Source organism: Aurantibacter crassamenti (genome assembly GCF_016811105.1).
In the GTDB taxonomy this organism is placed as follows: domain Bacteria; phylum Bacteroidota; class Bacteroidia; order Flavobacteriales; family Flavobacteriaceae; genus Aurantibacter_A; species Aurantibacter_A crassamenti.
Genome location: NZ_JAFBGM010000001.1, coordinates 2,935,056 through 2,992,726, shown reverse-complemented (window position 1 = coordinate 2,992,726; position 57,671 = coordinate 2,935,056). Strand labels below are relative to the sequence as shown.

The 57,671-nt window shown below is 34.3% G+C and carries 53 protein-coding genes and 1 tRNA gene (2 of these 54 cut by a window edge); 28 read left to right on the top strand and 26 right to left on the bottom strand.

The annotated features are described in order from the left end of the window. The 3 genes from JQC67_RS12285 to JQC67_RS12275 form a co-directional block, all read left to right on the top strand. On the top strand, positions 1 to 29 hold the 3' portion of the coding sequence (locus JQC67_RS12285) for an alpha/beta fold hydrolase (RefSeq protein ID WP_203253098.1). Its footprint begins 1,111 nt before the window's first position; the window shows 29 of its 1,140 coding nt (coding positions 1,112-1,140); the start codon falls outside the window, past its left edge; its stop codon occupies positions 27 to 29. A 138-nt stretch (positions 30 to 167) separates the two neighbouring features. After that, positions 168 to 1,346: a serine hydrolase domain-containing protein gene (locus JQC67_RS12280; protein ID WP_203253097.1), complete on the top strand. Its 1,179-nt coding sequence runs from the start codon at positions 168 to 170 to the stop codon at positions 1,344 to 1,346. Between the two features lie 204 nt (positions 1,347 to 1,550). After that, positions 1,551 to 1,952 carry an ACT domain-containing protein gene (locus JQC67_RS12275; RefSeq protein ID WP_203253096.1) on the top strand — a complete coding sequence of 134 codons (402 nt, stop codon included), beginning with the start codon at positions 1,551 to 1,553 and terminating at the stop codon, positions 1,950 to 1,952. Between the two features lie 57 nt (positions 1,953 to 2,009). Here JQC67_RS12275 and JQC67_RS12270 read toward each other — a convergent pair whose 3' ends face one another. The 8 genes from JQC67_RS12270 to ychF form a co-directional block, all read right to left on the bottom strand. Beyond that, entirely contained in the window at positions 2,010 to 2,228 is a 219-nt protein-coding gene (locus JQC67_RS12270) for a hypothetical protein (RefSeq protein ID WP_203253095.1), read from the bottom strand. A gap of 3 nt (positions 2,229 to 2,231) precedes the next feature. Continuing rightward, entirely contained in the window at positions 2,232 to 3,083 is an 852-nt protein-coding gene (locus tag JQC67_RS12265) for a class I SAM-dependent methyltransferase (RefSeq protein ID WP_238934638.1), read from the bottom strand. 343 nt (positions 3,084 to 3,426) lie between these two features. Beyond that, a complete protein-coding gene (locus tag JQC67_RS12260) occupies positions 3,427 to 4,383 on the bottom strand; it encodes a sterol desaturase family protein (RefSeq protein WP_203253093.1) in 957 nt (318 codons plus the stop codon). Positions 4,384 to 4,431: 48 nt separating this feature from the next. Then, a complete protein-coding gene (gene mscL, locus JQC67_RS12255) occupies positions 4,432 to 4,866 on the bottom strand; it encodes a large conductance mechanosensitive channel protein MscL (RefSeq protein ID WP_238934630.1) in 435 nt (144 codons plus the stop codon). A 9-nt stretch (positions 4,867 to 4,875) separates the two neighbouring features. Further along, complete coding sequence (locus JQC67_RS12250; protein ID WP_203253092.1) at positions 4,876 to 7,617, bottom strand: DNA gyrase/topoisomerase IV subunit A; 2,742 nt, start codon at positions 7,615 to 7,617, stop codon at positions 4,876 to 4,878. A gap of 27 nt (positions 7,618 to 7,644) precedes the next feature. Next, positions 7,645 to 9,504 (bottom strand): DNA topoisomerase IV subunit B, encoded by a 1,860-nt coding sequence (locus JQC67_RS12245; protein ID WP_203253091.1) that lies wholly within the window; start codon positions 9,502 to 9,504, stop codon positions 7,645 to 7,647. Between the two features lie 121 nt (positions 9,505 to 9,625). After that, a complete protein-coding gene (locus JQC67_RS12240) occupies positions 9,626 to 10,540 on the bottom strand; it encodes a DMT family transporter (protein ID WP_203253090.1) in 915 nt (304 codons plus the stop codon). Between the two features lie 80 nt (positions 10,541 to 10,620). Beyond that, a complete protein-coding gene (gene ychF, locus JQC67_RS12235) occupies positions 10,621 to 11,715 on the bottom strand; it encodes a redox-regulated ATPase YchF (RefSeq protein WP_203253089.1) in 1,095 nt (364 codons plus the stop codon). Between the two features lie 185 nt (positions 11,716 to 11,900). Between ychF and JQC67_RS12230 the strand changes: the two genes are divergently transcribed. From JQC67_RS12230 to JQC67_RS12220, 3 genes are all read left to right on the top strand, one after another. After that, positions 11,901 to 12,479, top strand: a complete 579-nt coding sequence (locus JQC67_RS12230; protein ID WP_203253088.1) for an RNA polymerase sigma factor — start codon at positions 11,901 to 11,903, stop codon at positions 12,477 to 12,479. A 67-nt stretch (positions 12,480 to 12,546) separates the two neighbouring features. Then, complete coding sequence (locus JQC67_RS12225; protein ID WP_203253087.1) at positions 12,547 to 13,572, top strand: FecR family protein; 1,026 nt, start codon at positions 12,547 to 12,549, stop codon at positions 13,570 to 13,572. A 44-nt stretch (positions 13,573 to 13,616) separates the two neighbouring features. Further along, the gene (locus JQC67_RS12220; RefSeq protein WP_203253261.1) at positions 13,617 to 16,778 is read left to right on the top strand and encodes a TonB-dependent receptor; all 3,162 of its coding nucleotides are present in this window, start codon (positions 13,617 to 13,619) and stop codon (positions 16,776 to 16,778) included. A gap of 134 nt (positions 16,779 to 16,912) precedes the next feature. Here JQC67_RS12220 and JQC67_RS12215 read toward each other — a convergent pair whose 3' ends face one another. Further along, a complete protein-coding gene (locus JQC67_RS12215) occupies positions 16,913 to 17,266 on the bottom strand; it encodes a 4Fe-4S dicluster domain-containing protein (RefSeq protein WP_203253086.1) in 354 nt (117 codons plus the stop codon). Between the two features lie 131 nt (positions 17,267 to 17,397). Between JQC67_RS12215 and JQC67_RS12210 the strand changes: the two genes are divergently transcribed. The 9 genes from JQC67_RS12210 (at position 17,398) to JQC67_RS12170 (ending at position 25,620) form a co-directional block, all read left to right on the top strand. Then, positions 17,398 to 18,450, top strand: a complete 1,053-nt coding sequence (locus JQC67_RS12210; RefSeq protein WP_203253085.1) for an acyl-CoA reductase — start codon at positions 17,398 to 17,400, stop codon at positions 18,448 to 18,450. 97 nt (positions 18,451 to 18,547) lie between these two features. Next, positions 18,548 to 19,612 (top strand): 3-phosphoserine/phosphohydroxythreonine transaminase, encoded by a 1,065-nt coding sequence (gene serC / locus JQC67_RS12205; protein WP_203253084.1) that lies wholly within the window; start codon positions 18,548 to 18,550, stop codon positions 19,610 to 19,612. Between the two features lie 70 nt (positions 19,613 to 19,682). Next, positions 19,683 to 20,633 (top strand): D-2-hydroxyacid dehydrogenase, encoded by a 951-nt coding sequence (locus tag JQC67_RS12200; RefSeq protein ID WP_203253083.1) that lies wholly within the window; start codon positions 19,683 to 19,685, stop codon positions 20,631 to 20,633. Between the two features lie 74 nt (positions 20,634 to 20,707). After that, the gene (locus JQC67_RS12195) at positions 20,708 to 21,343 is read left to right on the top strand and encodes a DUF937 domain-containing protein (RefSeq protein ID WP_203253082.1); all 636 of its coding nucleotides are present in this window, start codon (positions 20,708 to 20,710) and stop codon (positions 21,341 to 21,343) included. A gap of 70 nt (positions 21,344 to 21,413) precedes the next feature. Next, the gene (locus JQC67_RS12190; protein ID WP_203253081.1) at positions 21,414 to 21,875 is read left to right on the top strand and encodes a DUF6146 family protein; all 462 of its coding nucleotides are present in this window, start codon (positions 21,414 to 21,416) and stop codon (positions 21,873 to 21,875) included. A 25-nt stretch (positions 21,876 to 21,900) separates the two neighbouring features. Beyond that, the gene (locus JQC67_RS12185; RefSeq protein WP_203253080.1) at positions 21,901 to 22,218 is read left to right on the top strand and encodes a DUF6787 family protein; all 318 of its coding nucleotides are present in this window, start codon (positions 21,901 to 21,903) and stop codon (positions 22,216 to 22,218) included. A 17-nt stretch (positions 22,219 to 22,235) separates the two neighbouring features. Next, positions 22,236 to 22,568: a hypothetical protein gene (locus tag JQC67_RS12180; RefSeq protein WP_203253079.1), complete on the top strand. Its 333-nt coding sequence runs from the start codon at positions 22,236 to 22,238 to the stop codon at positions 22,566 to 22,568. Between the two features lie 67 nt (positions 22,569 to 22,635). Next, complete coding sequence (locus JQC67_RS12175; protein ID WP_203253078.1) at positions 22,636 to 25,035, top strand: TonB-dependent receptor; 2,400 nt, start codon at positions 22,636 to 22,638, stop codon at positions 25,033 to 25,035. A 15-nt stretch (positions 25,036 to 25,050) separates the two neighbouring features. Then, the gene (locus tag JQC67_RS12170; protein ID WP_203253077.1) at positions 25,051 to 25,620 is read left to right on the top strand and encodes a type 1 periplasmic binding fold superfamily protein; all 570 of its coding nucleotides are present in this window, start codon (positions 25,051 to 25,053) and stop codon (positions 25,618 to 25,620) included. Positions 25,621 to 25,636: 16 nt separating this feature from the next. Here the strand turns inward: JQC67_RS12170 and JQC67_RS12165 are convergent, their stop codons facing one another. From JQC67_RS12165 to folE, 6 genes are all read right to left on the bottom strand, one after another. Then, on the bottom strand, positions 25,637 to 26,512 hold the full coding sequence (locus tag JQC67_RS12165) for a sterol desaturase family protein (protein WP_203253076.1): 876 nt from the start codon (positions 26,510 to 26,512) through the stop codon (positions 25,637 to 25,639). A 93-nt stretch (positions 26,513 to 26,605) separates the two neighbouring features. After that, the gene (locus tag JQC67_RS12160; RefSeq protein ID WP_203253075.1) at positions 26,606 to 27,316 is read right to left on the bottom strand and encodes an endonuclease/exonuclease/phosphatase family protein; all 711 of its coding nucleotides are present in this window, start codon (positions 27,314 to 27,316) and stop codon (positions 26,606 to 26,608) included. Between the two features lie 43 nt (positions 27,317 to 27,359). After that, the gene (locus tag JQC67_RS12155; protein WP_203253074.1) at positions 27,360 to 27,797 is read right to left on the bottom strand and encodes a monoheme cytochrome C; all 438 of its coding nucleotides are present in this window, start codon (positions 27,795 to 27,797) and stop codon (positions 27,360 to 27,362) included. After that, on the bottom strand, positions 27,798 to 29,024 hold the full coding sequence (locus JQC67_RS12150) for a sulfite oxidase (RefSeq protein ID WP_203253073.1): 1,227 nt from the start codon (positions 29,022 to 29,024) through the stop codon (positions 27,798 to 27,800). Between the two features lie 58 nt (positions 29,025 to 29,082). Further along, complete coding sequence (locus JQC67_RS12145; RefSeq protein WP_203253072.1) at positions 29,083 to 29,394, bottom strand: hypothetical protein; 312 nt, start codon at positions 29,392 to 29,394, stop codon at positions 29,083 to 29,085. A 104-nt stretch (positions 29,395 to 29,498) separates the two neighbouring features. Beyond that, the gene (gene folE / locus JQC67_RS12140) at positions 29,499 to 30,098 is read right to left on the bottom strand and encodes a GTP cyclohydrolase I FolE (protein WP_203253071.1); all 600 of its coding nucleotides are present in this window, start codon (positions 30,096 to 30,098) and stop codon (positions 29,499 to 29,501) included. 153 nt (positions 30,099 to 30,251) lie between these two features. Between folE and JQC67_RS12135 the strand changes: the two genes are divergently transcribed. The 6 genes from JQC67_RS12135 to JQC67_RS12110 all read left to right on the top strand — a co-directional run bounded on the left by JQC67_RS12135 (position 30,252) and on the right by JQC67_RS12110 (position 35,723). Then, on the top strand, positions 30,252 to 30,953 hold the full coding sequence (locus JQC67_RS12135) for an ABC transporter ATP-binding protein (protein ID WP_203253070.1): 702 nt from the start codon (positions 30,252 to 30,254) through the stop codon (positions 30,951 to 30,953). Further along, entirely contained in the window at positions 30,953 to 31,525 is a 573-nt protein-coding gene (locus JQC67_RS12130) for a CPBP family intramembrane glutamic endopeptidase (protein ID WP_203253069.1), read from the top strand. The genes JQC67_RS12135 and JQC67_RS12130 overlap by 1 nt, the downstream gene beginning before the upstream one ends. Continuing rightward, positions 31,522 to 32,286: a TIGR02757 family protein gene (locus JQC67_RS12125; protein WP_203253068.1), complete on the top strand. Its 765-nt coding sequence runs from the start codon at positions 31,522 to 31,524 to the stop codon at positions 32,284 to 32,286. Before JQC67_RS12130 ends, JQC67_RS12125 begins: the two co-directional genes overlap by 4 nt. 12 nt (positions 32,287 to 32,298) lie before the next feature. Then, positions 32,299 to 33,150 carry a sugar phosphate isomerase/epimerase family protein gene (locus tag JQC67_RS12120; RefSeq protein ID WP_203253067.1) on the top strand — a complete coding sequence of 284 codons (852 nt, stop codon included), beginning with the start codon at positions 32,299 to 32,301 and terminating at the stop codon, positions 33,148 to 33,150. A 101-nt stretch (positions 33,151 to 33,251) separates the two neighbouring features. Then, the gene (locus JQC67_RS12115; protein ID WP_203253066.1) at positions 33,252 to 33,947 is read left to right on the top strand and encodes an SGNH/GDSL hydrolase family protein; all 696 of its coding nucleotides are present in this window, start codon (positions 33,252 to 33,254) and stop codon (positions 33,945 to 33,947) included. Positions 33,948 to 34,010: 63 nt separating this feature from the next. Next, positions 34,011 to 35,723, top strand: coding sequence for a phytoene desaturase family protein (locus tag JQC67_RS12110; protein WP_203253065.1), 1,713 nt, complete (start codon positions 34,011 to 34,013; stop codon positions 35,721 to 35,723). 49 nt (positions 35,724 to 35,772) lie between these two features. Here JQC67_RS12110 and JQC67_RS12105 read toward each other — a convergent pair whose 3' ends face one another. Further along, entirely contained in the window at positions 35,773 to 36,597 is an 825-nt protein-coding gene (locus JQC67_RS12105; RefSeq protein ID WP_203253064.1) for a fumarylacetoacetate hydrolase family protein, read from the bottom strand. A 125-nt stretch (positions 36,598 to 36,722) separates the two neighbouring features. Here JQC67_RS12105 and JQC67_RS12100 point away from each other — a divergent pair, with 125 nt between their 5' ends. Then, positions 36,723 to 37,529: an SDR family oxidoreductase gene (locus JQC67_RS12100; RefSeq protein WP_203253063.1), complete on the top strand. Its 807-nt coding sequence runs from the start codon at positions 36,723 to 36,725 to the stop codon at positions 37,527 to 37,529. A 12-nt stretch (positions 37,530 to 37,541) separates the two neighbouring features. After that, complete coding sequence (gene uxuA, locus JQC67_RS12095) at positions 37,542 to 38,750, top strand: mannonate dehydratase (protein WP_203253062.1); 1,209 nt, start codon at positions 37,542 to 37,544, stop codon at positions 38,748 to 38,750. Position 38,751: 1 nt separating this feature from the next. Here uxuA and JQC67_RS12090 read toward each other — a convergent pair whose 3' ends face one another. Beyond that, positions 38,752 to 40,314: a sulfatase family protein gene (locus JQC67_RS12090; protein ID WP_203253061.1), complete on the bottom strand. Its 1,563-nt coding sequence runs from the start codon at positions 40,312 to 40,314 to the stop codon at positions 38,752 to 38,754. 171 nt (positions 40,315 to 40,485) lie between these two features. On the opposite strand from JQC67_RS12090, the gene JQC67_RS12085 reads away from it, so the two are divergent. After that, positions 40,486 to 41,193 (top strand): Bax inhibitor-1/YccA family protein, encoded by a 708-nt coding sequence (locus JQC67_RS12085; RefSeq protein ID WP_203253060.1) that lies wholly within the window; start codon positions 40,486 to 40,488, stop codon positions 41,191 to 41,193. Positions 41,194 to 41,280: 87 nt separating this feature from the next. On the opposite strand, the gene JQC67_RS12080 is transcribed toward JQC67_RS12085, so the two are convergent. The 4 genes from JQC67_RS12080 to JQC67_RS12065 are packed head-to-tail and all read right to left on the bottom strand — an operon-like array spanning position 41,281 to position 46,100. Continuing rightward, positions 41,281 to 42,531 carry an NAD(P)/FAD-dependent oxidoreductase gene (locus JQC67_RS12080; RefSeq protein WP_203253059.1) on the bottom strand — a complete coding sequence of 417 codons (1,251 nt, stop codon included), beginning with the start codon at positions 42,529 to 42,531 and terminating at the stop codon, positions 41,281 to 41,283. Position 42,532: 1 nt separating this feature from the next. Then, positions 42,533 to 43,540 (bottom strand): 4-hydroxyproline epimerase, encoded by a 1,008-nt coding sequence (locus JQC67_RS12075; RefSeq protein WP_203253058.1) that lies wholly within the window; start codon positions 43,538 to 43,540, stop codon positions 42,533 to 42,535. A 23-nt stretch (positions 43,541 to 43,563) separates the two neighbouring features. Continuing rightward, positions 43,564 to 45,147: an aldehyde dehydrogenase (NADP(+)) gene (locus tag JQC67_RS12070; protein ID WP_203253057.1), complete on the bottom strand. Its 1,584-nt coding sequence runs from the start codon at positions 45,145 to 45,147 to the stop codon at positions 43,564 to 43,566. Positions 45,148 to 45,167: 20 nt separating this feature from the next. Then, complete coding sequence (locus JQC67_RS12065; RefSeq protein WP_203253056.1) at positions 45,168 to 46,100, bottom strand: dihydrodipicolinate synthase family protein; 933 nt, start codon at positions 46,098 to 46,100, stop codon at positions 45,168 to 45,170. Positions 46,101 to 46,241: 141 nt separating this feature from the next. On the opposite strand from JQC67_RS12065, the gene JQC67_RS12060 reads away from it, so the two are divergent. Then, positions 46,242 to 47,099, top strand: coding sequence for an AraC family transcriptional regulator (locus tag JQC67_RS12060; RefSeq protein WP_203253055.1), 858 nt, complete (start codon positions 46,242 to 46,244; stop codon positions 47,097 to 47,099). 82 nt (positions 47,100 to 47,181) lie between these two features. Continuing rightward, the gene (locus JQC67_RS12055; protein ID WP_203253054.1) at positions 47,182 to 48,741 is read left to right on the top strand and encodes a M28 family metallopeptidase; all 1,560 of its coding nucleotides are present in this window, start codon (positions 47,182 to 47,184) and stop codon (positions 48,739 to 48,741) included. 137 nt (positions 48,742 to 48,878) lie between these two features. Here the strand turns inward: JQC67_RS12055 and JQC67_RS12050 are convergent. Next, a tRNA-His gene (locus JQC67_RS12050) sits at positions 48,879 to 48,954 on the bottom strand. 297 nt (positions 48,955 to 49,251) lie between these two features. Between JQC67_RS12050 and JQC67_RS12045 the strand changes: the two genes are divergently transcribed. Next, positions 49,252 to 51,306, top strand: coding sequence for a tetratricopeptide repeat-containing sensor histidine kinase (locus JQC67_RS12045; RefSeq protein ID WP_238934628.1), 2,055 nt, complete (start codon positions 49,252 to 49,254; stop codon positions 51,304 to 51,306). Here the strand turns inward: JQC67_RS12045 and bshB1 are convergent. Together bshB1 and JQC67_RS12035 are read right to left on the bottom strand one after the other, a co-directional pair. After that, positions 51,303 to 52,019: a bacillithiol biosynthesis deacetylase BshB1 gene (gene bshB1, locus JQC67_RS12040; protein WP_203253053.1), complete on the bottom strand. Its 717-nt coding sequence runs from the start codon at positions 52,017 to 52,019 to the stop codon at positions 51,303 to 51,305. The genes JQC67_RS12045 and bshB1 overlap by 4 nt on opposite strands. Before the next feature lie 66 nt (positions 52,020 to 52,085). Beyond that, entirely contained in the window at positions 52,086 to 53,243 is a 1,158-nt protein-coding gene (locus tag JQC67_RS12035) for a trans-sulfuration enzyme family protein (protein WP_203253052.1), read from the bottom strand. A gap of 197 nt (positions 53,244 to 53,440) precedes the next feature. Here JQC67_RS12035 and JQC67_RS12030 point away from each other — a divergent pair, with 197 nt between their 5' ends. Further along, positions 53,441 to 54,238, top strand: coding sequence for a membrane metalloprotease (locus JQC67_RS12030; protein WP_203253051.1), 798 nt, complete (start codon positions 53,441 to 53,443; stop codon positions 54,236 to 54,238). Here the strand turns inward: JQC67_RS12030 and ccsA are convergent, their stop codons facing one another. Both ccsA and JQC67_RS12020 read right to left on the bottom strand, forming a co-directional pair. Then, positions 54,239 to 57,415: a cytochrome c biogenesis protein CcsA gene (gene ccsA, locus JQC67_RS12025; RefSeq protein WP_203253050.1), complete on the bottom strand. Its 3,177-nt coding sequence runs from the start codon at positions 57,413 to 57,415 to the stop codon at positions 54,239 to 54,241. Positions 57,416 to 57,497: 82 nt separating this feature from the next. Continuing rightward, positions 57,498 to 57,671: the final stretch of a group III truncated hemoglobin gene (locus JQC67_RS12020; RefSeq protein WP_203253049.1), read on the bottom strand. The gene runs 219 nt beyond the window's last position; the window shows 174 of its 393 coding nt (coding positions 220-393); its start codon lies off the right edge, out of view; its stop codon occupies positions 57,498 to 57,500.

The window sequence follows — 57,671 nt, the reverse complement described above, 5'->3', positions numbered from 1 at the left end:
AAATGTTGCTGCAATTGAAACAAGAATAAGAAACTATAATTTATAAGGGTATATGAGAATTTTTGGTTTACGTAGATCTAAAATTTGCCGTAGACTATTATAACTTTTGAGCCTTCCCCCCTATTTGTCAAGCACAAAAACGTTACATCCAACTAAAACTAAAAAGTATGAGTTCATTTATTAATAAGATTAAAACACTTCCCTATTCAATTTTGTTAATCATATTGGTAATAGGTTGTAACACAAAAAATAAAAAATCTGCTGAAGACACACAAAACGCAACATCCCAAAATATTCTTTCCATAGTAATCGATTCGATTAATTCAGAGATACAAAATGGAGATTACGGATTAATTGACCGTTTTATGATCATTCAAAATGAAAAAGTATTAGCCGATTTTAAGTATGAGCAAGACTATGAAACCATTGTTCAACAATATGATACTACCAATCATCAATACAATTTCAACAATCTAGATTGGCATCCCTACTACAAAAAAACCGAATTACACACGCTACAGTCCGTCACCAAAAGCATTACGGCTATCCTATTTGGCATTGCATTAGATTTTAATCCAGATTATTCGGTTGCTGATAAGGCAATGCCATTGTTGAATAAAGATGAAAATAAAGTTCAAGATAAACGAAAAGAAAATATAACTATTGAAGATTTACTGACCATGCGGAGTGGTTTAAAGTGGAATGAAGAAACCGACCATAACGATACCACAAATGACTGTTTTAGGCTAGAATCTAGTGACAACTGGATAGATTATGTTTTAAGCAGGCCTATGGATACGTTACCAGGTTCAAAATTTGTATACAACGGAGGTGGCACAGTTCTGTTAGGAAAAATTGTTAGAACTATAACTGGGAAACGAATTGAAAAATGGGCTGAAGAAAAATTATTTGGGCCACTTGGCATTACTGATTACTATTGGAAAGAAACTCCAGATGGAGAAATTGATACCGAGGGCGGTTTATATTTAAGTGCAGAAGATTTGGCAAAAATAGGTTCGTTGTTTCTGAATAAAGGAAAATGGAATGGCAACCAAATTGTATCTGAAAGTTGGGTTACAACATCAACGAGCCCTATAGTAAAAGGCGTAAAACCTAACTGGGGTAATCATACTGGGTATGGCTATCAATGGTGGATTCCGGAATATAATAATAAAGGTGAATCTAATATTTATGGGGGCAACGGTTATGGCGGTCAGTATGTAATGATGGCACCTGAATACAATTTAATAATCGTCTTTAATGGCTGGAATATTAATGCGATGCCTGATAAGTCGACTTGGCGAGTTTTACAAGACAGAATTATCCCTACACTTAAAAATCAATAATTGGCTAAACCCTTCACCTCAAGTTGTTTCACAAAAATGAGTAAAACTAGAAAGGATTAATTTATCAAAGTTCTTCAAAAACTATTTGTATGAACATTGCATATTTTCCTTCAATACTTATAAATTACATATAATTTAATAACGTTGAAACAGTATGGAGATTTGTATTCTATATTGCGATTTTAACGTATAAAAAAATAGAAAATGTCTGGAGAAACAAATTTGTCTGAGTTATTAAAAGGAATGACGCCAAAGCTTAATGATGGAGATTATATCTTTTCTACAATAAAAGATGTACGTACAATTGACCGAAAAGATACTATTTGTGAATTCAAAGAAAAAGAAGGGACTACCATTGTTATTGAGAAAGAGAAAGCAGATAAACTAAACTTAAGTTACGAATATATAGCTTCATGGATTACCTTAAATATTCATTCTTCTCTTGATGCGGTTGGTCTAACAGCAATATTTTCAACGGAATTGGCAAAAAACAATATTAGCTGTAATGTAATAGCCGGATACTATCATGACCATATTTTCATCGATAAAAAAGACTCAAGCAAAGCAATTAAGGTTTTGAATGAGCTATCTGAAAATCAAAATTAAAACCAGATGCGTTGGTACTCATTAGATATGAGACATCTAATTCCTTTACCAATTTAATCAGAAGAGGTTCTTCCTATTCTTTCCCCTAACTCCTTTCATAAGACTATAATTACAATTTCCATTTTGTAGGTAGGCAATTCTATACTCCTCCATAAGTTCTACAATAATTTGTCTTGTACGTTCATCTTCAAATCCGAGTGATTCACCAAGGTCCATTTCATTTAAACGACCATTATTTTGTTTCAATGCCAAGTAGTATTTCTCTTTGTTATTCATAATTTATTTTTTTGCTGCTATCATCATATGTGGACTGAATGACAAAAGGCTACTATCGTTCTCAGTAATTTGAACAAGTTCAAGTAATGTTTTCTTCTTTTTATCATTTAACATATTTGTGAAATAATTTTTATCTAACCAAGCCATTCCTTCAACTGCATAGGTATTTATAAAGGTTAAGTTTTGTTCTACAAATTCTGTCTTTAATTCATCGGGCCTATGATAATAGGCTTCGGCCAAAAGCCATGGAAAATTATGTGGTGGATTATGAATGCCTGTATTTAATTCTTCTTTACACATTTCAAAGAAAGACGGTTTATGAATAAGTCCATTTAAAAGGCCTACTAAAGTTGTTGCGGAATAATTTATTGCAAAACCTAGAATGATACCATCCTTTTTTAAAACTCGTTTTGCTTCACCAATAGCGGCTGCTCTATCCTCTTTTTTTTGAAGATGATACAAAGGTCCATGAAGTATAACTACATCAGCAAAATTATCTGGAAAGTTCAATGTTTTAGCTTCACCTAAATGGACTGTAAATTTATTTCTCAGTGTATTCGCTCTGTTTTGAGCTATCAAAACATGTTTCTCTACTGGCTCAACCATATGAACATTATGACCTTTTTTTGCCAACCATTCAGAATATTTACCTGTACCACCGCCAACATCAATTAGGGTAAGGTTTGGTGAGGTTATGTATTTATCTATTAATTTTTTTATCCTTTCAAATTCATAGAGTCCCATTCCTTTATTTAGCCTGGTTTCCTCTGATGCATTGGTGTAGAATAGTTCTATTTCTCTACTTATTAACTGTTTACTGCGCATTAGAATATAATTTTCTTTAGACAACCACATAGCAAGTTTTAAATGCACGCAGTACTCCAAAGGCAATTGATGCTTAAATCAATTGAATAAAGATTTGATTTTTTAAAAAAATATAAGATTGGAAATAGAGCATCCGCTCTTTTAGAATTATATAATTCAAATGCGATGCACTCTCGTTATAACGAGAAGTCTTTTAAGAAAGACTCGGATGACTATGTAGTTTTAGTAGAACAGACGCTAAAGATATAAATTACGAATAAATATCTTTCATAATTTACCTTTAAAATAATGCGATGAGAAAAATAAGATGTTATGTACTTTTATTAAGTCCGTTCAAATTTTTAAATAATTCGAAGAAGGTCTTAAAATATCATTAATTCGGACGCTCAAAGGCTACTGCAGGATTCTGAGTTTTTTGTTTTTTAAACAAACGTTGTTGTTGTTTAACCGTCATAGTACTTCCGTCATGACTCCAACCTGGAGGGCCAAAAATGTACATAAACTTGTGCCACCAATTTGGAGACTTCTTTAAGTCGTTCCAAATATCTTTATACTCATGTGTAAGTATGACTAGTGGATTGTGCGAATCTGGAGCATGAATAACACCAAATTTTACTTCAACATCATCATCAAGCTCTTTCCAAGTACCAAATATCTTATCGAAAAAGTTTAAGAACCCACCATGGTTTTTATCTAAATATTCTACATTCTGTGCATGATGTACTTGGTGCATGGTATGAGTATTGAATATTTTTTCAATCCATCCCATTTTGGGCACATATTGCGTGTGTAATTGAAATTGCCAAAAAGACTCAATAGCCAAACAAAAAATTACAACTTCAACAGGAAAGCCTACGGCGGGCATCCACATATAAAAGAATGGCTTGTATAATAAAGTAAACCAGCCATTACGTATGGCAGTCCCTAAATTAAAGTGATCTGACGAGTGGTGTACAATGTGCGCAGCCCACAATACTCTAATTTCATGATTGGCTCTGTGAAACCAATAGTATGTAAAATCATCAGCTAGTTGACATAGTAAAAATATGTACCATTCAAATCCAAATGATTTGTATCCCATGATGTTTGTACGCACCCCATCTACCATTGGATTAAATAATTCGTAGGCAAAATTGAATACAACAATTAGTAAGGTAACTTTTAATAGTGGACCAATTATAGCAGAACCAATACCCATGGCGCCACTGGCCATAAAATCTTTCCACACATAAAGTTCTTTATTATCGTGTGTATGGCTGTAGGCAATTTCCATTAATATAAAAGCAATGAAACATGGGGCACCGTAAATAAGGGGGTTTGTTAAATCCATTTAAACAAATTTCTGCAAAGGTAATTATTAAAACTAATTAGGTCTCTTTTATTTATTTTCACTTCTAAGCAGTTCGTTTTGCTCAATTAGTAACTTTTCAATATTTGATAATAAGGCAATATTTTTAGGAGTTTCTACTTCAGTGTTTTCTGGGTTTTCTGCTTTACTTTTAAATTTGTTTATTCCTTTCAGTAAAACAAAAATAGTTAACGCCACAATGGTAAAATCAATAAATACTTCTATAAGTTCACCATAGCCAATAGCTACTTCCTCAACCAATTCTGTTCCTTCTCGTAAAACCCACTTTTTGTTCGCAAATTGAACACCATCTGTTACTAATGATAATGGTGGCATCAGAATTTTTTTTACCAAAACATTGACCACTGCATTGAAAGAGGCACCAATAATGATACCTATGGCCATGTCAATCATATTACCTTTTACAGCAAAATTTTTAAATTCTTGTATAAAACCTTTTATCATTGAGGTCGTTTAAAATAAGGTTATTTGGCCTTCTCCATCATCACCTTCATTATTATCTTTTTTTGGAGTATCTGACTTTTTAGATTCAGCTGTTTTAGAGGTACCATCATCAACTTTTTCTTCATCAACAACTTCAATTTCTTCCGCTTTAGGTTCAACGGGGGGCTCATAGGGCAAAGGATCTAACTCGTTTATCTCTAAAACTTTATCTTTTGTCAACTGATTACCCATTGCGGTAATACCCTTAACAGAAATAAATTCTTCTAAATTCACAATCAAATTCTCTACGCGATCTTGACCACGTTTTTTAGCAAAAGTTATTTCAGCCTGCGGACGATAATCTGTGAAGATTTTTTCTAGATATGATTTGGGATGATCTGTTAAAATATTGTCTTCTCTATCAGGATGATCCACTAAGAATCGCTTCACATAATAGATTTCTTTTTCACCTTCCCAGTAAATTGCTGACAACGGTTTTTTCGGATTCCATTTTTCCAAAATAATCATATCATCATCAAAGCGAAGTGTCAACTCAGGAATAACCGTTTTAACGGCACCTGTTTGTTTGACAATCAATAAGCGATTCTCACTAGTAAATTCGCCTAGGTACTCCCCTCTTTCATCAATATTCAAACGCTGAACCGCGTCATCAAACCAAAGTTTTCTTGGCTTTAAAGTTGAAAGTCCTTTCTCTTTAAGTTCTACGCGCTTAACAGTATATTTTGTAACTAGATTTCCTTTAGTACCCCTACCCTTGATAAGTACATCAGCAAAATCTAAATCCCATTTTAGTTTTTTAACACTACCTACTTGTCGTAAATTAATAGTGACAACTTCACCTTCACCATTGGGGTTTGCTGAAAAATGGTATACCACTGAACCTGGCTTACCTGTTGAAACATCATATAATTTATCACGCGTTATGCTGGTAACGTTAAAACGCTTGATATATGTGGCACCACCTTTTCCATCTCTATAAATCAAATTATAGATGGTACGTTTATCTTTTTTCTTGAATACGGCAACATGAATAATATTCTTGCCAATAAAGGTTTTTGAATCAACCCTTGTAACCATCATTTGCCCTTCTTGAGTAAAAGCAATAATGTCATCAATATCACTACAATCAGTAACGTATTCATCTCTTTTTAAAGATGTACCCACAAAACCTTCTTCTCTATTTACATAAAGTTTGGTATTTCGCATTACTACTTTTGTAGCTTCTATATCATCAAAAATTCTTATTTCAGATTTGCGCTCGCGTCCTTTTCCGTAGGTATCTTTTAAACGTTTGAAATAAGCAATTGAATAATCTATTATATTGGCTAAATGATGTTTTACTTCGGCAATTCGCTCTTCTAAATTATCAAGGAATTCTTGGGCTTTGTCAATATCAAATTTGGATATTTTTTTGATTTTGATTTCTGTCAATCGTAAAATATCTTCTTCAGTAACCGCTCTTTTTAAATGTTTTGTATGTGGTTTTAATCCTTTATCAATTGCCTGTATTACACCCTCCCACGTTTCTTCTTCTTCAATATCACGATAAATTCTATTTTCAATAAAAATTCGTTCTAGTGATGCTGCATGCCATTGGGCTTCCAATTCACCTAGTTGAATTTCTAATTGTTGACGCAATAAATCTACTGTTGCATCTGTAGATCGTTTCAACATTTCGGTTACGCCAATAAATAGTGGTTTATTGTCTTCAATAATACAACCTAATGGAGAAATAGACGATTCACAGGCCGTAAAAGCATACAGGGCATCAATTGTTTTATCTGGGGATAAACCAGAAGGTAGATGAATTAATATTTCAACATCTGCTGCTGTATTATCTTCTATTTTCTTAACTTTTATCTTCCCTTTTTCATTCGCTTTTAAGATGGAATCAATTAAGGAAGATGTGTTGGTACCATAGGGAATCTCATTAATGACCAAGGTGTTTTTATCATGTTGTGAGATTTTAGCACGCACTCTAATTTTACCACCTCTAAGACCATCATTATAATTGCTAACATCAATAATACCTGAGGTTAGAAAATCTGGATAAATTTTAAAACGTTGTCCTTTTAAATGCTTGATTGAGGCATCTATAAGTTCAATAAAATTATGAGGAAGTACTTTGGTTGAAAGTCCAACTGCAATACCCTCTGCACCTTGTGCTAACAATAACGGAAACATTACCGGTAGATTTACCGGTTCTTTTTTACGCCCATCATACGATTGTTGCCATTCCGTAATTTTAGGACTAAAAACAACGTCTAATGCAAATTTTGAAAGTCGAGCTTCAATATATCTTGATGCTGCTGCTCTATCCCCAGTAAGAATATTACCCCAGTTACCCTGAGTATCAATCAAAAGATCTTTCTGACCCATTTGTACCATGGCATCAGCTATACTCGCATCACCATGGGGGTGATACTGCATGGTATGCCCAACAACATTCGCTACTTTATTATAACGCCCGTCATCAAGTTCTTTTAAAGCATGCATGATTCTACGCTGCACCGGTTTGAATCCATCTTCAATTGCAGGTACGGCACGCTCTAAGATTACGTACGAAGCATAATCTAAAAACCATTCTTTGTACATGCCCGTAACCTTAGTTAAGGCATCGTCTTCTTCATCTGAAAGTTCATTTATGGCATCAGAAGGTTGTCGCTGTTCTACTGGTGAACTTTCATCAGCATTAGAAGAACCTTCATCTTCATTAGGTAGGTTCAAATCTTCTTCTTCATTTTCTTCCATAAAGGATAACTACGTGTTTTGTTGTGTTTATTGAATTTCTTCAACTAAATCAATCTCTACTTTTAGATTTTCAATAATAAATTTTTGACGGTCGGGTGTATTTTTACCCATATAGAAACTCAATAGCTCTTCTATAGACATAGCCTTGTCTAACATAACAGGTTCTAAGCGAATATCAGTACCTATAAAATGTACAAATTCATCCGGTGAAATTTCACCCAAACCTTTAAATCGGGTAATCTCGGGTTTACCGGTTAGCTTTTCAATAGCACTTCTACGTTCTTCTTCACTATAACAATAAATCGTTTCTTTTTTATTCCGAACTCTAAATAAAGGTGTTTGTAAAATATACAAATGATTGTCTTTTATCAATTCAGGAAAGAATTGCAAAAAGAAGGTAATCAGCAATAGTCGAATGTGCATACCATCAACATCAGCATCAGTGGCGATTACAATGTTATTGTATCGCAAGTCTTCCATTGATTCTTCAATGTTTAAAGCTGCTTGCAATAAATTGAATTCTTCATTCTCATAAACTATCTTTTTAGACAATCCGTAAGAATTCAAAGGTTTCCCTTTTAAACTAAATACAGCCTGAGTGTTTACATCACGTGACTTTGTGATAGAACCTGAAGCAGAATCTCCCTCAGTAATGAAAAGGGTGCTTTCTAGATTTCTATCTTTTTTGGTATCACCTAAATGGATACGACAATCGCGTAATTTTTTATTGTGAAGGTTCGCTTTTTTAGCTCTGTCTTTTGCCAGTTTCCGAATACCCGATAATTCTTTTCGCTCACGCTCTGCCTGCATAATCTTGCGTTGCAAAGCATCTTTTACCTCCGGATTTTTGTGTAAATAATTATCGAGATATTTGCCAACAAAGTCGTTGATATAGGTACGAACTGTTGGTAAATTACCACCCATATCAGTAGAACCGAGTTTTGTTTTTGTCTGACTTTCAAAAACAGGTTCCATTACTTTTATCGCAATCGCAGAAATAATAGATTTTCGAATATCAGATGGATCGTAATTTTTACCATAGTGCTCGCGAATTGTTTTTACTAGGGCTTCACGAAAAGCAGTTTGGTGGGTACCACCCTGTGTTGTGTTTTGTCCGTTTACAAACGAATGATACTCTTCACTATATTGTGTTTTGCTATGTGTAATTGCTATTTCAATATCATCACCCTTTAAATGAATGACTGGATATAGAAAATCTTCAACATTGTTATTATCCTCCAGTAAATCTTTTAATCCATTTTCTGAATAAAACTTTTCTCCGTTAAAGTCTATGGTCAAACCCGGATTGAGATATACGTAGTTTTTCAACATACGTTCTACATACTCATTACGGTATTTGTACTTTTTAAAGATAGCCTCATCTGGCCTAAAAGTTACCTTTGTACCTTTTCGTTGCGAAGAATCTTCTGGGCCAACTTCAGAAATAAGATTTCCTTGACTAAACTCAGCGGTTTTAATTTTGTTCTCACGAGAAGATTGTACTTCAAAAAAGCTAGATAAAGCATTTACGGCTTTTGTACCTACTCCGTTCAGTCCAACTGATTTCTTAAAAGCACGAGAATCATACTTACCACCAGTGTTCATTTTTGAAACAACATCAACTACTTTTCCTAATGGAATACCACGACCGTAATCACGAACCTTAACAAGTCCGTCTTTTATTCGAATTTCAATGGTTTTACCAGAGCCCATTACGAACTCATCAATACAGTTATCAATGACTTCTTTAAGCAAAATATATACCCCATCATCAGCAGACGAACCATCGCCTAACTTGCCGATATACATACCTGGACGCATACGAATATGCTCTTTCCAGTCGAGCGAACGAATGTTATCTTCAGTATATTGAGTGTTTTCAGCCATTTGTGGGATTTCCTTTGAAAGAGTGGCTAAGATAAGATTACTTCAAAAAAAATAAAACCCCTATGTTATAAAGTAATTAACAAAGAAAATGCGGGGATTGTTGATAGTTACAAGCCAACAATCACTTCGTTAACCTATTCTTTTTATTTAAAGAAACCAATGTAACGCCCGCTATGACAATCATCATTCCGAAAATTTGTAGATAGGTAATACGTTCGTCTAAAAAGAAGAATGCCAAAATTATGGTAGAAATAGGACCCAAACTTCCGAAAATTGAAAATGTAGAGGCTCCCAAACGCTTAATGGCTTCAGAAACTAAAAACGAAGGAAGTAGTGTTGAAAAAACTGCCATTGCTAATCCTAAATAATATACTTCATTTGGATAGTTAAATAAATCGAAATCAGAAACAACAGCATAATGAATTATAATGCAGAGTGTTGAAACAATCATTGCATACGAAGTGAAACGCAAAACGCCAAATTTAGGAATCAACCAACCGCTACCAACAAGATAGGCTGCATAGGTAAATGCACTTAAGAAAATTAAAAATCCACCCCAGTAAATGCTATCACTTGATATACCTATTTCATCCCAAAAGGTTACCAATACACCAATGTAAGTGATTATTATAGCTATGAACTGATTTCTAGATAGCTTCTTTTTAAAGAACACCCAAGAGAGCAAAACTACTATTGTTGGATAAATAAAAAGTATAATTCGTTCTAAGCCAGCTTTTATAAATTGCAATCCCATAAAATCAAAAAGGCTTGCCAAATAATAACCCAAAATACCGAAAATTATTAGCCACAAATAATCTTTAGATTTTATTTCTTGTGCGCGTTGTGGTGTTTTTAAATTTAAGGCAATAAGCACATAAAAAGGTAGTGCGAAAACCACCCGAAATAATAACAAAGTCAAATGGTCAACATTATATATATAGGCCAGTTTAACCATCACGGCCTTAGCTGAAAATAGTACAACGCCTAGAATTGCAAATAAAATTCCAATACTTGTTTTAGATGATTGTATAATCATGAAACAAAAATAGCCTTCCAAAGAAAATTGAAAGGCTACTTTATTTTATAAATACGAGGTTCAAAACCCGCACTTATCAATTATACATTAAATCTAAAATGCATGACATCACCGTCTTTTACAACATATTCTTTGCCTTCTACGCGCATTTTACCTGCTTCTTTAACCTTTGCTTCGCTACCAAAAGTCACATAATCAGAATAAGCTATTACTTCCGCTCTAATAAATCCTTTCTCAAAATCGGTATGAATTACACCGGCAGCTTGAGGTGCTGTTGCTCCCACAGGAATTGTCCATGCGCGAACTTCTTTTACACCTGCTGTGAAATATGTTTCAAGATTAAGTAATGAATAAGCACCTCGTATTAGTTTTGCAGATCCTGGTTCAGAAAGACCTAAATCTTCAAGAAACATTTGCCGCTCTTCATAGGTCTCTAATTCAGTAATATCTGCTTCTGTACCAACGGCTAAAACTACTACTTCTGCATTTTCATTGGCAACTGTAGCTTTTACTTTATCAACATAAGCGTTACCAGAAACAGCTGCATCTTCATCTACATTGCATACATACATTACTGGCTTATCGGTAATAAACTGCAAGGGTAATACAAATTCAAGACGATCATCTTCAGCTATTTCAATAGCACGAACTGATGTTCCGGCTTCTAAGCCTTCCTTTATTTTTTGTAAAATAGCTTCTTCTTTCTGAGCTTCTTTATTTCCAGTTCTAGCGGCGCGCTTAACTTTCTCTAACTTTTTATCTACCGTTTCAAGATCTTTTAGCTGCAGCTCCATATCAATGGTTTCCTTATCTCTAATAGGGTCTACTGAACCATCAACATGAACAATATTATCATTATCAAAGCAACGTAGTACGTGTAAGATTGCATCGGTTTCTCTAATGTTGCCTAAGAACTGATTACCAAGTCCTTCGCCTTTACTGGCTCCTTTTACCAAACCTGCAATATCAACAATCTCAACTGTTGCTGGTAATACACGTTCTGGATTTACCAATTCTTCTAACTTCTCTAATCTTGAATCTGGTACATTAACAACACCAATATTTGGTTCAATAGTACAAAACGGGAAATTTGCACTCTGAGCTTTCGCATTTGAGAGACAATTAAAAAGAGTAGATTTTCCAACGTTGGGTAATCCTACGATACCTGCTTTCATTTGATTTCTAATTTGAGCGCAAAGATAGCCGTTTGTATTAAATTGTTTTATTATAAAAATGCATAATATTATGATTGATTGACCTTTATTTTACTCTGTTAACGTTAACGATGAAAGTAATTGATTATTAATTAATTATGTTATGACAAATTATGCTATATTGTAAATACTGAGAAAATTCTTACATGAACGAATCATCAGAAAAGGCAATATGGTTATTATTTGTTGAAGGCGATTTAAACGCTTTTTCAACACTTTTTAAATTGTTTTATGATCCACTTCATAATTATGGTTTAAAAATTTCTAGCAATTCTGAAATTACAGAAGATTGTCTTCAAAACTTCTTTATCTATTTATATGATAATCGAACCACCTTTGGTACTGTAAAACATGTAAAATCATATCTTTTTGTTTCATTTAGAAGGGCACTCTTAAAGAGCCTAAAAAAGGAAAGAAAATATACCGACTTAAATTTGGCCCAAGAGAATTCAACCGCATTTGAGTTTTCTTCTGAAGAGTTAATGGTTAAGCAAGAATTAACCAAAATCAGAAAGGAAGCCGTAGCTATATTATTAAATAGTTTGTCAACTAGAGAACGAGAAGCCATTTATCTCAAATACTATAGTGAATTGCCTACCAATAGAATCTCAGAGGTAATGGATATATCATATCAGAGTGTTCTTAATACATTACAAAAAGCTTTTACTAAACTGAGACATCACTTAGAAAAGCATGAAATAAAGCAGGTTTTCAACCTGAATTAAAATTTCTTCAAAAAAATAGGGTATAAATTCATTTGGTAGTTCTCTTTACTAATGAAGCACTTATATTATGGGCAAATGCAACCAATCTCTTCTAGAGATTTTACTAAAAGATTCTTCCTTTAACAATTGGGCCAAAAAGTCTAATCAAAACGATATGGCATTTTGGGAGAAATGGATTCGTGAGCATCCTGATACAATAGAAACTGTGTACACCGCCAGAGATATTATTATTGGTATTGCCTTTAAGAAGGATATACTTCCCGAAGAAAAAATTAATAAAGAACTTAATGCTGTTCTTGCGCAAATATCATTGAAAAAAGAAATTGAAGATGCTAAGAAGGTGATTCCCATTAACAGAAACCCCCGTGCTAAGTTTATCAAATATTCAGCTGTTGCTGCTATTGGATTACTTGTCATCGTTTTTGGGAATATTGCCTTAAATAGTTCTTCTGAAGTAACTCATAAAACTGGCTTCGGTGAGATTATCAATTTAAAACTACCTGATGGAACTTCTGTTGTTTTAAACGGAAATTCAGAAATCAAATACAGCAAAGAAGATACAAGAAATATAGCGCTTAAGGGAGAAGCTTATTTTAAGGTTAAGTCTATACCAGCTACCAAAGCTAAATTTTGGGTCAATACTAAAGATTTAAAAGTAGAGGTTTATGGTACGCAATTTCATGTGAATACGCGCGAGAAAAAGACTGATGTTTTGTTAGATGAAGGCTCTATTCACCTTGTATTAGATAATGGTGATACAACAGAGATGGTACCAGGGGAGCTCGTTTCTTTCTCTAAAGAAAATAATAGGATATCACAACAAAAATTAACAACAGAATTGCCTTATGCTTTGTGGCGTGAAGACACTTATGTTTTTAATAATATCACTTTAGAAGAAGTGATGAAAAACGTTAAGCATGCCTACGGTGTTGTTATTGAATTTAATGATGAAGAACTTAAACATCAATTATTAACTGGGGGAATACCCAATCAAAATCTTAAAATTTGCTTGTCAGCAATAGAAAAATCGACAGGAACCCAAATTGTCAATAAAGACAATAAACTCATACTCTTTAAAAACTCAAATAATTAAAACTGAACGTTATGAATGTAAAACGAATATTAAATGTGCTGCTTATGGCATTCCTGTTTACAGGAATATCAACCAATGCAGCCTCCGATAAAAACGTATTAAAATCTGAGAATTCAGTGGCACTTGCTGATTTTCTTGATGATATCAGTGAAACTCATAAAGTGTTTTTCACGTACAATCCAGTAGTTATCTCTGGCGCTAATTTAAATCCAGAAGAATATCGATTTAATTCACTAGGTAAAATTATAAATCGTCTGGAGTCACATACTAATTTTGACTTTGAATATTTAGGAAATAAATATTACGTGGTCAATAAAAAGAAGGTTAAGAGGACTAAAGTTGCAAAAGTAAAAACGATTAAGGCTATTAACTTTTCAACCAATAATGATTTATCTGTTCTTCAAAATACAGTAACCGGATTAGTTTCTGACCAAAATGGCGAACCTTTAGCAGGTGTAAATATTGTAGAAAAAGGTACGTCAAATGGTACCTCTACGGATTTTGATGGTAACTATGAAATTACTGTAGGCGATGATGCTACATTGGTATTTAGTTATATCGGGTTTAGCACTGTTGAAGAAAGTATTGGTGGTCGCTCTACGGTTAATGCAGTATTATCAGAAGGTGTTCAATTAGCAGAAGCTGTTGTTATAGGTTCTAGAAACCCAAATAGAACTGCTACTGAAAGTACCGTACCTGTTGATGTTATTGACATCAAAGAGTTAAATAATATTGCGCCACAAGTTAACTTAAATCAGATATTAAATTACGTGGCACCTTCTTTTACATCAAATACACAAACAATTTCTGATGGTACGGATCACGTTGACCCTGCTTCTTTAAGAGGATTAGGACCGGATCAAGTTTTAGTTTTAATCAATGGTAAAAGAAGACATACTTCATCATTGGTGAACGTAAATGGAACTTTTGGTCGTGGTAGTGTTGGTACTGATTTAAATGCGATTCCTGCTTCTGCCATTCAACGTATAGAAGTACTTCGTGATGGTGCAGCAGCACAATATGGTTCAGATGCCATAGCTGGTGTTATAAATATTGTACTTAACAAGAGTATTAATGAACTAACAACAACAATTACTACAGGTGCTAATTTTGCAAAACATGCAAACAATCAAACTGGTGGTGTTGATGGTGCAACTACAAACTTCGCTGCAAGTTATGGTTTAGGTATAGGTGAACGCGGTGGTTTTATTAACTTTTCTGGTGATTTTGATGTTCGTCAAGATTATAGTCGAATGAAAGAATGGGAAGGTTCTATATTTAACAATTATAATGTAGTTGAGCGTGTTGCGAATGCTGACGGATACAATACTGTTAATTTACTTGATGATGATGTTGCTGATGTTATTCAATATTCGCAAAGTGCTGGTATAAATCTAAATGGTGCAACTACCAAAGAAGATTTAAGAACTGTATTAGGTGCAGATGCGACTGATTCGGAGCTATCAGCTAGAGGACAACAAAGAAGTGATTACAACATGCGTGTTGGGCAATCAGCAGTACGTGGTGGTCGATTTTTTGCAAACTTTGCTTTGCCACTTGATGACAATGGTACCGAAATATACTCATTTGCAGGTATCAGCTCTAGAACTGGAAATTCAGCAGGTTTTTATCGATTGCCAAACCAAAGTAGAACTTTTACTCCTGCTTATATAAATGGTTTTTTACCTGAAATTAATTCAGCAATTCAAGATAAATCTTTCTCTGCAGGTATTAAAGGTAAAATTGGTGAATGGAATGTAGATTTCAGTAATACGTACGGAAAGAATGCTTTTGATTTTACTATAGGTAATACATTCAATGCTTCATTACAAAGTTCTTCGCCTACTACTTTTGATGCAGGTGGATTCTCTTTTGCTCAGAATACTACTAATCTAGATATCAATCAATTCTATGATGATATCATGGATGGTCTGAATGTAGCTTTTGGTGGTGAATATAGAGTTGAGAATTATGAAATAGTTGCTGGTGAACCTGCGTCATATCAACAATATACTGCTGATGGTACTGCTATCACTTCTGCTGCGCAAAGTGCTTCAGTTGATTTCTTTGGAAACTCAAGACCTGGTGGATCGCAAGTTTTTCCTGGTTTCGGACCTAAAAATGAATTGTCTAGAGGTCGCAGTAGTGTTGCTGGTTATATTGATGTAGAAGCTGATTTCTCTGAACGCTTCTTAACTAGTTTCGCAACTCGTTTTGAAAATTATAGTGATTTTGGTTCTACCATTAATTTTAAATTAGCTTCAAGATATAAGATAAGTGATAATGTAAATGTACGTGCAGCTTTTAATACTGGTTTTAGAGCGCCTTCATTACATCAAATTAACTTTAATGCTACGGCAACTATTTTTGATCAAAATGGTAATCCACAAGAAGTTGGTACATTCTCTAATGATAGTAGAGCTGCAAATTTATTAGGTATTCCTCAATTAAAGCAAGAAACATCGAGTAGTGTTAGTGCTGGTATTACAGCTAAGATGCCTGATGCAAACTTAACTCTTACTGTTGATGGCTATTATGTTCGTATTAATGATAGAGTTGTTTATACAGGTCAATTTAGTGGTCCTGGGACAGGAACAGAGCTTGATAATTTATTAAGTCAAGCTAATGCGACAGCAGCTGCGTTTTTTGCAAATGCAATTGATACAGAATCATCTGGAGTCGATGTGGTTTTAACACATAAAGCTACGCTTAGTGATAAATGGAGGTTAAAATCAGATTTAGCAGGTACTTTCTCAAAAACAAGAAAAGTTGGTGATATTAAAGCTTCAGACGTTTTAAGAAATGCAGGTTTGATAGATACATACTTTCCTGAAGATAGCCGTGTTTATTTAGAAGAGGCTGTACCAAGAACAAAGATTAATCTTTCAAATAGCCTTACTTCAGAGAAATTTGTTGTCTTTTTACGTAACGTTTATTTTGGTGAAGTTACTGAAGCAACAACTACAGTTGCAAACCAACAAGTCTTTGGCACTAAAGTAGTTACTGATCTTTCATTAGGATATAAAGTGTTTCCTGCCCTTACGTTTACCGTTGGTGCAAATAACTTACTTGATGTTTATCCAGATATGGCTGACGCTGCTTTCGGTAATAGAAGTGATGGTCGTTTTGATTGGTCTAGAAGAGCACAGCAATTCGGAATTGGTGGTCGATTCTTATTTGCACGTGTGAACTTTACACTGAAATAGAAAGTAATACTTACTTAAAAAGGGGAATTTCTACTAAGTAGAAATTCCCCTTTTTATTTTTAGAGTTTAAAAAAAAAGTATGTTACAACTTAAATTCTTAAGTACAACTATACATTTTTAGTCTATAAACTATTTTATCCCTCAGGATGCATAAATGCCTGCTTTCCAAGTAAAACTTCTTCGCTTTCTACATGGTCTTCATCAGGAATACAACAATCAACTGGGCAAACTGCCGCACATTGTGGTTCTTCATGAAAGCCCATACACTCAGTACATTTGTCAGGTGCAATATAGTAGACCTCGTCACTTATAGGTTCTTGAACATCATCAGCGTTTACAGCCTTTCCATCAGTAAGTACAACGTCTCCTTTTAATGAAGTTCCATCTGAATAACGCCACTCATCTGCTCCTTCATATATTGCTGTATTAGGGCATTCTGGTTCACAGGCCCCGCAATTGATACATTCATCTGTTATTATTATAGCCATAATTTCTATTTCTATGTGCTGAAATTCGCTTTTCAGCAGAATCTTAAAAAGTAGGTAAAATCGATTTCACCTTCTTACTTTTGCATTTTGCAATTACAAAGATAAAGTCTAGAAAGATCTATCGCAAATATATGAACGACCTTAATAAAACAATTATTGCTTTCGCGTCTCTTGGAAGTTTTCTAAGAGCATTTCTCGAGTCAACCGCCAATGAAGATGATTGGTCGCAAAAACTTGAAGAAACTATCATACTCGCTGGGCATAAAAACGGATGGTTTACTAAAGAAAATGTAGTATTAGCTATTGAAAGTTGGGCAGATTTATTAACAGAACAAGAGTTAACAGCTTGGCTCTCAACATACAATAATTCAGAAGTAGATGTAACACCCAAACAGAAAACTGTAGCTATTATCATGGCCGGAAATATTCCGCTGGTAGGGTTTCATGATTTTCTTTCTGTACTAATTACAGGTAATAAAGCACTTGTAAAATTATCAGATAGTGATAAAGTATTAGTACCCTTTTTGGCAAGCTTTTTAATTGAAAAAGAACCTACTTTAAAGGATAAAATTGAATTTAGCGATGGTAAACTAGAGAATTTCGATGTTGTTATTGCCACAGGAAGCAATAACACCTCTCGTTATTTTGAATATTATTTTAGCAAAAAACCCAATATAATTCGGAAAAATAGAAATTCTGTTGCCGTTATAAAGGGTGATGAAACTACTTCGCAATTAGAAGCCTTAGGAAAAGATATTTTTCATTATTACGGATTAGGTTGCCGTTCTGTATCTAAATTATTTGTGCCTAAGAACTATGATTTTGATATTCTGTTCAAGGCAATTTTTCCTTTTGGCGATATTGTAAATCAGAATAAATACGCTAATAATTACGATTATAACAAGGCGGTATATTTAATGAGTAATTTCGCTATTTTAGATAATGGCTTTTTAATTCTTAAGGAAGATAAAAGTTATGGTTCCCCTATTGCATCATTAAATTATGAGTATTATTCTTCTGAAGAATCATTAAAAAAACGGTTGATAGACGATGAAGAACATTTGCAATGTGTTGTAGCATCAAATTTCTTAGACAATGAGATAATTTTTGGTGAAACACAGACGCCAAAACTTAATGATTATGCAGACGGAGTCGATACTATTGCCTTCCTGTTAAAAACATAACATAATTCTTGGTTTAAGCTACCGCAAATTCCTTAGAAATTTAAGACCTTTAGGGTTCTTAAAAAAAATCAAGTAACTGAACTTAATTTAGCATAAAATGCAAAAACATAATTTTAGTGCCGGCCCATGTGTCCTTCCAAAAGAAGTAATGAAGAAAGCTTCTGAAGCTGTAATCGAATTTAATGGATTGGGATTATCCCTAATTGAGATTTCACACCGTAGCAAAGACTTTGTAGAGGTTATGGACAATGCCCGTGCATTAGCCCTAGAATTATTGGGTCTTGAAGGTAAAGGGTACCAAGCCTTATTTTTACAAGGCGGTGCTAGTACTGAATTTTTAATGGTTGCCTATAATCTTCTTGAGAAAAAAGCGGGCTATATAAATACAGGTACTTGGGCTGATAAATCAATAAAAGAAGCCAAATTGTTTGGTGAAGTTGTTGAAGTTGGCTCTTCAAAAGATGAAAATTACAACTATATACCAAAAGGTTATGTTGTACCTAATGATTTAGATTATTTACATCTAACTTCAAATAATACCATTTTTGGAACACAGATTAAAAAGTTTCCTACCGTAAACATGCCCTTAGTTTGTGATATGAGCTCTGATATATTTTCTAGAGTTTTAGATTTTTCACAATTCGATTTAATTTATGCTGGAGCTCAAAAAAATATGGGCCCTGCAGGAACCACTTTGGTTGTAATTAAAGAAGATATTTTAGGTAAAGTTTCGCGCCAAATACCTTCTATGTTAGATTATAAAGTACATATTAGCAAAGACAGTATGTTTAATACGCCTCCTGTTTTTCCTGTATATGTTTCTATGTTAACATTAGAATGGCTTAAAAATCTTGGCGGTATTAGTGCTATTGAAGAAATCAATAACAAAAAAGCACAATTGCTCTATTCTGAGATTGAATTGAATCCGGTTTTTGAAGGATATGCAAAAAAAGAAGACCGTTCTAATATGAATGCTACTTTCACTTTAACTGATGAACGATTGAAAGAGGAATTTGATAAGCTGTGCAAAGAAGCTGGCATCAATGGTTTAAACGGACACCGTTCTGTTGGTGGATACCGTGCATCAATGTACAACGCGCTCTCATTAGAAAGTGTAGGCGTATTAGTTGATGTAATGAGTGAAATGGAAAGAAAAGGATAATTGTTCAATGTTGTCAACTATTAGTTTTTAGAACTGATAGTAGCAGCAAATAACCGTCAATCAAAATAAAATGAAAATATTAGCCAACGACGGCATCTCACAAACAGGTGTAGATGCAATGCAAAATGAAGGTTTTGAAGTATTAACTACCAATGTAGCTCAAGAACAGCTTGTAAATTTTATCAATGAAAACCAAATTGTTGGTTTATTGGTTAGAAGTGCAACTACTGTTCGTAAAGACTTAATTGATAGTTGCCCTTCGCTAAAGTTGATTGGTCGTGGTGGTGTTGGTATGGATAATATTGATGTAACCTATGCTCGAGAAAAGGGCCTACATGTTATAAATACGCCAGCCGCATCTTCTGAGTCTGTTGCTGAGTTGGTTTTTGCACATTTATTTGGCGGTGTTCGCTTTCTATACGATGCAAACCGAAACATGCCTTTAGATGGTGACACTAAATTTAAGCAGCTCAAAAAGAATTATGCAAAAGGTAGTGAGCTAAGAGGTAAAATACTTGGTGTAATTGGTTTTGGTCGTATTGGTCAGGCCACTGCTAAAGTAGCTCTTGGTGTTGGTATGAAGGTTATATATCATGATCCTTTTATGGATGAGGCTTCACTAGCATTGTCATTTTATAATGGACAATCAATTGACTTCAACTTTAAAAGTCTTTCAAAAGAGGATGTTTTGAAAACTGCAGATTTTATAACTCTTCATGTACCTGCTCAAAAAGAATATGTAATTGGTAAATCAGAATTTGATTTAATGAAATCAGGGGCTGCAATTGTAAATGCTGCTCGTGGTGGCGTTCTTGATGAAGTTGCACTTATCAATGCCTTAGAAAGTAATAAATTATCATTTGCGTGTTTAGATGTATTTGAATCTGAGCCAACACCTGAGATGAAAATTTTAATGCACCCAAATATTTCATTAACACCACATATAGGTGCAGCAACAGGTGAAGCACAAGATCGAATTGGCACAGAACTTGCTAATCAAATTACTGCGTTGTTAAAGTAACTTTAGCTGGTACTCAAAGAATGTTATTTATTTTTTTTTGTACATTACGCATACAATTTTAAACACTAATTATAATGTCAGGATTATTAGATTTATTGAGTAGCCCAATGGGTAAACAATTAATAAGCGGTGTGGCAGGTCAAACAGGCCAGTCAACCGATCAAACAGGAAGCGTGCTTAGTATGGCATTACCTGTATTGCTTGGAGCAATGAAAAAAAATGCAGCAACACCAGAAGGTGCTCAAGGATTAATGAGTGCACTTTCTTCTGGAAAACATGACGGCGGAATTTTAGATAATTTAAGTGGCCTTTTTGGCGGCGGTGTAGATCAATCTGTTATGGATGATGGCGCTGGAATTTTAGGTCATATTTTAGGTGGTAAACAACCACAGGTTGAAAATGCATTAAGTTCAAAGTCAGGTATGGACGCTGGCACTATTGGAACAATTCTTAAAGTAGCTGCTCCATTATTAATGGGTTATTTAGGTAAACAAACTAAGCAAAGTAATGTAAGCGATGCTAATGGTATTGGTGACTTATTAGGAAGCGTAATGGGTGGCGGACAATCGGCTAATAAACAACAATCACTTATCGAATCTTTTCTTGATTCAGATGGTGATGGTAGTATCTTAGATGACGTAGCGTCTATGGCTCTAGGTGGAAAAAGTGGAGGAATTGGTGGCCTTTTAGGTGGACTTTTCGGAAAATAAATCTCCAACTCATATATAATACAAAACCGTCTTCCTTTTTTGGTGGACGGTTTTTTTGTATCTTAAAACTATGGAAAAGACTATAAAACTCTTAATGACAACCGCACTAGTAATTTTTGTAATTAGCTGTGGCACCACAAAAAAAGCAGAAAACCTTCCTGATATTTCAGATGAAGAAAAAGCTGTTTTTAGCCAAACAGTCGGCGATACTATTCAAATAGCAAATGAAGAAACAGAATATGAAATAATAATTATTGAACCCGGATTTAATTCTTGGCTTCTAAGCATAGCAAAACCAGAAGGCTATTATTCACAATCATATCTAGAGAATAGAAATCAAATCTATGTTACCAATTGGAATCAAAGAGTATTGCAGCCGCAACAATACAACTCAAGATTATATGAATTGCAAATTGATTATAGTCCACATATTGATTATGGGTATGAAGTAAATTATAAACTATATAATTACTTTATTTACTTTCAAAGAAAATACAGACAGCGTTTAGGTCCATTTTTACCACGTATTTAGATATATTTGCAGCGCAGTAAAAACTATGGAAAAACTAAAAGAACGTTGGGGTGTATCCTCAAATTTTCAACTCATCATCATTTTTATCGTATTCTCAATTACTGGGTCTTCTGCTGTTTTTGTAGCTAAGCCCTTTTTAGAATGGATTGGTTTGAATAGGGAATCATTTGCAAATGCCTGGTTTGGTGGAGCTCTTTACTGGCTGCTACGAATACTTCTGATATTTCCCTTTTATCAAATACTATTAGTAATATACGGATGGCTTTTAGGTCAGTTTAAATTTTTCTGGGAATTTGAGAAGAAAATGTTAAGTCGTATGGGACTTGGGTTTCTATTCAAATAATTGGTTACTTTTGCGCTATGGATAGTTCCAGCACTAATTTTATTAAAAGTATTGTTGCACTTATTTTGGTTGCCGCGCTACAATTGCCTGTTGCTGTAAAATTATCGCATGCTTTATATGAACATGTTGATATCGATTGTGATGATTTGAAAACTGTTCACCTTCATGAAGCAGAATTCAATTGCGAATACCAAAAATTTCATTTCACTACAAAATTTGTAATTACTGAATACAATACCCCTTACAGTATAATTACACCAATAGAAGAAAAGCAATTTTCAAACTATTTTTTCCTAAGTAAATATCAAAAACTTCATTTCTCTTTAAGAGGTCCGCCAACTGACTCCTAGTTCCTACCCCCTATTTATGAGCCTTTAATTTGGCGCATAATTTCTATTTCATTTATACTTATTAATTATGAGAACGTACGCTATCGCGTTGTTCGCAATTATTGCTGCGTGCAACATTAATGCGCAAGACTGCAACTCCATTTTATTAGGTGAAATTATCGACTTTCACGATAATACACCGTTGCATAATGCCACCGTGTTACTTACAGGAACAACGAAATCTGTTGTTACGGGTTTGAATGGTAAATTTCGAATTGAAAACCTATGTGATGGCTATATTGAACTTGAGGTCTATCATGAAGAATGTAAAACGAAATTAATTACCGTTTTAATTGATGGTGATACTTATCAAGAAATAAGTTTAGAACATCATTTAGAAGAACTTGAAGAAGTAAAGATTGTTGGTTCTAGTATTCAGAATAAAACTAATTCAGCATTAGAGCAAACATTAAAACTCGAAACTATTGAACAATATAGTAGCCAAAGTATTGGTGATGCACTTAAAGAAATCAATGGAGTTTCATCATTGAATACCGGTGCTAATATTGTTAAACCATCAATTCATGGTCTAAATGGTAGTAGAGTTCTTGTTCTAAATGATGGTGTTCGAATGCAAGATATGGAATGGGGCGAAGAACATGCACCAAATATTGATATCAATGGTTCTGGCTCAATTGCTGTGATAAAAGGAGCAGCAGCGCTACAATATGGTGGCGATGCAATTGGGGGTGTTATTGTCATTGAGCAACCCAAATTTAAAGAACAAGATACTTTATTTGGTAAAACCGTAATTAATGGTGTTACCAATGGCAGGGGTGGTAATATTAGTTCTGAACTTACAAAGGTTTTTGAAAATGGCTTTTTTATTAAAGGGCAAGGTTCGTTAAAGCGTCTAGGAGATCGAGAAGCTCCAAATTACATTCTCTCTAATACATCTAGTCAAGAAAAGGCCGGTAAAATTAATTTTGGAAAACTATTGTTCAATTGGGGGTTTAATGTAAAGTACTCTTATTTTGAAAGTGATTTAGCAATTTTAAGAGCTTCGCATATTGGTAATGTTGATGACTTAATTCAAAGTATTAACAGCCAAGAACCTGCAATTATCGAATCCTTCACTTATGATATTGAAAGTCCACGACAAGAAGTGGCACATCATATCGGAAGTCTTAATTTCTATAAAAGATTTCAAGGTTTAGGCAAGTTGAATGTGCAATATGATTTTCAAAAAAACAGAAGGTTTGAGTATGACATTCGTGTTGGTGATGATGCAAACAAAGCATCTATTGACCTTGATTTAACCACACATACATTTTCAAGTGACTTTAAATGGGATTCAGAATATAAGTATAAGCTACATACTGGTGTAATGGGGCGGTATCAAGATAATTTTGCAAATCCAGATACCGGTGTGCGAAGATTGATACCTGATTATAAGAAATATGACGTTGGACTATTTCTTATTGGAGAGTATCGTTTTAGCGATAATTTAACTGTAGATGGCGGTTTACGCTATGATTATAATCGTATTGATGCCAAGAAATTCTACCGTACATCGCGGTGGGAAGAACGTGGATATGATGAACAATTTCAGGATATTGTAATTGATGATTTGGGTACACAGTTGCTTACAAACCCAATATTTGATTATCATAACTTATCTGGCACCTTGGGAATGGAATATCAGGTTGATAATTCATCAACTCTTCGATTTAATTATGCTCTTGGCCAACGTGCGCCAAACCCGTCTGAACTTTTTAGCGACGGTTTGCATCACTCAGCGGCTCGAATTGAATTGGGTGATTTGCGAATAAAAAGTGAAACCTCACACAAGTTTTCAGTTTCCAAAGAAGCTGATTATGATTTATGGGCTTATTCGTTTGAACCCTATGTAAATTTTTTAAGTGATTTCATTTTGTTGGAACCAACAGGGGTTGAATTTACGCTTCGAGGGGCATTTCCAGTTTGGTCATACAGGCAAACAACGGCTAGAATTGTAGGCTTTGACGCCTCCATCTATTCTAATTTTTGGAAGAACTGGAGTACAAGTCATAAATTTTCATTGGTGAAAGGCAAAGATTTAGATTTTGACAAGGCCTTGATAAATATTCCTGCAGCTAATTTTCGGAATAAAGTTTCTTTTAATCGACCAAAATGGTCTGATTTTGAAATTTCACTGGAGAGTAATTATGTATTTCGTCAAAATGAATTTCCCGAAGACATTATCGTTTTTTCACCAGAACAACAACAAGATGTTTTATTGCAAATAAATACTACACCCCCAGCCTATCACCTGTTGTCCGCTTACTCAAAAATGCAATTTCCTATTGGACAAAAAAATCAATTGCAAGTAAGTTTAACGGTCAATAATTTATTAAATACAGCGTACCGTGATTATTTAAATCGTCAGCGATATTTCGCCGACGATTTGGGTCGCAATTTTATAGTACAATTTAATTTTAAATACTAAATACAAATAACTAAAATGAGAAAAAAGAACATATTTAACAGCACAATTTTATCGACTACATTCTTAATTGTTTTCACAAGTCTTACTTCTTGCTCAGATGATGATGAAAATCCAGAAGTTGTAAATGAGGAGGAAATTATAACTACCATGAACGTTACTTTATCTGCAAGTGGTGTACCTACAATTACATTACAATCGCAAGATTTAGATGGTGATGGCCCTAATGACCCTGTGGTAGAAGTTTCAGGAAATTTAACTGCAAGTACTGTATATAGTGGTAGTATTGAATTATTAAATGAAACTGAAACTCCAGCTGAAGATATAACGGAAGAGGTTGCAGAAGAAGCAGATGAACATCAATTTATCTTTGTTACTTCTGGCTCAGTTGCGAGTACAGCATATAATGACGAAGATGCTGATGGTAATCCAATTGGAATTGCGTTTACTTTAACTACTGGAGAAGCTGGAACTGGAACACTACAGATTACATTACGTCATGAACCTAAAAAACCGAACGATGGTACCTTAGCTGATGCAGGTGGTGAGACCGACGTTGTTCAAACTTTTACAGTAACTGTAGAATAGTATATTTAAAATTGAACTAGTTTTTGTTTTTACGAAAACCATAAAACAATTGCTTAAGGAAACCCGGTGGTACTTTTTCATCGCCGGGAAATCCTAAAGTTATAGTTCCACTATCTTCAGGAATGTAATTTGTTTTAAATATATAGTCCCAAAGGCTTAAACTTATTCCATAATTAATTCCATTTTTACCTTCCGGAATTTCATAAGCATGATGGTACAAGTGCATTACTGGGTTATTAATAATATACTTTAAGGGTCCCCAACTTAGTTTGATATTTGAATGATTTAGATGACCAATAGAAACAGCAATAAAATGGACTATTATTGCTTGCTCAGGTTCAAAACCACCCAATAACATAACTCCAAGTGTTTTTAAAGGCTTATAAATAACGTTCTCCATCCAGTGGTATCGCATGTGCGCTGCAAATCCCATTTCTTTTACAGAATGATGAATTTGATGAAATTGCCACAGAAATTTATTGGTATGCAATACTATATGTGTCACCCATTGTACAAAATCTAGTACTATAAAAAACAGCAGTAATTGCGCCCAACTGGCCAAAGTTGAAAGATCTATTATGGCGAGGCTATTCATTGTTAGTCCTAAATCAATAAAAAATAATTCTAGAATTTTATAAAAGCCACTTATAACTATTGCGAACACAAAAAAGTTGAAAAACATATAAAAAGCATCCAACCAAAAATCTTTTCTTATAATAGATTGATTTTTTCGCCATGGAAATAAGATTTCTAAACCATAAACAATTAGTGAAATGACTACAATTCCCCAGAAAAAATTGGTATACCACGGCACCTCAAAAAGAATTGACTTCAATGTCCAATTAAAACTTCCTGAAATTGAAGCGATAAATCCGTCAACATATTTTTCCAAAACCGTGAGTATTATTTGTTAGAATTTTTGTCACTAAACAGCATAAAAACTTACAATCTAATACGTTTATTGTAATCATTAAATTTCAAAATATTAGTTGTCAAAGGTGCAAATTATTGGCAGATGGTCACTTATTTTTATCCATTTATTTACTTCTCCAATTTCCAATTGTATTAAACGATTTACAAATTTTAAACTTGTAAAAACATAGTCAATATGATATGCCTTTTCTATTTTGCGTTGAAGAAAAAATGTTGGTTTAGATTCTTCTCCCTGCTTTTCATTTGAATATTGGTGATATAAACTTGTAATTCCAATTTCATTTAATTCAGAAACAACATCTGAGTGATTCCACCATCTATCCCATTTGTCCCAATTTTTATTACTGTTAAAATCACCAATAACGAAGCAATTTTTTAATCTTGATTTGTTAATTTGAAGATACTTCCATAGTTGTCCGATGTATCCAAATGTTGGTGAATTATTGTTGTGAGTCCATACAGCTAATAAAATAAAATCACTATTTACAGAACAAGGTAAAAAGTGCTTTACCTTGTGATTTTGATAAGTATCGGACCAATCAAGTTTTTCTAAAGTTATGTTCGACTTAGCAAAAATTCCAATTCCTCTATTTTTATTATCTCCTATCCAAAGATAATTTGATGCCCATTCAGAATAATCCTTATGCTTAGCTTTTGCTGGGTTTTCACATTCTTGAATAATGTATATGTCAGCTTTGTAGAAATCTAAATATTCTATTTTGTTCCTTAATGCGCCATTGCAATTCCAAGTAAGTATTTTCAAGTAAGTATTTTTTGATGTGTGACAGCTAAGAATTATAATAAATCTACTTTAAAGCATACCACTCTATATCTTTTAAGGCAGGCCTTCGCCCGGTATCTTCAGGGGCATAATTTTTAGCGAGGTAATTCAAAATGATAGCTTCATTGTCACCAAGGTCCCATAAATTTTGTGACTCTTGCATCCACCGAATAGTGGCCAACCACCCTTCCTTTGTCATTTTATTTTGCGTTACCAATTCTGCAGCGTGACATGTAGTGCAATTATTTATAACGGTTTGCACGCCTTCATCTTCAATAAACCCTGAATGATTAATATCAGATTCTAAATTTTCACTTGGATCATCACCTATTTCTGATGTTTCTTCAGTCGGCCCACCAAAATACAATGCAATTATTCCAGCAATTAAAGCAATTGCACAAATCACAATTAAGAATCGATAGCTTTTTCTAATCCGTTTTTCGGTGGTGTTTTTATCACTCATCTAAGCTATTTTTATTGCAATTCTATGACTAGCATTGTTTAAATACCCTTTAGGGTTCCAACCTGGTAAAAGCATGGGTTGACTTTTACCTTGAGAATCTGTGGCTCGCGCCCAAACTTCATAGTATCCTTTTTGAGGAAATTCTATCGCTGCAGCAAAATGTTGCCATGCAAGGCGGTTGACTGGTTTTTCTAAAGTACATAAATGCCAGGTGCTTCCAAAATCTATTGAGTATTCCATTTTTGACACTTCAAGCTCACCGGCCCATGCATGACCGCGAATATTTAATTTTTGCCCTTCAGACAAAATTGCACCTGTTTTGGGATAAGTAATTAAAGATTTTACAGGCATCGATTCAATGATGCACATATCTTCGTCTTTTACTTTTTCACCCGGTGCTACTGGTTTACATGGCACGCGATAAGAGCTACCCCCCATTTTTGCACCATCATGAATTATATTTCTTATACTAATTCTTTTTAGCCATTTTCCAGAAACTGAGGCTGGCCATCCACCTGCTATTAAGCGTAACGGAAAACCATGGGCAAGCGGAATTGCCTCACCATTCATTTCAAAAGCCAATAGAGTTTCTTCTTGCATTGCTTTTGCAATTGGTGCTCCTCTTGAAATAGGTTCCTTTTCGGGATCTCTACTTAAATGCACATCGGCTGCGTGATAACCAATATATTTTGCATCGTCTTTTATTCCAACATCAGCTAAAACATCTTTTAAACGAACTCCCGTCCATGTAGCACAAGAAACCGCACCAATCGTCCATTGATTCCCTTTTGCTGGTGGGTTGAATTCGCTTCGACCATTACCGCCACATTCTAGTGTTAGCTGATACGAATATTGCTTAAACTTTGATTTTAATTCAGCTAAAGTATAGGTTTTGGTGTTTTTTACCGATTCTCCATCAAAAGTTAAGGTCCAACTTTCAGCATCTATATTTTCCGGAATCAAACCATTATTACGAATGAACATAAATTTATTTGGAGTAACCTTATCGTCTAATAAATGTGCTTTCGCTTCTATATTCCATGGCTTACTATTAAGCACAGTCATATCAGCATCTTTATGAAATAACTTAAAGGGGTCTGGATCTTGCAGTGCTAATGGTTTATAGTTTTTTGGCATTAACTCACCATAAACAATATCTGCACCTATTACGGTTGCTAAAGAACCCAAAGTGGCTTTCTTTAGAAAGTTTCTACGTTTAAAATTCATAGCATAAATTTAGCAAATTTTTATGCGTATGATAGTAGACTAAGCGTTGTTTTTGATATTAATCAGGATCAATATCAATGATTTTTTTCTTTTGTTTTGCATTCTTGAATACGTACGTATAAAACCACATTATTGTAAAGGTTGGTAATATATCAAGTCCTGGCATTAGCTCCTCCAAAAAAGTAATTGCACCAGCAGTTTGCCCTGCTTTACCTTTATACATACGGGTCATAATCCAAGCAGAAATTGGTGCCCAAATAATATCTGAAAAAGCACCGATACCGGGAATAAAATAGGAAGCCATACCCACAGCATCTAATAATAAACCAAGAAATAGGTTGCGTGTTTTGTTGTCTTTTTCTTTTGACATAAATCTAAAGTTAGTGTTCAAAACAAATAAAAGCAAATAAGATGCCAGAATATTATGTATTGAAAACTATGCTTTTAACCTCGGTATTAAAACTGATCTAAACTTTACGACAAGTCCGAACTTATTAATTTCAAAAACTCGTTACGTGTTTCTATCTTCTCAAATTGACCACGAAAGCCAGAAGTTGTAGTTACTGAATTCTGCTTTTGAACACCACGCATCATCATACACATGTGTGAAGCTTCAATAACAACTGCTACTCCCTGTGGTTTTAAAGTAGTATTAATACATTCCAAAATATCATGAGTTAAGCGTTCTTGTACCTGTAGCCTTCGAGCGAAAACGTCAACGATTCTTGGAATTTTACTTAACCCAACAATTTGTCCATTCGGAATATACGCTATATGAGCTTTTCCAAAGAATGGTAACATATGATGCTCACAAAGCGAATAAACTTCAATATCTTTTATAATTACCATGTCATCGTATTCTTCTTTAAACATGGCGCCCTTTAGAATCTCAACAGGATCTTGCTCATAACCTTGCGTTAAAAATAACATAGCTTTTGCCGCTCGCTCTGGAGTTTTCAATAAACCTTCTCTGGTAACATCTTCACCTAACTCATCAATTATCTTTGAAAAACGATCTTTGATTTCATTAGTAGCTTCTATATTGTATTCTTCAAAATTCCTGTACTGAGCCATTTAATCTCTTTAGATGATTAACTATACCTATGTTAAAACGAATATGTCGTGTAATTCGTGACTAAATTACAATAATTAAAAGAAGTTTGTAGCGAACACAAATTTTGCTATGTCTACCACTTTCAGTACTTTCAAAACTTAAAATTTCTATGGATGATTAAAGCTTCAAACATTCAAAAATACTACGGCAAACTTCAAGTACTGAAAGGTGTTGATTTGCATATAAAATCTGGAGAAATAGTTTCAGTAGTTGGTGCTTCTGGTGCCGGAAAAACTACGCTACTTCAAATTTTAGGTACGCTAGACAAGCAATCGAATGAAAAGGAAAGCACACTGGTTTTAAACAATATTGAAGTTACTAATTTAAAAGAAAAAGAACTCGCACGTTTTAGAAATGAACACATCGGATTTATTTTTCAGTTTCATCAGTTATTACCTGAATTTACTGCGCTCGAAAATGTATGCATTCCTGCATTTATAAAAGGCACTTCAAAGGCTGATGCCGAAAAAAGAGCACTTGAATTGCTATCTTTTTTAGGACTGTCAGAGCGTACAAATCATAAACCCAACGAACTATCTGGTGGTGAACAACAACGTGTAGCCGTTGCTAGGGCTTTGATAAATAATCCATCAATTATTTATGCCGATGAGCCCAGTGGTAATTTAGATACTGAAAGCGCTGATAATTTACATAAACTCTTTTTTGAATTGCGTGATAAATTTGGCCAGACCTTTGTGATTGTAACACACAATGCTGAATTGGCAGATTTAGCCGACCGAAAACTAACCATGGTTGATGGCCTAATCACAAATACTGATACTGCGGTTGTAGAAACTATTTCAGACAACATATAATGTCTGAAATTGTAGATAGTCTTTTGCTATTTTTGAAAAAACCAGTTTTTGAAGAAGATCAAAATACTGATATCAATTATCGTAAAAAGGTTTTTTTTAAAATATTAATTTATGCTCTTGTAGTTAATATTGGCTTAAGTTTAGTCATCGGATTATTGGAACCTGTTTTTGGTTTTGATTTAGGCAAGCATGCAATTGGTGATGCTTTAGAAAAATATTCGTTGCCTTTTTTATGTTTCGCTGCTGTAGTTTTAGCTCCGGTAAGCGAAGAGCTATTATTTAGAGGACCTATGATTTTTTTTAAGGATAAACCATACTTCAAATTTATCTTCTGGGCTTTAACTTTAGTATTCGGGTTTTATCATATCACTAACTTTGAAATCACAACCACTATTTTGATATTAGCACCTCTACTGGTATTACCTCAAATAGTTGTTGGTGCCATGTTGGGTTTTATTCGCGTACGCTTAGGCTTGCTATGGGCAATTGGGTTACACGCCACATATAATCTTATTCTTTTAGGGCCGCTCTTATTGGCAACTGCATTAGATTTACCAATTCCTACAGAATGAATCAAAAAGAACTCAAAGAATTTTTAGACGCAAAGGTTGTACAATATAATATGCCATCCTTTTTAGAGAGCGATCCAATACAAATTCCACATCAGTTTTCTAAAAAAGAAGATATTGAAATTAGTGCTTTTTTAACTGCAACAATTGCTTGGGGCAATAGAAAGAGCATCATTACGAATGCAAATCGACTCATGCAAATGTTAGGTAATTCACCGCATGATTTTATCATGAATCATGAGCAATCTGATTTAGCAAAAATTCAAGGTTTCGTGCATCGTACGTTTAATGAACAAGATCTTGCCTACTTTATTCATAGCCTTAAAAATATTTACACCAACCATAAAGGCCTAGAAACAGCTTTTAGTCTAAATTCTGAACCGAGTTCAATGCAGACAGCAATTTCAAAATTCAAAGAAATATTTTTTGAATTACCACATCAGTCTAGAACTACCAAACATGTTGGTGACCCCTTAAAAGGGTCAGCAGCAAAACGACTGAATATGTTTTTGCGTTGGATGGTTCGCGATAATTCAACTAATGTAGATTTCGGTATATGGAAAAGTATTCAACCCTCACAGTTATCATGCCCATTAGATGTTCATTCAGGCAATGTAGCTAGAAAATTAAATTTATTAAAGCGAAAACAAAATGATGCTAAAGCATTAGCCGAACTAGATACTAACCTAAGAAAATTAGATCCAATAGATCCTGTAAAATATGATTTTGCATTATTCGGTCTCGGGGTTTTTGAGAATTTTTAAACATACTGCTTTATGAAAAAACTAATTTCAACACTTACGGTAATCTTACTGTTATTTGCTTCATGCAAATCAAATTCAAAGATTTCAAAAATAGACACTGATAAAATTTATGCTTGGTGCATAGTACCTTATGATAGTTTAAAAAGATCACCAAAGCAGCGAATTGAAATGCTAAAAGAACTGGGCATTGGCAAGTATGCCTATGATTGGAGGGATGAGCATCTTCCTCAAATGGCTGAAGAACTTCAATTAGCAAAGAAGAATAATGTAGATATTATTTCTGTTTGGCTATGGATTGATAATAATTCAAACACGATTGAAAAATTAAGTGATTCAAATGAAAAGCTATTCGATGTCGTTAAAGAAGTTGGCTATAAAGGACAATTTTGGGTTAGTTTTAACGCCAATTTTTTTGAAGGTTTGTCCGATGCTGAAGCAGTAGAAAAAGGGGCTAAAATGATTGCTTTTTTAAGTAAAAAAGCTGCCGCCTTAAATTGTAAAGTAGCATTGTATAATCATGGTGATTGGTTTGGTGAGCCAGAAAATCAAATAAAAATTATTAAAGCCTTACCCAATGAAGATTTAGGATTGATTTATAATTTTCATCATGCACATCATCAGATAGATTCATTTCCGAATTTAGTAAATACAATGTTGCCTTATTTATGGAGTGTAAACTTAAATGGATTAAGAAAAGGTGGTCCTAAAATACTAACAATTGGAGACGGTGATTATGAAATGAAAATGATTGATCAATTAATAGAAAATGGTTATAAAGGGGATTTCGGTATTCTTGGTCATGTTGAGATTGCTGACGTAAAAGAAGTATTAAGTGCAAACTTAGAAGGATTAAAAAAGTATTAATGCAAAATAATTTCTTTAAAACTCACTATACTTTCTAATTATTTAATAAGTAATCAGTAATTTGTGACAATCAACTTATCAAATTAAATCACACGATAATAATGAAAAATTTTAAAAAGAGTTTGTTGGCTATTGTCCTTACTTTAACTTTGGTTTCTACTTCACAGGCGCAAGATGATTGGGCCAATCTTAAAAAATTTCAAGAAAATAATATGACAATTGGTGCTCCATCTGTTTATGAAAATAGAGTTGTTTTTATGGGAAATTCAATAACAATTGGATGGATAAATTCTCGCCCAGAATTTTTTAAAGACAAGCCATTTATCAATCGTGGTATTAGCGGACAAACAACACCACAAATGTTGTTGCGATTTCGACAAGATGTAATTGATTTAAAACCGAAAGTGGTTGTTATTCTAGCTGGCACTAACGACATTGCAGGTAATACGGGTCCGATGACTTTAGAGCAGATTCTAGATAATATTAAGACCATGTGTGAAGCAGCTGAAGCAAATAATATTAAGGTTGTATTATCCTCAGTACTTCCAGCTTTTGATTATCCTTGGAGACCAGGTCTAAAACCGAACGAAAAAATTCCGGCACTTAATAAAATGATTGCTGCTTATGCGAAGGAAAGCGGACATGTTTACTTAGATTATTTTTCTGCAATGGCTGATGAACGAAATGGTTTACCGAAAAAGTACGCTAATGATGAAGTACATCCTACTCCTGAAGGCTACTCGGTTATGGAGCCTATGGTTGAAAAAGCTATAGCTACCGCATTGACAAAAAACTAGGTATTTCTTTAAATCGAAGTTCAATTTAACTTCAATCTTCTAAACTGAGGTGTAACTATATTTATGAATGAGAACCAAAATAGTAGAGCTGAAGTTTCTTCAAAGGCAATCAAATGGGATACCATTATCATTGGTGCTGGAGCTGGTGGATTAGCCACTGCCATTTGTCTTTCAAAAGCAGGCCAAAAAGTATTGGTGCTTGAAAAGCATGATGTACCAGGGGGCTGGTGTCATAGCTTTTATTTAGACGGACACCGTTTTACACCTGGTGTGCATTACGTGGGATTACTTGAAGAAGGTGAAACTACCAATAATTTGTACAGAGGATTAGGTATCGCAAATGATTTGACTTTCTTTCGTATGAATCCTAATGCCTATGAACATTGTTGGTTGGGTGAAGAACGCTTTGATTTTCCGAATAATTTTGACCTTCTAATAGAACGCCTACAAGAAAAATTTCCGAAGGAAAAAAAGAATATTCATACCTATTTAAATCTCATTAAAACTGTAAGCGAAGAAGTTCAAATGATACCCCATATTAAAGGTTTTTGGAATAAACTATTTATGCCATACAAGACCAGACATATGGGCAAACATGCGCCGTTCACATTAAATAAAATTATTAATAGGCATATTAAAGACCCATTATTAAAGCGGATTTTAAATATTCAGTGTGGTGATCATGCGCTAGCTCCTGATAAAGTTAGTTTTCTTATGCATGCAGGTCTAATGACACATTATTTTAGTGGGGGCTTTTACCCAATGGGCGGCGGTGGTGCATTAATTAAATCAATGACCAATGCCATTAAAAAACATAATGGTGAAGTGTGGACGCAAAGTGGTGTACAGAAAATTCTCATTGATAAAGGAAGCGACAAAAAAGCAATAGGTGTTGAACTTGAAGATGGTAGCAAACTGTATGCAAATCAAATTGTTTCAAATGCAGATCCTGAAATCACCTATAAAAAATTAATTGGTGAGCAATATCTGAGTAAAAAATTATTAAAGAAACTCAACAAAACAAAATACTCGTGCACCTCATTAATGCTGTTTATGACGGTAGATTATGATTTACGCAAAGCGGGATTAGATTCTGGTAATATATGGAAAATGCCGAACCGTGATGAGAATGCCTTCTATGCCGAAATGATGAAATCTGATCTTTCGAATAATAATGCTTTTGAGGGTATGTTTATAAGTTGCACTTCGTTAAAAGACCCATCAAGTTATGATGGTAAGTATCATACTTTAGAAGCTATTACTTTAGTAGACTATACGCCTTTTGAAAAGTTTAAAAATGAAAGTGAACAACGCTCACAAGAGTATTTAGATTTCAAAGAATTGTTGACTAAAAAAATGCTCAAGGGATTAGAAGAAGTAGTTCCAGGAATTTCAAAACATATTGTTCAATTAGAATTAGGTACACCAATAACTAATGAATATTATGTTAATACCACACGCGGTAGTATTTATGGTACAGAAAAAAGCATTTGGAATATAGGTCCCTTTGCCTTTAAAAGTAAAAGCGAAATTCAAAACCTATATCTCTGTGGATCAAGTGTGCTTTCTCATGGTGTAGCAGGTGCATCACATTCAGGTGTTGATACAGCAGCTAAAATATTAGGATGTACCTCAAAAGATCTTATTACACCTGATGATTCGCAAAAAATACAACTTTTTGATGCTGAAGATGATTCAGACTACCCTGAATGGCTGGTTAAAAAAATAAATTTGAAAAGAACTAGGGCTGAAGCAAAAGAAAAACTAGCAACATAAAACAGTGTTACTAGTTTGCCTCTTGTACCCAGGTTTTTAAAGTAGAACACTACTGCCCTACTGTATTCACAAGGGTTCCAATATTATCAATAGTAATATGTACTTCATCACCAATATGTAAAGTAAATTCATCTGGTGGTATGATACCTGTACCTGTCATTAAAAAGCATCCTTTAGGAAAATTACATTCTCTAAATAGATACCCTACAAGATCCGTTAATTTACGTTTCATGTTACTTAATGGAATTTCACCTTTAAAAGCAGTTGCTCCATTTCTAAATATCTCAAGGGTAATTAATGACGCTGGATCAATAGGTTCTTTTGATAAATAAATACAAGGCCCTAGTGCAGCACAGGCTTCATAGGTTTTTGCTTGTGGTAGATATAAAGGGTTCTCCCCTTCTATATCTCTTGAACTCATGTCATTTCCGATAGTATATCCTTCAATAGTACCTTCTGAGCTTAGTAGCAATGCCAATTCAGGCTCTGGTACATTCCATTTTGAGTCCTTACGGATTCTTACGGTTCCGTTTGGCCCTACAGTTCTAGCTGCTGTGGCTTTGAAAAAAAGTTCTGGGCGATCTGCGTCATAAACACGATCGTAAAAAGTGCCTCCACCAGCATCTTTAGATTCTTCCATCCTAGCATCTCTACTTCTCATGTATGTAACACCTGAGGCCCAAATTTCTTGATTTTCAATAGGTGCTTGTATTGAACTTGGTCCATCACAACTCTCCCAATTGTTTACCTCATTTAAAAGAATATCATAGAGATTTGTTCTATTTATAAAAGCATCCCAATTATCTGTCTCTTTTTGAAAAAATTTATTATTCAATTCAATGCATACTCCGTTGTTGGTCTTATAAAGTTTCATGGACTATTTTACTTATTATTAAGTTATAAATGTAGCAATTTAAATATTTCAGATGAAGTCAAAGGCATTAAAATAACTATATAAATCTAATATATTGCCTATATTTCGACCTTAAAAAATAATTTATGAGTGATCAATTTAGTTTGAAAGGCAAAGTTGCTATTATTACAGGTGCCAGTGGCACCTTAGCCGGTTCTGTTGCCAAATGTCTTTCAAATGCAGGAGTTAAACTCGCATTACTTTCGCGCAGTAAATCTTCAGTAACCGATTTAATTGAATCATTACCTAACGAAGCTGTGGCATTTGAATCTGATGTTCTTTCTGAAGAGCGCTTAAAATCTACACGAGCTGAAATTTTAGAAAAATTTGGTAGTATTGACATCCTATTAAATGTTGCCGGTGGAAACCTACCTGGGGCTACTATTCCTGACGACAAAACTATATTTGACTTAGACATGTCTGACTTTCAAAAAGTTAATGAGTTAAATTTAAACGGTACTGTTTTACCTTCAATTGTTTTCGGGAAAGCAATGGCTGATAACAAAAAAGGGGTGATTATTAATTATTCATCAATGGCTGTTGAACAAGCAATAACAAGAGTGCCTGGTTATTCTGCTTCAAAAGCTGCAATGGAAAATTTTACCCGTTGGATGGCTGTTGAAATGGCTATAAAATTTGGAGACGGTATTCGTGTAAACGCTATTGCACCTGGTTTTTTTATTGCAAAACAGAATAAAGCCGTTTTAATCAATGAAGATGGATCCTACACAAAAAGAGGTGAAGCTGTTATTAGAAACACGCCAATGCGAAGATTTGGTGAAACTGATGAATTAAACGGTGCTATACATTTCTTATGTAGTGATGCAGCAAAATTTGTAACAGGCGTTGTTTTACCAGTTGATGGTGGCTTTAGTGCATTTAGCGGCGTATAAAATCTAAAACTTATGAGAATGCTACATACATGGCGTTGGTATGGACCAACGGATCCGGTGAGCTTGCAAGATGTTAAACAAGCTGGTGCTGAGGGCGTAGTTTCAGCGCTACATCATATACCAACGGGTGAAATTTGGTCTGTTGATGAAATTTTACACCGCAAACAAACCATAGAAGCTGCTGGGCTTAAATGGTCTGTAGTTGAATCATTACCGATTCATGAGGATATTAAAATTAGAAAAGGCAACTATCAAACCTATATTGACAACTATAAAATTAGCATAGAGAATTTGGCAAAATGCGATATTCGTGTTGTGTGCTATAATTTTATGCCAGTTTTAGATTGGACACGTACAAATCTGTTTCTTGAAATGGAAGATGGGTCTAAGGCATTAGCGTTTCAATTCAGTGCTTTGGCTGCCTTTGATCTTTTCATGCTGCAGCGGCCAGATGCTGAAAAAAGTTATTCTACTTCTCAAATTGAAGATGCTAAAAGTACTTTTGAGGGAATGTCAGAAATTGATAAAAAGGATTTAGTAAAAACCATAATTGCTGGATTACCGGGTTCTGCAGATGGTTATCCAATGCGTGAAGATGGTTATGATTTAAGCCTGTTTCAAGCCAAATTAGATGATTATGCTGATATTGGAGAAACAGAGATGCGGCAACATTTAGTCGCTTTTCTATCTGAAGTAATTCCGACTGCAGATGACACCGGAGTGGTACTGTGTATTCACCCAGATGACCCACCGTTTGCCATTTTAGGCTTACCACGTATTATGTGTACTGAAGCTGATTACGCTCATATATTTGAAAATGTTCCGTCTATTAGTAATGGAATTACACTTTGTACAGGTTCACTTGGTGCAAGAGCGGATAATAATCTTTTACATATTGTTGAGCGTTTTGCTGAACGACTACATTTCTTGCATTTGCGAAGTACAAAACGTGACGGCAATGGTAATTTCTATGAAGCCAATCATTTAGAAGGTGATGTAGATATGTATGGCATAGTAAAAAGGGTTTTGATTGAGCAACAACGACGTAAACAAGAAGGCAGGTCTGATTGGCAAATACCAATGCGGCCTGATCACGGACATCTTATGCTTGATGATCTTAGAAAACATACGAATCCTGGGTATTCTGCTATAGGTCGATTACGTGGACTTGCAGAATTACGTGGTTTAGAAATTGGAATTGCTAAGTCGTTATTTGAATAACTTATTTTCCACCAAAAGCATCTTTTAAAATAGCAGCCATTTCAGGATGATTCTCATCCGTATCTCCATATTTAGTACGCTCATCTTGTATTGCTATTTTCATTTCTGCAATGATTTCAGCATATTTAGGATTGGCGATACTATTGTGTAATTCTTTTGGATCCTCATGTAAATCATAAAATTCCCAAACGGGTTCGGTAATTTCTTTATCAGTACCTCGCATTCCCAACGGTTGACCATAAAAGAAAGCCAACTTATAACGCTCATTTCTTACGCCAAAATGAGCTGGTCTATCTGGGTGATGTAACCAATAGCGATAGTACATTTTTGTACGCCATTCATCAGGAGTATTACCTTTTAGATTTTCTCTAAAACTTTCACCTTGCATATAATCAGGTTTTTCGACACCTGCATAATCAGCCAATAATGGTGCAAAATCTATATTTAAAATTATATCATCAATGCGTTGGCCTCCTTTAATTTCTTTAGGATACCGAATAACAAAAGGCATTTGTAATGATTCTTCATAAATCAAACGTTTATCAAAAAAGCCATGCTCACCAAGAAAATAGCCTTGATCGGCTGTATAAATAACAATTGTATTATCTGCAATGCCTTCAGCTTCTAAATAGTCTAATAATTTTCCAATATTATCATCAATTGCTGCACCACAACGCATAAAATCTTTAACTAATTTCTGATATATATTTTTTCTTTTTTGAATACTATCCAGTCCATCCAACGGATAAGGCAAACCTGGGTAGTCCGTCCAGAAATTCTCTGGATCTTCAGTGGCTTTTTTCCATCTTATTGCTAGATTTTCAAGTTTTTGGCCTTTAAACGTTCTTCCTGTAGTTTCTTTTCCAAAATCAAATAATGATGCTGGCTCAGGAATTTCAATATTTGCATATAATGAATCGAAACGTTTCGGATAATCAAAGGGCTCATGGGTTGCTTTGAAATTACAGTACATTAGAAACGGCTTTGAAGTATCTCGTTTGTTTAAGTGTTCTATGGTTAAATCTGTGATGACATCCGTAGAAAACCCTTTATATTCTTTTCCTGAAGACGCATTATAACCGTCTTCCCAATTTTCCTTAGTTTTTAATATCGGATTCCAATATCTTCCTTGGCCTGGTAAAACATTAAAATAATCAAAACCTTCAGGTTGTTTTACTAAATGCCATTTACCGATGACAGCAGTTTGATATCCATTTTTACCTAACTCTTTTGCAATATTAGGATGGCCTATTGGTAAAGGCTCACTAAGTGTATAAACCTGATTAACATGGCTGTATTGCCCCGTAAGAATTGCACCTCTACTAGGCGTGCAAATACTATTGGTGCAAAGTGCATTCTCTAAAACAGCACCTTCACGTGCCATTCGTTTAATATTTTCATTCTTCACATAATCTTTCAGCAGGCCGCCATAAATACCCCAAGCTTGAGAAGTATGATCATCAGACAAAATGAATAAAATATTAGGCTGCTCAGATTTTGCAGACTTTTCTTGTGCTATGAGTGAACCACAAAATAAAAGAGCTATAGTAAAAAGTATTCTCATTATCTACATGTGTATTAAAAATAGCAGGTAAGATACTCAATAATATCCGATTTATTTAAGGCTTAAGGTCAACAATTACGGGCATATCGAATAAAAATGTTGTTCATCTAATAAAAACAATTTTACCTAGGACGTAAGCGTTAAAAATAGCTCAAACCTCAATTTAGAATCATGGAAAACAATCAAATACCTCAAGTAGAAGTAGTTAGTCAACTTTCTGATCAAGTTAGAGTAGCTTTTTATAAAAAGACTTATGCTCATTTAGCGGGCTCAGTATTACTCTTTATACTTGTAGAAACACTTTTCTTTCAAATTGATGTCATTGTTGATTTTGCATTATCAATGACTCAAGGTTATAGTTGGTTAATTATGTTAGGAGGGTTCATGCTTATTACAAATTATGCTGAACGACTAGCCTTGCGAAGCGATAATGTGAATACACATTATGCCGGACTTATTCTTTATATTATAGCCGAAGCCTTTATTTTTATACCCCTAATTTTTATTGCAATGATGATGGGTGGTGAAGGAGCTTTTGATATATTAAATCAAGCTGCAATTTTAACCTTATCAATGTTTACTGGGCTTTCGGCCATAGTATTTTTAACAAAGAAGGATTTTTCATTTCTGAAATCTGCCTTAACAATTGGATTTTTCATAGCACTCGGACTAATTATAGCCGGAACAATTTTTGGATTCAATCTAGGCTTATGGTTTAGTGTAGGTATGGTAGTTTTGGCATCAGGTTCAATATTATATCAAACTTCTAATCTGATACATAAGTATCAACCCAATCAATATGTAGCCGCCTCATTGGGCTTATTTGCTTCATTAATGCTATTGTTTTGGTACATCTTGAGTATTCTTTCAAGAGATTAAATAAATACAATATTATGAACAGCCGGTGAAAATCCGGCTGTTTCTTTTTTAAATCAATAAAATATAATTCCCAATGTAATGCTTCGTTTAGAATTTTCTTTCTGGCTCTAAACCATTTAATGCAATTGAAGTTTTTTTTGAAGATACAATTTCTGTTACTAATTTTCCTGTGGCTGGACCTAAACTCCACCCCATCATTGCATGACCTGTAGCAAAAATCAGATTTCGATAAGATGTACTTCTACCAATATAAGGCAGACCATCAGGGGTAACTGGTCGCATGCCCGTTTTGGCTTGAGAAATTTCAGAGTCAGTTATTTTTAATCCCGGATAAAAACTATGTGCACCATTAGCTATAGCTTGTACGCGTTCTTTTCTAATTGTAGTATTAATTCCTGAGAATTCCATTGTACCTGCAAAACGTGTAAAACCCTTCATTGGTGTTACGGCCATACTTGCTTCCATTAAAATAGCTGGCATAGATATGCCCGTTTCTCGCTCTACATTAATTCTATACCCTTTACCCGCTTGTATAGGTAATTTTATGTTTAGCTTTTTTGATAGTTTTCCGCTCCATGAACCCGCGGCTAAAACCACTTCATCCGTCGTGTATGAGGATTTATTTGTTATAATTTTTTCAATTAAATCCCTTTCAAAATCAACATCAATAACTTCTTCATTCGTTTTAACTTCTACCCCAGAATCTTGAAGATATTTCAATATTTTAGGCATGAATTCTTGTGGTGACATATGACCATCACATTCATAATGAATTGCTCCTTGTGCATCAATGTCAATATTCGGTTCAATTCTCTTTAATTCGGAAGAATTCAATTCATTTACTTCAAGGCCTAGAAAACTTGCTTTTTTAGCAACCTCAATTTCATGTTGATATGATGCCTCTGTTTTATATAACATCAATAAACCTTTGCGTTCTAAATGAAAATCACCCAAATCGCCTGATGTCTTTATTGTTTCATACAAATCGCGGCTTAAAAGATTAATGTCTTTTATTACGGGGATGGCTTTTTCAACTTTAGCTTTTGTTGATGATTTATGAAAATACCATGACCATTTAAAGAATTCAACATCCCATCTTGGTTTCATGTAAAAGGGACTAGCTGAATTGAACATCCATTTAATGCCTTGGGCTATTTTACCTGGAGATGCCAATGGAATAATATGGCTCGGCGTTAAATATCCAGCATTAACAAAAGATGCACCTGAGCTAATATCTGATTTATCAATTACGGTAACTTTATGCCCCTCTTTATGAAGAAAATATGCAGTACACAACCCAATAATTCCACCACCAATAATTACTACATTTTTACCCATATCAAATTACTTGAAACCCATGAGCATAAGGATCATCATCATCTATAGTTATGGTATTATGACCATAAATTTTTGCCCATCCTTGTATACTTGGTAAAATTGCTTGTTTGCCCAAAAGAGTTGTTTCTGCTTCTACACTACCTACAAACTTAGAACCAATATAACTTTCATGAATAAATGGCTCACCTACTTTTAATTTTCCTTTTGCGAACCATTGTGCCATTCGGGCGGAAGTCCCAGTTCCACATGGAGATCTGTCAATAGCTTTATCCCCATAAAAAACCGCATTACGAGCGGTAGCCTCCTTTGAAATGGTTTTACCTGACCATAAAATATGACTTACATTCCGAATAGTTTCATCTTCTGGATGGATGAATTCATCAGTATATTTTTCATTTATTTTATTTCTGATTTCTCCACTTAATGAAACCAAATCACTAGCTGAATAGTCTTGAATTCCCGTAAAATTAGGTTGAGAATCTATAATTGCATAAAAATTTCCTCCATAGGAAACATCAAATTTTAACTCTCCTAACTTTGAAGATTTTACTGTTAAATCTGATGCTGCTAAATATGATTTTACATTGGTTAACTTAACCCAATCTACCTTATTACCAGTTTGTTTATAGTCTATTTTTACTAAACCTGCAGGAGTTTCCATGCGTACTTTTCCCTTTGTTTTTGGTTTAAGTAGGCCTTCTTCAATGCCAATTGTAATTGCCCCGATGGTTCCGTGACCACACATTGGTAAACATCCGCTGGTTTCAATGAAAAGTATTCCAAAATCATTAATTGGATTTGCAGGAGGGTAAAAAATACTACCACTCATCATATCATGTCCTCTTGGTTCAAACATGAGTCCTTTACGAATCCAATCAAATTCTTGCATAAAATGTTGGCGTTTAGCACTCATAGTGGTACCATTTAACTCAGGGCCACCACTTTTTATTACCCGTACTGGATTGCCACAAGTGTGTGCATCAATACAAACAAAAGTGTTAACCGCCATTTTACGTAATTTATATCAGAGACTTAGATTTTATCGTACGTAAACTTGCTATCAACCAATCTATTAATCCCTAACGGATTGTCATTTTTCAATGCCGCTGGCAAAGCTTCTTGTGGCCAATTTTGAAAAGCCACTGGTCGCACCCAGCGCTTAATAGCTGATGTACCTACTGAAGTAAATCTACTATCAGTACTTGCAGGAAAAGGACCACCATGATGCATTGATGGACAAACTTCTACACCAGTTGGCACACCATTAAAAATAATACGCCCTACTCTACCTTGTAATGCAGTTACAATAGCACTATGCGAAGAAATTTCTTCCTTACTTCCCAAAATGGTACCTGTTAGTTGTCCTTCAAGTTTTTCAATGATTTCAGCCAATTGTGTCGCGTCTTCACAACGCACGACAACTGAAAATGGTCCGAAAACTTCTTGATGTAGTTTAGTATTCTTTAGAAAATTAGCACCGTTTACAGTTAGTACTTTTTGCTTGGCATAATTAGGAGCAGCTTCGGCGCTGTATTCTGCTACAACATCCACCCCACCCTGACTTGAAAGTTCTTTTTTTCCGTTTTCAAATCCATTATAAATGTTAGGATGTAACATACAAAATGGCTCTAGTTCTTCGATAGATGTGCCTAAGACTTTGATGAAATTATCAAGAGACGAACTCTTAATACCTAATATTAATCCTGGATTAGTACAAAACTGTCCAGCACCTAAAGTTATAGAACCAGCATAGTTTTTTGCCCAATCATCACCCTTTTCTGTTAAAGCAGATGGTAAAGCTATAACGGGGTTAATACTACCCATTTCAGCAAATACTGGAATTGGTTCATCTCGTTGATTTGCTAATCTATATAATGCAGTTCCGCCTTTAATACTACCAGTGAAACCTACACCTTTAACTTTTGGATGCATAACCAATTGTTGGCCTACTTCGATTCCACTACTATTTAAGTTTGAAAATACGCCATTTGGCATACCTGATTTTTCAACAGCTCTTAAAACTGCAGATGCTACCATTTCACCAGTTGCTGCATGCATGGGGTGACTTTTTACAATTACAGGACAACCAGCTGCAAGTGCACTGGCAGTATCACCACCTGCAGTAGAAAACGCAAATGGAAAATTACTGGATCCAAAAACAACAATTGGTCCTATGGGTACCAACATTTTACGTAGATCCACTTTGGGCATTGGCTCTCTATTTGGCTGAGCTGTGTCAATCGTAGCGTCTACCCAAGATCCTTCTTCTAATAATGCGGCAAATGCATTTAATTGCCCCATTGTTCTACCACGCTCACCCTTTGCCCTACCTTCTGGCAGACCTGATTCCTTCATATAAGTTTGAATCAATGTATCTCCTAAGGCTTCAATTTCTTGAGCAATAACTCTTAAGAAATTTGCTTTTTCTGTCGCTGAAGTGGCACTATATAATTTAAAAGCACTAGAAGCTTCTGAAACTGCATTATCAATTTCTTCAGCCGTTGCTTCCGTAAATGTCCATTCCGTTTCAAGATTTAATTTAGGATCAAAAGTTTTGTATGTTTTGCTTCCTGTAGCTGATTGTGCAGCGCCGATGTAGTTTTTTCCAGTAATCATGTTCTTCTTTATTTCTTAGGTTATGCCGTTGGTACAGCATTCAAATTTTTATAATCCGGTAATTTTGGCCTATTTTTCATTGCTTCTGATATAACCAATAAAACACGTTCGCGTTCCTCACCAACCAATGGTAATCTTGGTGCTCTAACGTTTTCCGTACCAATACCTGTAGCAACTTCTGCTAATTTAATATTTTGTACCAATTGCGGACTAATATCTAATTCTAACAAAGGTAAGAACCAGCGATAGATTTTGGTAGCTTCTTTTGCATAACCTGCTTTTGCTAGCTCATATATGGCTACAGTTTCTTCTGGAAATGCACAAACTAGACCAGCTACCCATCCGTCAGCCCCTATTAATAGGCTCTCCAATGCTAATGGATCAACTCCTGTTAAAATTTTTAAATTATTTCCGAATCGGTTGCGTAATCGACCTATGTTTATAATATCTCTTGTAGATTCTTTTACAGCCTCAATATTTTCAAGCTCCATTAATTCGGCAAACATAGCTACTGTAACTTCTATTTTGTAATCTACAGGGTTGTTATATATCATTATAGGTAAATCTGTACTTTTGGCAATTTCTTTAAAAAAGGTTACGGTCTCAATATCTGTTGACTTATAACGCATTGGTGGTAAAATCATCAATCCGCTTGCACCATTTTCTTTAGCATCTTGTGCTGCTTGAATAGCAACGCTTGTAGCTTGTTCTGCAATGGTCATTATAACAGGAATTTTTCCCTTTACAATATTGACCGTTTCTCTTGTCAATTGGTTTTTTTCATCCTGCGTTAAAGTACTAGCTTCGCCTAAAGATCCTCCTAAAACAATACCATGAACACCTGCCTCAACTTGTGCGTTAATATTGACAGTGAACATTTCAAGGTCTAATTTGTCGTCTGAAGTGAATTTTGTTGTAACTGCGGGCATTACACCCTCCCAATTAAATTTCATAGGTATCAAATTTGTTAAAAAACAAAAATACTAGCAACACTACTAAAGTATTAATTCAATTTTACCTAGTATTAATACTATTCTACCCAATTAGACTTATATTTTTCGCTATATAGCATAAAATATGCCTAATATTATAAAATGAAAGTTCATTCTTTTGAAATACCTAAATCAGCAAATAACAGCATACTTGTGCAAGTAGACAAATCTAAATTGTTCTATAAACACTTGCACCAGCACAATGAAATACAAATAAGCTACATCGTAAAAGGTGAAGGAAAACTAATAGTTGCTGATAGTGTATATGGATTCAAACCAGAAGATATTTTCGTCATTGGGGCAAGTACACCTCATTTATTTAAAAGTTCAGAGCAAGCAAGAACTTCACATATGATTTCCGTTTTCTTTACAAAAGATAGTTTAGGTAAAATATTTCTTGAAATACCTGAAATGATTGAATTAAAACAATTTTTCAGAGTATCTGCGCCAAGTTTTAAGTTGATTTCAAATAATACTATCGCACATGAAATGATACGAAAGCTTCCGAATTCAATTGGTATAGATAAATTCATCCATTTTCTTAAACTTATTCAAATTCTGAATAAAGAAGATTCTATCTTGCTTACCAATTTCATTCAACCAAAGAGAATTACCAAAGAAGAAGGTAGACGTATGCGTTTGGTATTTGACTTTGCGATAAATAATTTTCAAACTCAAATTAAATTAGAGGAGGTGGCAAGCATAATTCATTTAACCCCAAATGCCTTTTGTAGATTTTTTAAACAGCGAACGAATAAGACATTTTTTGAATTTGTAATTGAATTAAGAATAGAACATGCATGTCAATTGCTAGTTAACCCATACAATTACTCAATGGCAGCAATAGCTGAAATGTCGGGGTTCTCATCAGTTTCGAACTTTAATCGAAAATTCAAAAGATTAAAAGGAGTCACACCAACAGAATTCAGAAACAATTTAAAATTTAAAGTACTCCAATAGTAAGTAGTCAAAATGAACCTTTATCAGTTTTTTAAATTCAGTTTCATTATTTTTGTGCGATTTTTAACGCAACATAAAGAAAATGAAACAATTATTGTTTTTCGCGATTTGTTTGGCAATGTCTTGCAACTCTTCGCAAAAAGTGGCTTCTGATATAAATAATGAAGACGCTAATGTAGATTATTCTATTCGCTACGCAGAAACTATTACAGAGGTAGAATTAAAAGAGCATTTATACATTTATGCCTCAGATGAATATGAAGGAAGAGAAACAGGTGAGCCAGGCCAAAAGAAAGCTGTTGAATACTTAAAAGCTGAATATGAACGCCTTAAGATACCTGCGGCAAGACCAGAAAAGGGCTATTTTCAAGATGTTCCACTTGAAATGACAGAATTACCGTCCGGTTCAATCACTATTAACGATAATGTATATAACCTTGGTGAGTCTTTTTTAACTTTTACAAAGGCCACAGGAGATTTCGATGAAATTGTTTATGTTGGATATGGAATAGAAGAAGATGGTTATTCTGATTATGACCAGCTTGATATAGACGGAAAAATTATACTCGCTAAATTTGGTGAGCCAATGAATTCAGATGGTACCTACAAGTTATCTGGAAGCCTTGAACCTACTAAATGGAGTAATAGATCAGAGGCTATTGGTAAAAGAGCTGCTGTGGCTAAAGCCAAAGGCGCAAAAGGAATGCTCTTTCTTGATGAATTGAACTACCCAAGATATAAAGGTTATTTTGATTATATGAAGAATAATGATGGTGGTCAAATGACATTGGTTGAAGATTCAAGTGAGTTTTTCTATTTGGTATTAAACAAGCAATTAGCACAAACTTTAGTTAGTGACATTGACTCAAATACGGAGTCAAAAAGTATACCGGCCAAGATTAGCCTTAATCTATCTGGTGCTAATCAGAAAATTGAAACTGAAAATGTTGTAGCGATTATAAAAGGATCTGAGAAGCCTGATGAATATGTGGTTATTTCATCGCATTTAGACCATATTGGTGTTAATGCAGACGGGGAAATTAATAATGGCGCTGATGATGATGGTTCAGGCACAGTTGCATTATTAGAAATTGCGGAAGCCTTTAAAGACGCTGCAGACAATGGAAAAAGCCCTAAACGCTCTATTGTGTTTCTTCATGTAACTGGTGAAGAAAAAGGACTTTTAGGTTCTAAATATTACACTGATTTTGACCCAATATTTCCTTTAGCTAATACCGTAGCTAACTTAAATATAGATATGATTGGTAGAATTGATCCAAAACGTGTTGGTGAACGCAACTATATTTACTTAATTGGTTCTGACAAATTAAGTACCGAATTGCATGACCTTTCAGAGGAAATCAATGAAAAATATATGAATATTGAACTTGATTACACTTATAATGATGAAAACGACCCCAACCGTTTTTATTATAGAAGTGATCATTACAACTTTGCTAAGAATAATATTCCAATAATATTCTATTTCAACGGTACACATGATGATTATCACAAACCAGGAGATACACCTGATAAAATAAATTATGATTTACTAGAAAATAGAACTCGTTTAATTTTTCATACAGCTTGGGAAATTGCAAATAGAGACGAAAAATTACTTGTTGACAAGGCAACCGAGTAGTTTTACTTAAGATTTTAATACCAAAAGTGCCTTAATCATAATGATTAAGGCACTTTTTTTGATAAAGTTTTCGGTAATACCCTGACTTAGAACAGTCCCACAAAAAAAGCTTCTTATTTCTAAGAAGCTTTATTCTTGGGTGGAAGATGGGGCTCGAACCCACGACCCTCGGTACCACAAACCGATGCTCTAACCAACTGAGCTACAACCACCATTTATTGCGAGTGCAAATGTAATTTTTTTAACTAATCTATCAAATTAAAAAATCGATATTTCTACTATTTTTTAGCTTTTGAGCCTTTTAAGGTATTTATAAGATCGAGTCATGGTCAAGATTATATAAAACATCGACAAAATGCATCATTTTCTCGCTCAAACAAACATTTTTCGCAATTTCACAACATAAATTATTATTCGTTCTACTCTCAGATTAAATTTACTTCTTAAGTAAAGCTTGAAATGTCCCAAATCAAGGTAGTTATTAAAATGCGTAGAAATCACCTAAAATACATGTTTGTATTTTTTGTGATGACCGCTATTTTGTCATGGACAGAACTCTCTGCGCAACAACACAACATAGACAGTTTAAGAAGTAAGATAAATAGCCTTAAAAGCAGTTCAACTTTTACAGTTAAGGATACGGTGTATATAAACCTTCTTAATAAACTAGGTGATGAATTTCGATACTATAAAACTGATAGTCTGTATTATTTATCACTTAAAGCAAAGACTTATAGTAATGAAATAAATTATTCAAATGGTTATTGCAGGGCAATTATTGGTATAGGAAATTTCTATTCTGATAAAGGCAATTCAGAACTGGCAATTAAAAATTTTAGAGAAGCACAAGTTTTAGCGAATAAGCTTTCAAATTTTAATTTAGAGTTGCAAATACAAAACAATCTTGGTTCTGAATATTCATATGCTGGTGATTATGCACTTGCATTAGAAATATTTCTAAAAGGAATTGAAAAGGCTGAAGACCTAAAAGACTTGAAAATGTTGTCTATAATGAATGAGAACATTGCCGATTTATATGTAAAACAAAAAGATTATAATAATGCTTTAGATTTTTATAAAAAAGTCAAAAAAATTAATGAATCCCTACGAAACGAGGTTTCCTCAGCTGAAACCTTAAGTAATATGGCTTCATTATATGCTGATATGGGTGAGCTCGATTATGCAATGTTTAATATAAACACAAGTATATCAGTTTTTGAACGTCTTCAAATTATAGATTGGTTAGCCTATGCATATGAAATAAAAGGAAAAACCTATCTAAAGCAAAAAAAGTATAAATGGGCATTGCACTGGTATAGCCAAAGTGAAATGTTACATGAAAAACTTGATGACACACGTGGTGAAATAAGCTTGCTAAATGGAATGGCACAAGCCTATCTTGGCTCAATGCAAGACAGCTTATCAGAAAGTTATGCGCTTAAAGCATATGAATATTCTACTGCTATAAATTTCAAAGAAGGTATTGAACAATGCGCAGAAACCTTATACATCTTAAGTAAGAATAAAGGTGACTTTACTACTGCACTAAAATATCATGAAATTTATCAAGGTGTATCAGATATGTTGTCAAGAAGTGAGAACAAGAAAAGTCTAACCATGTTAAAGACTCAGGTAGATTACGAAAGACAAAAAGCGGAGTGGAATCTATCAAATGAACGGTCATTGGCCAAACAAAGAAATTATATTTATATAGCCGTTGTAATTCTGCTAATCTTTTTGGCTGTTACTATATTAATAAAAAGAAGTGAAAAAATACAAAGAGGTCTGAACACTGAATTAAATATAAAACAAAATCACCTTGAGATACGTGAAAGTGAGCTTAGTGAAATAAATGCCACAAAAGATAAATTGTTTTCTATCATTGGACACGATTTACGTGGCCCAATAGGAGCTTTTCAAGGTCTTTTAAAACTGTTTAGAGATGGTGAAATGAACCAAGAAGAATTTTTAGAATTTATTCCTAAACTAAGAAATGACATTGATAATATTTCTTTCACTTTAAATAACCTTCTTTCATGGGGACAAAGTCAAATGAATGGCCTAATAACAAAGCCTTCTGTAATTTCAGTTGATACCTTGGTAAATGAGAATATTAAGCTTTTATCTGAAATTGCTGAAAATAAATCGATTCAAATGATTAGTCGTCTACCTCCAAATACTATGGCTTGGTCAGATGGTGATCAAATTGATATTGTAATTCGTAATTTGATAAGTAATGCATTGAAATTTACACCTGAAAGTGGCATTATTACTATTGAAGCAATTGAAAAAACGGATTACTGGGAGATTTCAATACGAGATACTGGTATTGGCATTGATGATGAAACCAAAAAAATAATTTTTGAAGAAAACTCAACAGTCACTACATACGGTACCAATAATGAAAAAGGTACTGGCCTGGGGCTTTCACTTTGTAAAGAGATGATTGAAAAGAATAATGGCACAATTTGGGTAGAAAGTATACTCAACAAAGGCACCTCTTTTTACTTTACACTTACTAAATCTAAAAAAGCCGTTCCAAAGACGTATTCCAAAGCTAGTTAAATAAGATTGTCTAAATTCGATACTGCTACTTGTCTTTCAGCAGTGAAACCCTCTGCGTGCTCAACCCCTATTAGTCGCCCTAAATCTCTAGCACGATACGTAACACTATCTAAAAAGTTTTGACTACTAATTGGTGTTTTGGGTTCATCACTATTTGAATCATAAAACTGTGAACCATATGCTTTTATTGATTCGACTTTTTTATCTATAAAACCAGAAACATCTATTACAAAATCAGGTTTTATATTCTTCCATTGAATATAATGATATACCATTTTTGGTCGCCATTGCTCCTGCTTTTCTCCGTCTAAAGATGTTTCAATTTTCAGTAATCCACTTAAAAAACAAGCATCGCTTACCAAGCTACTTCCCTTACCATGGTCTATATGACGATCATCTATAGCATTACATAACACTATTTCTGGGCGATATTTTCGAATCATTTTTATTACCGCCATCTGATGCTTTTTATCATTTACAAAAAACCCATCGGCGAACCTCATATTTTCACGTACTGAAAGACCTAAAATTTTAGCAGATACAGCAGCTTCTTGGTCTCGTATTTCAGCTGAACCCCTTGTACCCAACTCTCCTCTTGTCAAATCAACAACGCCAACTTTTTTACCGCTTGCAACTTCTTTGGCAATGGTGGCGCCTGCACCTAATTCAGCATCATCAGGGTGAGCACCGAAAACTAAAATATCTAATTTCATTATTATTTTCTTAGTGAGGTTACAAAAGTATCAAATCTATTACTCGTTCGTATTATGAAACTAATGCTATGCGTTTTTTATTTTAGTTAAGGCTTGTTCTATATCTTCAATTAAGTCGTCTGTCTCTTCTATGCCTACTGAAAAGCGAATTAATCCATCAGAAATACCACGACTCTTTCGTTCTTCTGCTCCTAATAATGCATGTGATGTTTCAGAAGGCGAAAGCACAGTGCTTTCTACTCCCGCTAGACTCATGGAAGGTTTAATTAATTGAAGCGTTTTTTGAAATAAATCTGCATTTAAACCATCATTTAATTCAAAAGACATCATACCACCAAAACCACTCATTTGCGTTTTTGCAATTTCATGACCATCATGCTTTTTTAACCCTGGATAATAAACCGTATTAATATCATTATGAGCATCCAAGTATTCTGCCATTTTTTGTGCATTTTCATTTTGAGCTTTTACACGAATGCCCATGGTTTTCATACTTCGTTCTAAAAGCCAAACTGTATAATCGCTTAAGCTACCTCCTAAATTTTTAGCCAAGTGAAATATTTTATTGATGTGCTCTTCTGAACAGACTACTGCACCAGCGCACATATCAGAATGCCCGCCCATATACTTTGTTGCACTATGAATTATAATATCGATACCGAAATTTGCAGGAACTTGATTTATCGGGCTTGCAAATGTATTATCAATCATTGAAATGAGATTGTGTTTTTTCGCTAGCGCGGATATCATTTTTAAATCTGTAATTTTCAATAACGGATTCGAAGGCGTTTCAATGTAAATTACCTTTGTATTTGACTTGATTAATTTCTCAAAATCATCTGATTGCATTCCTTTAGAAAAAGAATACTCGATTCCGAATTTATTAAATTGTTCAACTACTAAATTATACGTGCCACCGTAAATGTCGCCTTGTAGCACAATATGGTCACCTGCCTCAAGAAAAGCCATTACAGCGGTGCTTATGGCAGCCATACCGCTTCCGAAAATCAATCCGGCTTCACAATTTTCTAAAGCTGCAATTTTTTTGGCCAAACCTTCTTGGTTCGGAGTATTGAAATATCTTGGATACCTTTTAACATCAACATCTTGAAAGGCATACGAAGAGCTCATAAAGAGTGGAGAAACTGCCCCTTTAAATTGCTCATCCTTTATTTCGCCAACATGTGTACATATGGTATTAACACCTTTTGTTTTCTTATTCATGCGATACAAACTTTTAAAAAGTAAAGTTACGAATTTCACCCCTAACCCATTATATTTCTCAGCGTCGTGTTAACGGTATTTATTATGTTTATTCAGCATATTTATTATAACATATCTCATTCATGGCAAAAAACTTGCAATAACACTTCAAAATAAATCGTTGTATAGTAAAGGCTTATCTTTTAGACACCCCCGTTATGAAATATTATAAACTATCAATACTATTTATATCAATTATACTCGTTTCATGCTCTTCTGATGATAACAGTAACAATTCTGATACAGAAGCTAGTGAAGAAGAATCGCAAACCATTGATAAAAGCTTAAATAAGAAAAATGTTGGTGATTCTGCTAATGATTTGCTATCAGCACAAAAGTTTCAAAGCTTAATGATAGATATCTTTTATGTTGAAGGCTTTAAACCTACGACTAACACAATTTCAAATTTTGAAACTTTTCTTTCTGAAAGACTCAACAAACCTGGTGGCATTGAAACTGAACTTAAAATGATTGCATCACCAGGCCAAGATGTATATACAATAACTGAAATCAGGGATATTGAAGATCAAATACGTACCAAATATAACAACGGTTCTGAATTGACTGTTTTTGGTTTGTTTTTAGATGGCGAGTATTCTGAAAATACTGAGAATGGATCTGTTTTAGGCGTAGCATACAGAAATACTTCATTTATTATTTTTGAAGAAACCGTACAACAATTTAGCGGACAACCTTTTGCGCCAACCGCTACGGTTCTTGAAAGCACGGTACTCAACCATGAATTCGGACATATAATGGGAATGGTTAACGCTGGTACTCCAATGCAAAATGAGCATCAAGATGAAGCCCATGGCAGACATTGTACTTCAGAAGATTGCCTGATGTATTGGACGGCTGAAACCGGTGAAGGACTTGTTAATATGATTAGCGGTGGAACTATACCAAGTTTTGACAGTTTTTGCTTGGCTGATTTAAAAGCTAATGGCGGTAAATAATTATGCTTTCTGGTAATTCACACGATAACGCCAGTAACTAATTGCACCAAATATGGTTATACCTAGAACTATAAATTTAACATAATCTGGTGTAATAGCAGCTCCCCCACTTTGCCCATAACTGTGCAAGCCTACTAAATAATAGTTAACTCCAAAGTAGGTCATCATTATAGTTCCAATAGCAGCTAAACTTAAAAAGTTAAATAACCACTTACTCCTCAAGCCTGGCACTATGCGCATGTGAACTATAAAAGCATAAATCATTATTGATATAAGCGCCCATGTTTCTTTGGGATCCCAACCCCAATAACGACCCCAACTTTCGTTTGCCCATTGGCCACCTAAAAAGTTGCCAATAGTCAACATAATTAAGCCTACTGTAAGTGATAATTCATTTACAATAGTCAATTCTTTCAAATTGACTTCCATACGTTCTTTATTCTTCTTGGTTGTTAAAATCATAAGAAGTAGACAGACCATGCCAATGATACCACCAACAATTAACGGCCCATAACTACCAACTATAACGGCAACATGGATCATTAACCAGTAGCTATCTAAAACGGGGACAAGATTAGAAATTGCAGGATCAACCCAATTCCAATTTGCTATCATAAGTAATAAGCAAGTAACAAAGGCACCTGCTGCTACGGTGAAATTACTTTTTCTGGTAAACAACATACTAATACCCATGGTTGCCCACGCAACATAAATTATACTTTCGTAAGCATTACTCCAAGGTGCATGGCCAGATATATACCATCTAAGAATTAAACCTGCTGTATGCCACAAAAACAAAATGACGATGGTTCCTTTTAAAGCAAAAATTGCCATGCGCCATATTGAACGATTCTTAAAAATTTGTAGTACCAATACAACAAATAGTAGAAACCCAACCAACCCATACAAACGGTATAAATGTTTGAAAATATTTAATTTATTATAAATAATTTCAGTTTTTACTTTTTCCTCAGACGGTAATACTTCACTACCATGATTCTTTTGGTTTTGATGAAAAGCTGCTAGTAATTTATCTGCTTGCGAATAATCACCAGTTTCTTTCGCCTGCTTTAGCGTCATTAAATAATAAGGCAGCGAATTTTTGATGAAATTTGAATACAACGAATCACCTACCACATATTTACCTGTGTTAAATTCTACGGATGAAATCCACTTGTTATTATCATCATTTAACAGTGGAAAAATCTTAATGATTTGTCCTCCTAATGCCTGATCTAATAGGCTTACGCGCGTATGCGCCTGTTTAACATCTTTCTCAAAAGCATCTGGATTATTTGTTGTCGTTGCTTCGCGAAGTACAGGTTCTAATTTATAACTTCCTTTATCATCAAAAAAGTCAAGTGCTTTTACATATTCCTGTCCCTCAGGAACTCCTAGTATATGACGAATACTATCATTCTTAGCGTGCTTGTCTAAAATAATAAATTCAGTATTATACCAAAGTGGCGGATTAATCATCATAGATAAAAATACCTGATCGGCATTCATGCCATGAAATTTTTCACTGCGACTTAATTTACGAAGTAATTCAGATGAAAAAGTATTGATAGGCTTCATTCTTCCACCTTCATCTTGTATAACTAAAGCTCCAAATTTTTCAGCATGTTCAACCGGTACAATATTTGCTTTTAAAACTGAATCTATTTGTAATTGTGTTGGCGCTGCCGAATGGTCATGCCCATCATCTGCGGTATGTTCTTGTGCAGTAACATTCAGAGCCATTGCAAAGATTAAAATGCCTGTTAATTTTGCCTTTTTAGACTGCAATTTTTCAAGCGATTTACCAAGATCTTTGAATCTAGTTTTACCGAAGAACATTATACCCATCAAACCAGCGTACAGTAAAAAATAACCTAAATAAGTTATTCCGGTTCCCCATTGATCGTGGTTTACAGATAATATTGTGCCTTTTTCATCTTGATCAAAGCTAGACTGAAAAAATCGATACCCTTTATGATCTAGAATGTTATTCATGAAAATATCATAATCAAATGTACGATCATCTTCAACTGTTACTTTACTCATAAAAGACGCGTAGCCGGCTTCTGTGCCTGGGTATTTTTCAGCAATAAAATCATTTAACTTTATTTGAAATGGCAACTCATATACTTTTGAACCATAACCTATTGTGAATTCTAAATCATCAACTAAAATTTTATCAGAAAAATTTGCGGTACCTGCGGTGCCTAATAATTTTTGTTGCACTTTTTTATCACCCACGGTAACTTCAACTACAAGTGCATCTAAATCCATTTGCGTTTTTTCTGCTTCAGGAATTTCAATAATTCCTTCAACACCTTTAACAACCGGTTCAGGAATCACAAATTGCATACCCGCCATAGCATACAATGAACGCAATTGCAATTGTTGCAAACTATCTTTTTGCACATCGCCTTTAAACTGATCAGCCATTCGCATAAAATTACCTTCAAATGGTGATTGTATGGTATAAGTGCTATCTGAAGAAGTGATATTGATAGCGCCATCAGTATATTCATTTAATGAAAAAAGTACACCATGAATACTAGCAACTTTTCCGTTTTCTAAATAATGATCATGTCGAGTACCATCGCCGGCTTCTACAATTTTCAAAAAAGATTGTCCGTTTTCATCCGGAATTAAGCCATTTTTAGCTCCTTTTATAAAATCAACATACGAAATTGAAAAAGGTTTACCATTAAAATCAGAACTCCATGGTAAACTAGATTTTAATCCTTCAGGGGTAACAATTAAATCATCTTGCAAGGTTTTTTGAACATCGCCGCTTGCACTACTTACATAAGCTGTTAAATACGTTTTATCAGAATAAAATATCTTTTCAGATTTACCTTCTCTAATTGGCATACGACCTTCATAACTGATATATCTTGTCACAAAGGCACCTGCAATAATTAAGACCCAAGAAATATGAAGTAATAATACGGGCCACTTTTTCCAGCGCAAAAGATTATACCGTTTAATGTTTCCGATAAAATTGACCATAAACACTCCCATAATGGCCTCAAACCACCATGTGTTATAAATCCAAATTCTAGCGGTAGAAGTGCTGTATTTACTTTCTATAAATGTGCCAAACGCCATTGCTGTGGCAAAAACTATGAATAGAACTGCTGTTAATCTTGTAGAGAAAATTATATTCTTGAGCTTCGAAATCATCTATTTGAATGCTTTGTAGTTGGCCTCGGCAAAAATAGGTGGTTTTTATCAATTTAAAGGGTGAGATTATGCTAAAATCTCCCTAATTTTCACGGGCTGAAAAAATACTCAGATGTATATGTGTAGACATTTTTCTAGCTCTATTTTTTAAGATGAATGCATTATCACCTTCAAATAGTTCATCAATGGTTTGAACCCACAAATTTAACCAACGCCCAAAGTGTTGCTCGTTAATTTGATTTTTAGCAAAATCATC

Excerpts from the sequence above, each read along its gene's own strand:
- JQC67_RS12280 (WP_203253097.1), top strand. The coding sequence starts at position 168 with ATGAGTTCATTTATTAATAAGATTAAAACACTTCCCTATTCAATTTTG.
- JQC67_RS12275 (WP_203253096.1), top strand. The coding sequence starts at position 1,551 with ATGTCTGGAGAAACAAATTTGTCTGAGTTATTAAAAGGAATGACGCCA.
- JQC67_RS12270 (WP_203253095.1), bottom strand. The coding sequence starts at position 2,228 with ATGAATAACAAAGAGAAATACTACTTGGCATTGAAACAAAATAATGGT.
- JQC67_RS12265 (WP_238934638.1), bottom strand. The coding sequence starts at position 3,083 with ATGTGGTTGTCTAAAGAAAATTATATTCTAATGCGCAGTAAACAGTTA.
- JQC67_RS12260 (WP_203253093.1), bottom strand. The coding sequence starts at position 4,383 with ATGGATTTAACAAACCCCCTTATTTACGGTGCCCCATGTTTCATTGCT.
- mscL (WP_238934630.1), bottom strand. The coding sequence starts at position 4,866 with ATGATAAAAGGTTTTATACAAGAATTTAAAAATTTTGCTGTAAAAGGT.
- JQC67_RS12250 (WP_203253092.1), bottom strand. The coding sequence starts at position 7,617 with ATGGAAGAAAATGAAGAAGAAGATTTGAACCTACCTAATGAAGATGAA.
- JQC67_RS12245 (WP_203253091.1), bottom strand. The coding sequence starts at position 9,504 with ATGGCTGAAAACACTCAATATACTGAAGATAACATTCGTTCGCTCGAC.
- JQC67_RS12240 (WP_203253090.1), bottom strand. The coding sequence starts at position 10,540 with ATGATTATACAATCATCTAAAACAAGTATTGGAATTTTATTTGCAATT.
- ychF (WP_203253089.1), bottom strand. The coding sequence starts at position 11,715 with ATGAAAGCAGGTATCGTAGGATTACCCAACGTTGGAAAATCTACTCTT.
- JQC67_RS12230 (WP_203253088.1), top strand. The coding sequence starts at position 11,901 with ATGAACGAATCATCAGAAAAGGCAATATGGTTATTATTTGTTGAAGGC.
- JQC67_RS12225 (WP_203253087.1), top strand. The coding sequence starts at position 12,547 with ATGGGCAAATGCAACCAATCTCTTCTAGAGATTTTACTAAAAGATTCT.
- JQC67_RS12220 (WP_203253261.1), top strand. The coding sequence starts at position 13,617 with ATGGCATTCCTGTTTACAGGAATATCAACCAATGCAGCCTCCGATAAA.
- JQC67_RS12215 (WP_203253086.1), bottom strand. The coding sequence starts at position 17,266 with ATGGCTATAATAATAACAGATGAATGTATCAATTGCGGGGCCTGTGAA.
- JQC67_RS12210 (WP_203253085.1), top strand. The coding sequence starts at position 17,398 with ATGAACGACCTTAATAAAACAATTATTGCTTTCGCGTCTCTTGGAAGT.
- serC (WP_203253084.1), top strand. The coding sequence starts at position 18,548 with ATGCAAAAACATAATTTTAGTGCCGGCCCATGTGTCCTTCCAAAAGAA.
- JQC67_RS12200 (WP_203253083.1), top strand. The coding sequence starts at position 19,683 with ATGAAAATATTAGCCAACGACGGCATCTCACAAACAGGTGTAGATGCA.
- JQC67_RS12195 (WP_203253082.1), top strand. The coding sequence starts at position 20,708 with ATGTCAGGATTATTAGATTTATTGAGTAGCCCAATGGGTAAACAATTA.
- JQC67_RS12190 (WP_203253081.1), top strand. The coding sequence starts at position 21,414 with ATGGAAAAGACTATAAAACTCTTAATGACAACCGCACTAGTAATTTTT.
- JQC67_RS12185 (WP_203253080.1), top strand. The coding sequence starts at position 21,901 with ATGGAAAAACTAAAAGAACGTTGGGGTGTATCCTCAAATTTTCAACTC.
- JQC67_RS12180 (WP_203253079.1), top strand. The coding sequence starts at position 22,236 with ATGGATAGTTCCAGCACTAATTTTATTAAAAGTATTGTTGCACTTATT.
- JQC67_RS12175 (WP_203253078.1), top strand. The coding sequence starts at position 22,636 with ATGAGAACGTACGCTATCGCGTTGTTCGCAATTATTGCTGCGTGCAAC.
- JQC67_RS12170 (WP_203253077.1), top strand. The coding sequence starts at position 25,051 with ATGAGAAAAAAGAACATATTTAACAGCACAATTTTATCGACTACATTC.
- JQC67_RS12155 (WP_203253074.1), bottom strand. The coding sequence starts at position 27,797 with ATGAGTGATAAAAACACCACCGAAAAACGGATTAGAAAAAGCTATCGA.
- JQC67_RS12150 (WP_203253073.1), bottom strand. The coding sequence starts at position 29,024 with ATGAATTTTAAACGTAGAAACTTTCTAAAGAAAGCCACTTTGGGTTCT.
- JQC67_RS12145 (WP_203253072.1), bottom strand. The coding sequence starts at position 29,394 with ATGTCAAAAGAAAAAGACAACAAAACACGCAACCTATTTCTTGGTTTA.
- folE (WP_203253071.1), bottom strand. The coding sequence starts at position 30,098 with ATGGCTCAGTACAGGAATTTTGAAGAATACAATATAGAAGCTACTAAT.
- JQC67_RS12135 (WP_203253070.1), top strand. The coding sequence starts at position 30,252 with ATGATTAAAGCTTCAAACATTCAAAAATACTACGGCAAACTTCAAGTA.
- JQC67_RS12130 (WP_203253069.1), top strand. The coding sequence starts at position 30,953 with ATGTCTGAAATTGTAGATAGTCTTTTGCTATTTTTGAAAAAACCAGTT.
- JQC67_RS12125 (WP_203253068.1), top strand. The coding sequence starts at position 31,522 with ATGAATCAAAAAGAACTCAAAGAATTTTTAGACGCAAAGGTTGTACAA.
- JQC67_RS12120 (WP_203253067.1), top strand. The coding sequence starts at position 32,299 with ATGAAAAAACTAATTTCAACACTTACGGTAATCTTACTGTTATTTGCT.
- JQC67_RS12115 (WP_203253066.1), top strand. The coding sequence starts at position 33,252 with ATGAAAAATTTTAAAAAGAGTTTGTTGGCTATTGTCCTTACTTTAACT.
- JQC67_RS12110 (WP_203253065.1), top strand. The coding sequence starts at position 34,011 with ATGAATGAGAACCAAAATAGTAGAGCTGAAGTTTCTTCAAAGGCAATC.
- JQC67_RS12105 (WP_203253064.1), bottom strand. The coding sequence starts at position 36,597 with ATGAAACTTTATAAGACCAACAACGGAGTATGCATTGAATTGAATAAT.
- JQC67_RS12100 (WP_203253063.1), top strand. The coding sequence starts at position 36,723 with ATGAGTGATCAATTTAGTTTGAAAGGCAAAGTTGCTATTATTACAGGT.
- uxuA (WP_203253062.1), top strand. The coding sequence starts at position 37,542 with ATGAGAATGCTACATACATGGCGTTGGTATGGACCAACGGATCCGGTG.
- JQC67_RS12090 (WP_203253061.1), bottom strand. The coding sequence starts at position 40,314 with ATGAGAATACTTTTTACTATAGCTCTTTTATTTTGTGGTTCACTCATA.
- JQC67_RS12085 (WP_203253060.1), top strand. The coding sequence starts at position 40,486 with ATGGAAAACAATCAAATACCTCAAGTAGAAGTAGTTAGTCAACTTTCT.
- JQC67_RS12080 (WP_203253059.1), bottom strand. The coding sequence starts at position 42,531 with ATGGGTAAAAATGTAGTAATTATTGGTGGTGGAATTATTGGGTTGTGT.
- JQC67_RS12075 (WP_203253058.1), bottom strand. The coding sequence starts at position 43,540 with ATGGCGGTTAACACTTTTGTTTGTATTGATGCACACACTTGTGGCAAT.
- JQC67_RS12070 (WP_203253057.1), bottom strand. The coding sequence starts at position 45,147 with ATGATTACTGGAAAAAACTACATCGGCGCTGCACAATCAGCTACAGGA.
- JQC67_RS12065 (WP_203253056.1), bottom strand. The coding sequence starts at position 46,100 with ATGAAATTTAATTGGGAGGGTGTAATGCCCGCAGTTACAACAAAATTC.
- JQC67_RS12060 (WP_203253055.1), top strand. The coding sequence starts at position 46,242 with ATGAAAGTTCATTCTTTTGAAATACCTAAATCAGCAAATAACAGCATA.
- JQC67_RS12055 (WP_203253054.1), top strand. The coding sequence starts at position 47,182 with ATGAAACAATTATTGTTTTTCGCGATTTGTTTGGCAATGTCTTGCAAC.
- JQC67_RS12045 (WP_238934628.1), top strand. The coding sequence starts at position 49,252 with ATGTTTGTATTTTTTGTGATGACCGCTATTTTGTCATGGACAGAACTC.
- bshB1 (WP_203253053.1), bottom strand. The coding sequence starts at position 52,019 with ATGAAATTAGATATTTTAGTTTTCGGTGCTCACCCTGATGATGCTGAA.
- JQC67_RS12035 (WP_203253052.1), bottom strand. The coding sequence starts at position 53,243 with ATGAATAAGAAAACAAAAGGTGTTAATACCATATGTACACATGTTGGC.
- JQC67_RS12030 (WP_203253051.1), top strand. The coding sequence starts at position 53,441 with ATGAAATATTATAAACTATCAATACTATTTATATCAATTATACTCGTT.
- ccsA (WP_203253050.1), bottom strand. The coding sequence starts at position 57,415 with ATGATTTCGAAGCTCAAGAATATAATTTTCTCTACAAGATTAACAGCA.